At 51.8% G+C, this 56,512-nt stretch carries 60 protein-coding genes (2 of these 60 cut by a window edge); 36 read left to right on the top strand and 24 right to left on the bottom strand.

From position 1 onward, the window contains the following. The 3 genes from BUB27_RS11220 to BUB27_RS11210 form a co-directional block, all read right to left on the bottom strand. Positions 1–538, bottom strand: the 5' portion of a protein-coding gene (locus tag BUB27_RS11220; protein WP_143183941.1) for an Amuc_1100 family pilus-like protein. Its footprint begins 524 nt before the window's first position; the window shows 538 of its 1,062 coding nt (coding positions 1–538); the start codon lies at positions 536–538; the stop codon falls past the left edge of the window. Between the two features lies 1 nt (position 539). After that, complete coding sequence (mul2B, locus tag BUB27_RS11215; protein WP_143183940.1) at positions 540–2,399, bottom strand: Amuc_1101 family PilM-like pilus complex protein; 1,860 nt, start codon at positions 2,397–2,399, stop codon at positions 540–542. Between the two features lie 68 nt (positions 2,400–2,467). Beyond that, complete coding sequence (locus BUB27_RS11210) at positions 2,468–3,094, bottom strand: Amuc_1102 family pilus-like protein (protein WP_143183939.1); 627 nt, start codon at positions 3,092–3,094, stop codon at positions 2,468–2,470. A gap of 217 nt (positions 3,095–3,311) precedes the next feature. Here BUB27_RS11210 and proS point away from each other — a divergent pair, with 217 nt between their 5' ends. Beyond that, positions 3,312–4,829, top strand: a complete 1,518-nt coding sequence (gene proS / locus BUB27_RS11205) for a proline--tRNA ligase (RefSeq protein WP_143183938.1) — start codon at positions 3,312–3,314, stop codon at positions 4,827–4,829. A 27-nt stretch (positions 4,830–4,856) separates the two neighbouring features. Continuing rightward, positions 4,857–5,666: an ABC transporter ATP-binding protein gene (locus tag BUB27_RS11200; protein WP_143183937.1), complete on the top strand. Its 810-nt coding sequence runs from the start codon at positions 4,857–4,859 to the stop codon at positions 5,664–5,666. A 34-nt stretch (positions 5,667–5,700) separates the two neighbouring features. Here BUB27_RS11200 and BUB27_RS11195 read toward each other — a convergent pair whose 3' ends face one another. Then, positions 5,701–6,615: a PfkB family carbohydrate kinase gene (locus tag BUB27_RS11195; RefSeq protein WP_143183936.1), complete on the bottom strand. Its 915-nt coding sequence runs from the start codon at positions 6,613–6,615 to the stop codon at positions 5,701–5,703. Positions 6,616–6,628: 13 nt separating this feature from the next. After that, positions 6,629–7,273, bottom strand: a complete 645-nt coding sequence (gene thiE / locus BUB27_RS11190) for a thiamine phosphate synthase (protein WP_143183935.1) — start codon at positions 7,271–7,273, stop codon at positions 6,629–6,631. A gap of 214 nt (positions 7,274–7,487) precedes the next feature. On the opposite strand from thiE, the gene BUB27_RS11185 reads away from it, so the two are divergent. The 4 genes from BUB27_RS11185 (at position 7,488) to BUB27_RS11170 (ending at position 11,394) form a co-directional block, all read left to right on the top strand. Continuing rightward, positions 7,488–8,354 (top strand): tetratricopeptide repeat protein, encoded by an 867-nt coding sequence (locus BUB27_RS11185; RefSeq protein WP_143183934.1) that lies wholly within the window; start codon positions 7,488–7,490, stop codon positions 8,352–8,354. Between the two features lie 95 nt (positions 8,355–8,449). Further along, entirely contained in the window at positions 8,450–9,055 is a 606-nt protein-coding gene (locus tag BUB27_RS19110; RefSeq protein WP_234991739.1) for a bactofilin family protein, read from the top strand. Positions 9,056–9,309: 254 nt separating this feature from the next. Continuing rightward, complete coding sequence (gene nadA / locus BUB27_RS11175; RefSeq protein ID WP_143183933.1) at positions 9,310–10,248, top strand: quinolinate synthase NadA; 939 nt, start codon at positions 9,310–9,312, stop codon at positions 10,246–10,248. A 162-nt stretch (positions 10,249–10,410) separates the two neighbouring features. Further along, complete coding sequence (locus tag BUB27_RS11170) at positions 10,411–11,394, top strand: peptidylprolyl isomerase (protein ID WP_143183932.1); 984 nt, start codon at positions 10,411–10,413, stop codon at positions 11,392–11,394. Positions 11,395–11,462: 68 nt separating this feature from the next. Here BUB27_RS11170 and BUB27_RS18915 read toward each other — a convergent pair whose 3' ends face one another. The 3 genes from BUB27_RS18915 to BUB27_RS11160 all read right to left on the bottom strand — a co-directional run bounded on the left by BUB27_RS18915 (position 11,463) and on the right by BUB27_RS11160 (position 13,657). Beyond that, on the bottom strand, positions 11,463–11,630 hold the full coding sequence (locus tag BUB27_RS18915; protein ID WP_159434922.1) for a hypothetical protein: 168 nt from the start codon (positions 11,628–11,630) through the stop codon (positions 11,463–11,465). 53 nt (positions 11,631–11,683) lie between these two features. Beyond that, positions 11,684–12,184 (bottom strand): YcxB family protein, encoded by a 501-nt coding sequence (locus BUB27_RS11165; RefSeq protein ID WP_143183931.1) that lies wholly within the window; start codon positions 12,182–12,184, stop codon positions 11,684–11,686. Between the two features lie 75 nt (positions 12,185–12,259). Then, the gene (locus BUB27_RS11160) at positions 12,260–13,657 is read right to left on the bottom strand and encodes an ROK family protein (RefSeq protein ID WP_143183930.1); all 1,398 of its coding nucleotides are present in this window, start codon (positions 13,655–13,657) and stop codon (positions 12,260–12,262) included. Positions 13,658–13,869: 212 nt separating this feature from the next. Here BUB27_RS11160 and uppS point away from each other — a divergent pair, with 212 nt between their 5' ends. Together uppS and BUB27_RS19225 are read left to right on the top strand one after the other, a co-directional pair. After that, positions 13,870–14,625, top strand: coding sequence for an undecaprenyl pyrophosphate synthase (gene uppS / locus BUB27_RS11155; protein ID WP_234991738.1), 756 nt, complete (start codon positions 13,870–13,872; stop codon positions 14,623–14,625). 12 nt (positions 14,626–14,637) lie between these two features. Next, positions 14,638–16,008, top strand: a complete 1,371-nt coding sequence (locus BUB27_RS19225) for a sigma-54-dependent transcriptional regulator (RefSeq protein ID WP_143183929.1) — start codon at positions 14,638–14,640, stop codon at positions 16,006–16,008. Here the strand turns inward: BUB27_RS19225 and BUB27_RS11145 are convergent. Next, positions 16,005–16,568: a fused DSP-PTPase phosphatase/NAD kinase-like protein gene (locus BUB27_RS11145; RefSeq protein WP_143183928.1), complete on the bottom strand. Its 564-nt coding sequence runs from the start codon at positions 16,566–16,568 to the stop codon at positions 16,005–16,007. The two genes, BUB27_RS19225 and BUB27_RS11145, sit on opposite strands and share 4 nt — an antisense overlap. Positions 16,569–16,670: 102 nt before the next feature. Here BUB27_RS11145 and upp point away from each other — a divergent pair, with 102 nt between their 5' ends. The 4 genes from upp (at position 16,671) to BUB27_RS11125 (ending at position 20,137) form a co-directional block, all read left to right on the top strand. Beyond that, positions 16,671–17,300, top strand: coding sequence for a uracil phosphoribosyltransferase (gene upp / locus BUB27_RS11140; protein WP_143183927.1), 630 nt, complete (start codon positions 16,671–16,673; stop codon positions 17,298–17,300). Positions 17,301–17,436: 136 nt separating this feature from the next. Continuing rightward, positions 17,437–18,837, top strand: coding sequence for a pyruvate kinase (gene pyk, locus BUB27_RS11135; RefSeq protein ID WP_143183926.1), 1,401 nt, complete (start codon positions 17,437–17,439; stop codon positions 18,835–18,837). Between the two features lie 115 nt (positions 18,838–18,952). Continuing rightward, complete coding sequence (locus BUB27_RS11130) at positions 18,953–19,777, top strand: endonuclease/exonuclease/phosphatase family protein (protein WP_143183925.1); 825 nt, start codon at positions 18,953–18,955, stop codon at positions 19,775–19,777. Between the two features lie 81 nt (positions 19,778–19,858). Continuing rightward, entirely contained in the window at positions 19,859–20,137 is a 279-nt protein-coding gene (locus tag BUB27_RS11125; RefSeq protein WP_143183924.1) for a hypothetical protein, read from the top strand. A gap of 38 nt (positions 20,138–20,175) precedes the next feature. Here BUB27_RS11125 and lexA read toward each other — a convergent pair whose 3' ends face one another. Then, positions 20,176–20,790 carry a transcriptional repressor LexA gene (gene lexA / locus BUB27_RS11120; protein WP_143183923.1) on the bottom strand — a complete coding sequence of 205 codons (615 nt, stop codon included), beginning with the start codon at positions 20,788–20,790 and terminating at the stop codon, positions 20,176–20,178. An 83-nt stretch (positions 20,791–20,873) separates the two neighbouring features. After that, on the bottom strand, positions 20,874–22,457 hold the full coding sequence (locus BUB27_RS11115; RefSeq protein WP_143183922.1) for a serine/threonine-protein kinase: 1,584 nt from the start codon (positions 22,455–22,457) through the stop codon (positions 20,874–20,876). 244 nt (positions 22,458–22,701) lie between these two features. On the opposite strand from BUB27_RS11115, the gene BUB27_RS11110 reads away from it, so the two are divergent. The 7 genes from BUB27_RS11110 (at position 22,702) to BUB27_RS11080 (ending at position 31,134) form a co-directional block, all read left to right on the top strand. After that, positions 22,702–23,550 (top strand): transglutaminase-like domain-containing protein, encoded by an 849-nt coding sequence (locus BUB27_RS11110; protein ID WP_143183921.1) that lies wholly within the window; start codon positions 22,702–22,704, stop codon positions 23,548–23,550. A 112-nt stretch (positions 23,551–23,662) separates the two neighbouring features. Further along, a complete protein-coding gene (locus tag BUB27_RS11105; protein ID WP_143183920.1) occupies positions 23,663–26,215 on the top strand; it encodes a circularly permuted type 2 ATP-grasp protein in 2,553 nt (850 codons plus the stop codon). Then, positions 26,212–27,153, top strand: coding sequence for a transglutaminase family protein (locus BUB27_RS11100; RefSeq protein ID WP_143183919.1), 942 nt, complete (start codon positions 26,212–26,214; stop codon positions 27,151–27,153). The genes BUB27_RS11105 and BUB27_RS11100 overlap by 4 nt, the downstream gene beginning before the upstream one ends. 13 nt (positions 27,154–27,166) lie before the next feature. Continuing rightward, positions 27,167–28,603, top strand: coding sequence for a circularly permuted type 2 ATP-grasp protein (locus tag BUB27_RS11095; protein ID WP_143183918.1), 1,437 nt, complete (start codon positions 27,167–27,169; stop codon positions 28,601–28,603). Between the two features lie 15 nt (positions 28,604–28,618). Further along, positions 28,619–29,602, top strand: coding sequence for an alpha-E domain-containing protein (locus tag BUB27_RS11090; protein ID WP_143183917.1), 984 nt, complete (start codon positions 28,619–28,621; stop codon positions 29,600–29,602). Between the two features lie 63 nt (positions 29,603–29,665). Next, a complete protein-coding gene (locus tag BUB27_RS11085) occupies positions 29,666–30,217 on the top strand; it encodes a hypothetical protein (RefSeq protein ID WP_159434920.1) in 552 nt (183 codons plus the stop codon). A gap of 23 nt (positions 30,218–30,240) precedes the next feature. Further along, positions 30,241–31,134 (top strand): transglutaminase family protein, encoded by an 894-nt coding sequence (locus BUB27_RS11080; RefSeq protein WP_143183915.1) that lies wholly within the window; start codon positions 30,241–30,243, stop codon positions 31,132–31,134. A 4-nt stretch (positions 31,135–31,138) separates the two neighbouring features. On the opposite strand, the gene BUB27_RS11075 is transcribed toward BUB27_RS11080, so the two are convergent. From BUB27_RS11075 to BUB27_RS11050, 6 genes are all read right to left on the bottom strand, one after another. Next, positions 31,139–31,909, bottom strand: coding sequence for a hypothetical protein (locus BUB27_RS11075; protein ID WP_143183914.1), 771 nt, complete (start codon positions 31,907–31,909; stop codon positions 31,139–31,141). A gap of 197 nt (positions 31,910–32,106) precedes the next feature. Beyond that, positions 32,107–32,661: an RNA 2'-phosphotransferase gene (locus tag BUB27_RS11070; protein ID WP_143183913.1), complete on the bottom strand. Its 555-nt coding sequence runs from the start codon at positions 32,659–32,661 to the stop codon at positions 32,107–32,109. Then, positions 32,658–33,029, bottom strand: a complete 372-nt coding sequence (locus BUB27_RS11065) for a hypothetical protein (RefSeq protein ID WP_143183912.1) — start codon at positions 33,027–33,029, stop codon at positions 32,658–32,660. Before BUB27_RS11065 ends, BUB27_RS11070 begins: the two co-directional genes overlap by 4 nt. Positions 33,030–33,063: 34 nt before the next feature. After that, entirely contained in the window at positions 33,064–33,477 is a 414-nt protein-coding gene (locus BUB27_RS11060) for a hypothetical protein (protein WP_143183911.1), read from the bottom strand. Positions 33,478–33,510: 33 nt separating this feature from the next. Further along, the gene (locus tag BUB27_RS11055) at positions 33,511–33,837 is read right to left on the bottom strand and encodes a hypothetical protein (RefSeq protein ID WP_143183910.1); all 327 of its coding nucleotides are present in this window, start codon (positions 33,835–33,837) and stop codon (positions 33,511–33,513) included. A 122-nt stretch (positions 33,838–33,959) separates the two neighbouring features. After that, positions 33,960–34,154: a hypothetical protein gene (locus BUB27_RS11050; protein WP_143183909.1), complete on the bottom strand. Its 195-nt coding sequence runs from the start codon at positions 34,152–34,154 to the stop codon at positions 33,960–33,962. A gap of 143 nt (positions 34,155–34,297) precedes the next feature. On the opposite strand from BUB27_RS11050, the gene BUB27_RS11045 reads away from it, so the two are divergent. From BUB27_RS11045 to BUB27_RS11025, 5 genes are all read left to right on the top strand, one after another. After that, positions 34,298–35,740: an aminotransferase-like domain-containing protein gene (locus BUB27_RS11045; protein WP_143183908.1), complete on the top strand. Its 1,443-nt coding sequence runs from the start codon at positions 34,298–34,300 to the stop codon at positions 35,738–35,740. A gap of 78 nt (positions 35,741–35,818) precedes the next feature. Beyond that, a complete protein-coding gene (locus tag BUB27_RS11040; RefSeq protein WP_143183907.1) occupies positions 35,819–36,256 on the top strand; it encodes a hypothetical protein in 438 nt (145 codons plus the stop codon). A 54-nt stretch (positions 36,257–36,310) separates the two neighbouring features. After that, entirely contained in the window at positions 36,311–36,841 is a 531-nt protein-coding gene (locus BUB27_RS11035) for an NUDIX hydrolase (RefSeq protein WP_143183906.1), read from the top strand. Between the two features lie 6 nt (positions 36,842–36,847). Further along, a complete protein-coding gene (locus tag BUB27_RS11030) occupies positions 36,848–37,657 on the top strand; it encodes a tRNA threonylcarbamoyladenosine dehydratase (protein ID WP_143183905.1) in 810 nt (269 codons plus the stop codon). A gap of 15 nt (positions 37,658–37,672) precedes the next feature. After that, positions 37,673–38,209, top strand: coding sequence for a DnaJ domain-containing protein (locus BUB27_RS11025; protein ID WP_143183904.1), 537 nt, complete (start codon positions 37,673–37,675; stop codon positions 38,207–38,209). A gap of 55 nt (positions 38,210–38,264) precedes the next feature. On the opposite strand, the gene folD is transcribed toward BUB27_RS11025, so the two are convergent. The 3 genes from folD to purD form a co-directional block, all read right to left on the bottom strand. Beyond that, positions 38,265–39,134, bottom strand: a complete 870-nt coding sequence (folD, locus tag BUB27_RS11020) for a bifunctional methylenetetrahydrofolate dehydrogenase/methenyltetrahydrofolate cyclohydrolase FolD (RefSeq protein ID WP_143184319.1) — start codon at positions 39,132–39,134, stop codon at positions 38,265–38,267. 120 nt (positions 39,135–39,254) lie between these two features. Further along, positions 39,255–39,554, bottom strand: coding sequence for a DUF971 domain-containing protein (locus tag BUB27_RS11015; protein WP_143183903.1), 300 nt, complete (start codon positions 39,552–39,554; stop codon positions 39,255–39,257). A 9-nt stretch (positions 39,555–39,563) separates the two neighbouring features. Beyond that, positions 39,564–40,817, bottom strand: coding sequence for a phosphoribosylamine--glycine ligase (gene purD, locus BUB27_RS11010; RefSeq protein ID WP_143183902.1), 1,254 nt, complete (start codon positions 40,815–40,817; stop codon positions 39,564–39,566). A gap of 94 nt (positions 40,818–40,911) precedes the next feature. On the opposite strand from purD, the gene BUB27_RS11005 reads away from it, so the two are divergent. The 6 genes from BUB27_RS11005 (at position 40,912) to BUB27_RS10980 (ending at position 48,447) form a co-directional block, all read left to right on the top strand. Then, entirely contained in the window at positions 40,912–41,733 is an 822-nt protein-coding gene (locus BUB27_RS11005) for a SecDF P1 head subdomain-containing protein (RefSeq protein ID WP_143183901.1), read from the top strand. Positions 41,734–41,914: 181 nt separating this feature from the next. Then, entirely contained in the window at positions 41,915–44,422 is a 2,508-nt protein-coding gene (gene secD / locus BUB27_RS11000; RefSeq protein WP_143183900.1) for a protein translocase subunit SecD, read from the top strand. 225 nt (positions 44,423–44,647) lie between these two features. Next, positions 44,648–45,763: an alanine dehydrogenase gene (gene ald, locus BUB27_RS10995; RefSeq protein ID WP_143183899.1), complete on the top strand. Its 1,116-nt coding sequence runs from the start codon at positions 44,648–44,650 to the stop codon at positions 45,761–45,763. Between the two features lie 116 nt (positions 45,764–45,879). Continuing rightward, on the top strand, positions 45,880–47,031 hold the full coding sequence (locus BUB27_RS10990; RefSeq protein WP_143183898.1) for a MalY/PatB family protein: 1,152 nt from the start codon (positions 45,880–45,882) through the stop codon (positions 47,029–47,031). Between the two features lie 76 nt (positions 47,032–47,107). Then, entirely contained in the window at positions 47,108–47,809 is a 702-nt protein-coding gene (locus tag BUB27_RS10985) for a hypothetical protein (RefSeq protein WP_143183897.1), read from the top strand. Between the two features lie 17 nt (positions 47,810–47,826). After that, positions 47,827–48,447 (top strand): hypothetical protein, encoded by a 621-nt coding sequence (locus BUB27_RS10980; RefSeq protein ID WP_143183896.1) that lies wholly within the window; start codon positions 47,827–47,829, stop codon positions 48,445–48,447. Positions 48,448–48,504: 57 nt separating this feature from the next. On the opposite strand, the gene BUB27_RS10975 is transcribed toward BUB27_RS10980, so the two are convergent. Both BUB27_RS10975 and BUB27_RS10970 read right to left on the bottom strand, forming a co-directional pair. After that, positions 48,505–48,993 (bottom strand): hypothetical protein, encoded by a 489-nt coding sequence (locus BUB27_RS10975; RefSeq protein WP_143183895.1) that lies wholly within the window; start codon positions 48,991–48,993, stop codon positions 48,505–48,507. 56 nt (positions 48,994–49,049) lie between these two features. Further along, on the bottom strand, positions 49,050–50,480 hold the full coding sequence (locus tag BUB27_RS10970; protein ID WP_159434919.1) for an MATE family efflux transporter: 1,431 nt from the start codon (positions 50,478–50,480) through the stop codon (positions 49,050–49,052). Between the two features lie 145 nt (positions 50,481–50,625). Here BUB27_RS10970 and BUB27_RS10965 point away from each other — a divergent pair, with 145 nt between their 5' ends. The 3 genes from BUB27_RS10965 to BUB27_RS10955 are packed head-to-tail and all read left to right on the top strand — an operon-like array spanning position 50,626 to position 52,115. After that, on the top strand, positions 50,626–51,186 hold the full coding sequence (locus BUB27_RS10965) for a YqgE/AlgH family protein (RefSeq protein WP_143183893.1): 561 nt from the start codon (positions 50,626–50,628) through the stop codon (positions 51,184–51,186). A 5-nt stretch (positions 51,187–51,191) separates the two neighbouring features. Next, positions 51,192–51,644, top strand: a complete 453-nt coding sequence (gene dtd / locus BUB27_RS10960; RefSeq protein ID WP_143183892.1) for a D-aminoacyl-tRNA deacylase — start codon at positions 51,192–51,194, stop codon at positions 51,642–51,644. A 42-nt stretch (positions 51,645–51,686) separates the two neighbouring features. Continuing rightward, entirely contained in the window at positions 51,687–52,115 is a 429-nt protein-coding gene (locus BUB27_RS10955; RefSeq protein WP_143183891.1) for a hypothetical protein, read from the top strand. A 7-nt stretch (positions 52,116–52,122) separates the two neighbouring features. Here the strand turns inward: BUB27_RS10955 and BUB27_RS10950 are convergent, their stop codons facing one another. Together BUB27_RS10950 and BUB27_RS10945 are read right to left on the bottom strand one after the other, a co-directional pair. Next, the gene (locus BUB27_RS10950; RefSeq protein ID WP_143183890.1) at positions 52,123–52,812 is read right to left on the bottom strand and encodes a pseudouridine synthase; all 690 of its coding nucleotides are present in this window, start codon (positions 52,810–52,812) and stop codon (positions 52,123–52,125) included. A gap of 16 nt (positions 52,813–52,828) precedes the next feature. Further along, positions 52,829–54,037 carry an FtsW/RodA/SpoVE family cell cycle protein gene (locus tag BUB27_RS10945; protein WP_234991737.1) on the bottom strand — a complete coding sequence of 403 codons (1,209 nt, stop codon included), beginning with the start codon at positions 54,035–54,037 and terminating at the stop codon, positions 52,829–52,831. Between the two features lie 153 nt (positions 54,038–54,190). On the opposite strand from BUB27_RS10945, the gene BUB27_RS10940 reads away from it, so the two are divergent. The 3 genes in view from BUB27_RS10940 to ffh are tightly spaced (at most 52 nt apart) and all read left to right on the top strand, a layout consistent with a single transcriptional unit that may run on beyond the window. Further along, positions 54,191–54,604 carry a hypothetical protein gene (locus tag BUB27_RS10940; RefSeq protein ID WP_143183888.1) on the top strand — a complete coding sequence of 138 codons (414 nt, stop codon included), beginning with the start codon at positions 54,191–54,193 and terminating at the stop codon, positions 54,602–54,604. 52 nt (positions 54,605–54,656) lie between these two features. Continuing rightward, positions 54,657–55,970, top strand: a complete 1,314-nt coding sequence (locus BUB27_RS10935) for a polysaccharide deacetylase family protein (RefSeq protein WP_159434918.1) — start codon at positions 54,657–54,659, stop codon at positions 55,968–55,970. Between the two features lie 43 nt (positions 55,971–56,013). Next, positions 56,014–56,512, top strand: partial view of a signal recognition particle protein gene (gene ffh / locus BUB27_RS10930; RefSeq protein WP_143183886.1) — the 5' portion only. Its footprint extends 899 nt past the window's final position; the window shows 499 of its 1,398 coding nt (coding positions 1–499); its start codon is at positions 56,014–56,016; its stop codon lies beyond the right edge, outside the window.

Raw genomic sequence — 56,512 nt, 5'->3', positions numbered from 1 at the left:
CAGCTTCGATCTTCGATCTAACTACCTTGGTCAACTCGACATCACCTGCGCTAGCAAGCTGTGAGAAGAGCCACTGGAAAGCCTCAAGCTGGTACTTGAGTTCACCAGTCGCCTGCTCGAACGGCTGCTTAGCAGTATACTCCTCAAAACCATAGAACGTATTGTCAGGTACTTTGCCTTTGCTCTCCTCGAAAGCCGTATTGAGAGACTCCCGGTACTTGTTCAGCATAGGACCGAACTGAGTGGTGGGAAAGTCCTCCATGGACTCTGGACGATAAGCAAGCAACTTGTCCTGCAACTTGACAGCTGCATCATGGAAGGCACGTACATTCTCCTGCTTGACCTCACGGTTTTCAGCATTCGGGAATGGAACACTTTGCTGAAGCTTCAGCTCAGTGGCCTCCATTTTCTTGGTATTGTTACGGAAGTCTTTGGCATCGCCTGATTTCTGAACGGACAGATAAATCAGAGCTGCTGACCCCACTAAGGTGACACCTGCAAGTGCCGAGGTAAATTTGTTTTCCTGTATCCAGCTCATACTATTTCTTCAGTGGGATAGGTTGTTTAAGTGGAAGGATCACCGTGAATGGTGCCGCGTAATTGTCATTCAGACTGGTCTGATTCTCAACAACCACCTTGTTAGTAGGCAAGGTGATGGTCTTGGTCTTGTTACCTCTCTCACCATCTTTCACTTCCATGGTGAAGGTGAAGTATTCAGACTCCTGGTTGAACTTTTCAGCCATGCTGTTGACCTTGGATGAACCGTTCTGACCACGCCAGAGACCCTTGATGCGCACCGCATTGATCATCGGCGCCACATAATCTCTATTACGTCGACCTTTCGAATCAAACTCCGGCTCAGCCAGAGCAATGGATGCCATGGAAGACTTTCCTGACTCGGTTTTCGGGAAATCATCTTTAATAGCCGAACGGCCCGTCACTTCGCCATCCTTCACTTCGTCTGGCGAGTAATTGACGATCGGGTCGAAATCAACCACCCAGACATATGGATCAGCAAAGTTCGTCTTCACCTCATTGATGGCCCCTAACCAGTAGGCTTGGCCGTCATGAGCTGAGAGGTACTTGCCAACCACTTCGCTAATCTTCTCCTCATTCTTTGTCGCGTTCTCGATCGGACGAGCAAATTGCTCGAGCTCCTGAACACGCTTGGCCGCTTTCTTATACTGACTCTCTTCGGTGGCAGATTTGCTTGCCTGGTAGGCAAAGAGACCACCGAAGGAAGCAATGATGATAGCTGCTGCACCAATCAAGTATGGCTTACGACGAGCATCGTCTCTCTTGGCCTGAACCACATCAGGGACTAGGTCGATAGCCAGCTGGGCTTTTCCAACATGCCTGAGCGCAAGACCAACAAGCTCACCGAGAAGATGTGCTTCCACGGATACACGGTCAACATCAACACCCTGGCCGACAGAGACGCGCTTCAATGGATTAAACTTCTCTACAGGAAGACGAAGCTTCTCCTGGAAGAACTCAACAATGTTAGGAAGATTGGATCCACCACCTGAGATGAACACTCGCTTAGGAGCATTACCGCCATGCTGGCTGCGGAAGTAGTTAGTAGTACGAGCAATCTCAGCCGGCATACGGTTGAGTGCGGTGCGAATACATGTCGCGAGTGCACCGGTAAGCTCGTCCATCTGTGAGGTATGTCTGGTATCGAGTGCCACCATTCCATTGGTGCACTTCTGGGACTCAGCCTCTGTGAATGGAACGTTGTACTCCTTAGCTATAGCAGTCGTAACTGTAGAACCACCAATGGAAATGCTGCGCGTAAAGATACGCTTACCTTCCATGTAGATCAGGTTACTGGTGCGAGCACCAATATCAATCAAGAGTGCAGGCTCATCCAGATCTGGATAGTTCATTCGGAATGCATTGCAGAGAGCCATTGGGGCTGCATCTACAGAGCCAGTATCCATCCCTGCCTCAAAGACGCAGTCGTTGATTTCATCAAGAGCATCGCTCTTGATAGCCACCAACACAACCTCTTGCTCGGCTCCTGGCACATCCAGCTTCTGCCAATCCCAGATCACTTCATTGATCGGGAATGGGACATGCTGCTGCGCTTCAAAAGTGACCAACTGCTCGATATTATCACTATCGAGTGCTGGGAGTTTTACAAAGCGGGTGAAAACGGATTGACCCGAAATTGCATAATCGACCTTTGCCTTGGAGACTCCAAGCTTGCTTGCAAGCTCAGCAATCGCCACGCGAATCTGCGGCAGGCGGGTCATATCTGCAGCCGGATCGGCGAGAATCGTCGTCGTGTCGTACTTTTTGAGAATGAGCCCGCCGTCCTTAGACTGCGAGAACAAACCCATACTGACACGCTGCGAACCTATATTCAGCGTAATAATAGACTGTGGATCAGCCATCGTAGTGTGTAGTTTTTTAGGATCTGGGTTATTGAGATATTGGGAGGCATCAAGATGCCGAGAAAAGTTTAGCGCTTCTTCTCAATTTCAGCGTAGCGGTCATACCACAGCGCTTTGAATGGAGTCTCATCCTTATTGAGGAGCGGAATGCTGTCATTACGAGACATGGACGGACTATTCCACCAACCCGGCTTGCCGTCTGTAGAGAACTGGCCGGACTTGTTGTGCGCAGCCTGACCATTCACCAAAATTTCACCACCAACACTCTTGATGATAGATTTGCTTGCTCGGTCATTGCCGCTGATGCGCTTGATGGTGTTAGGAGAAATATAGATGGATACGTAGACGTCCTCATCAACAGGCACGTTTACGTGATTCACCTCTTTCTCCAGCAAAATGTAACCCTTACCCTCTGGATTTTTTACCGCAATTTTCCACTTCACTGTCACGCGATCGATGAATGCCTTGTCATAACCCTTCGGCATTTCAATCTTGATCTTAGCTTCTGCCTCAAGCCAATCTTTGGGCTTAAAGTTCTTTTTGTTGGTGTTTCCACCGAATTCTGGAGACTGCAGAACGTCAAATTTTGGATCATCAACATCCACTTTACCAGTCTGGCCAAACACAGGTGTAACCAAAGCGATAAAGCCCACAGCCACTGCTGACAGCAATGAGTTTAATTTCTTTTGCTTCATAAAATAATTGGGTCTTTCACGATAATTAAGGGATCTTTTCTCGGATTGGCCAGAAGAATCACTCAAAAAACGTAGTATATTTTTTTTAGTGCTTACATGGTCAATATGACACCCCTGTCACCCAGTTGAATGCACCAAGAGAAATATCTATCAAGTCATAAAAGCGCACCTTCCACCTTGCCGTTTTGCATTCTCCCCGCTAAACCCTCCCTCAGATATGGCCAAGCAAGCTAAAAACGCAATCAGTCCTACGCGTAGCGAGGATTTCCCAGAATGGTACCAACAGGTTGTCCGCGAGGCAGACCTAGCAGAAAATTCAGAGACCAGAGGCTGCATGGTAATCAAGCCGTGGGGCTACGGAATTTGGGAAAATATCCAGCACCAGCTTGATCAATACTTTAAGAGAACAGGCCACCAGAACGCTTACTTCCCCCTCCTCATCCCGCTTTCCTACCTGGAAAAAGAAGCTGAACACGCAGAAGGTTTTGCTACTGAATGCGCTGTGGTCACCCACCATCGCCTTGAGGCTCAGAAGCAAGAAGACGGCAGCACCAAGATGATCCCGACTGGCGAACTAACAGAGCCTTATGTCATCCGCCCGACTTCCGAGACAATCATCGGCGCAGCCTTCGCACGCTGGACAGAATCCTACCGCGACCTCCCTCTTCTGATCAACCAGTGGGCTAACGTCATGCGCTGGGAAATGCGCACCCGCCTCTTCCTACGCACCGCCGAGTTCCTCTGGCAGGAGGGGCACACAGCTCACGAAACTAAAGAGGAAGCCATCGAAGAGACCCGCATGATCCATGGCGTGTACGAGGACTTCCTCCGCGACCACCTCGCCATCCCCGTCATTCCCGGCGAAAAATCAGAGGCTGAGCGCTTCCCCGGTGCCGACATGACTCTCACGGTAGAGGCCATGGTCCAAGACAAGAAGGCCATTCAGGCCGGCACCTCTCACTTCCTAGGCCAGAACTTCTCCAAGGCTCAGGACATCTCCTTCACAGGTCGCGATGGCAGCGTGCAGCACGCCTGGACCACATCCTGGGGCGTCTCCACCCGCCTGATCGGCACACTCATCATGACTCACTCAGATGACGACGGCTTTGTGGCACCACCCCGTATCGCCACCCAGCAGATCGTCATCATCCCAGTCACCCCGAAAGAAGATACCCGCGACGCCATCATCGACGCCTGCGAGGCTCTCGCCAAAACACTTCGCGCCAAGCAATTCCACGGTGAATACCTGCGCGTACATGTCGACAAGCGTGACATCCGCGGCGGTGACAAGAAATGGGAATGGGTCAAGAAGGGTGCACCAGTCCGCATCGAGATCGGGCCTCGCGACCTTGAGAACCGTAAGGTGTGCATGCAGCGCCGCGATCAGGATGCCTTTGACAAGTCTTTCCTCGACAAAGAAGAATTCATCCAGAACATCGAAAACACCCTCCAGGAAATTCAGGACAACCTTCTTCAGAAAGCTACCGAGTTCCGTGACGCTAACATCAGTGAATGCAGCGAGCTCAATGAGTTCGAAACCTACTGGGACCAGGATCAGCCAGGCTGGCTCCTCACTCCATGGGCAGGCACCACTGAGGAAGAAGAAACCCTCAGCAAGAAACACAAGATCACCATCCGCTGCCTCCCACTGGATAAGCAAGATGGCGATGTAGCCCCTTGCATCCTCACAGGCAAGCCTACAAAAACACGCGCCATCTGGGGCCGCAGCTACTAATCACCTAAACCTAAACCAAACAGACCCATGTCATTTCTCTCACTTCGTGATGTCAAAACGCACTTCCCAGTCAAAAAGGGCATCTTGATCCAGAAGGTAGCCGACGTCGTAAAAGCAGTTGACGGCATCACACTGGACATCGAACAAGGTGAAATCCTGGGTCTGGTTGGTGAGTCAGGCTGTGGCAAATCCACCCTGTCTCGCACCATCATGCAGCTCATCCCCTCCACGGGAGGCGAAATCATTCTGGAAGGACAAGATCTCACCAAACTTAAAGGTGACGCAGTGAGAAAGCGCCGCCTCGATTTCCAGATGATTTTTCAGGACCCCTATGCATCCCTGAATCCTCGCATGACCATTTTCTCCACCCTGGCAGAAGCTCTCATCCAGAGACACCCTGACCTCAGGAAGGACAAAGACGCACTCACTCAGAAAGTTTCCGAACTCATGGAACGCGTGGGCCTCAACCCAGGCTTCATGAAGAAATACCCGCACGAGTTTTCCGGCGGGCAGCGCCAACGTATCGCCATCGCCCGTGCTCTAGCCCCGGAGCCCAAACTCGTGATCGCTGACGAGCCTGTTTCCGCTCTGGATGTCTCCATCCAGTCACAGATTCTGAATCTCCTCTTGAAACTCCGTGATGAACTCAACCTTACGATGATCTTCATCACTCACGATCTCTCAGTGGTTCGCTATATCGCAGACAACATTGCGGTGATGTATAAAGGCCAGCTCGTGGAATACGGAGAATCCGAGCGCGTCTTCAACACCCCTGAGCACGCATACACTAAAAAGCTGCTAGACGCGATTCCCCACCTAGAGGAAGTCAACGCATAGCAGCCTATTAAATCAACTTGGCTTCTGCGCCAAACTACCAGGCGCTGATCGCCTGAAGCTCACTCATCCTCGCATCCAGATCAGCACGGCTAGCCTGCTGCAGTTTCTGAGTGGAGAATGCCTGGCAGGTGTAACTCGCCGTAATGGTACCGCGCACGATCCCCTGCTTCAGATCCTCAAACCCATATTCACTCTTGCCCAAGCTAGACAGGTAACCTGCCATACCACCCAGGAAAGCATCACCCGCGCCTGTCGGGTCAGCTACTTCACGCAGCGGCCATGCTGACAACCTAAAGAGAGACTGATCAGGTCCAAACAACATAGAGCCAAACTCTCCTAGTTTGATGATCACATATTTAGGACCTTTTTCTAACAAACGATCACCTGCAACTACCAAATTGGAAGTAGCCGCAAACTCCTGAGCTTCAGACTCGTTGATGACCAACACATCGATTCGCTTCATCACTTCATGCAGCCTCTCGTTGGCGATCTTGATCCACAGATCCATGGTATCCGCGATCACAAACCTGTCTTCGGCCTCGCACTGATCCAGCATTTGCAGCTGGTTATCAGGAGACATATTAGCCAACACTACGATCTTGCTGCTAGAAATCTCCTGCGGAATTTTCACCTCCCAACCCTCCAGCACGTTCAGAGCCACGTGATGAGTTTCTCGGGAGTTCATGTTATCAAAATACTCACCGGTCCAGGTGAAGGACTCCGCCTCAGATCGCTCGACACCAGTCAGAGTAATCCCATGACCAGAAAGCATATCCAGATGCTCCTGCGGGTAATCATGACCAATGATGCCTACTAGATTGACCTCATCAGCATAAAAGCTGGCAGCTAGGGATGCATATGCGGCTGAACCGCCCAACAAGTTCTCCCCCTCTGCGGTCGGGGTCTTTACGTTATCGATGGCAATCGTGCCTCCAATGATCACTGACATATCGTGTAGTTTGTTAAATGGTAAATTCGTTCAAATGAGCCCTGACCTCTGTCACAGCTCCGGCTACATCATCAGCCAGCAGTAGATCAGAAACGATGACTACTCTGCGCGCTCCGCTCTCCACCACCAGCTCAAGATTGTCACGCTTGATCCCGCCGATACAGAATACAGGGATCTCTTGCCCCACACTCTCCTGGACCGGCGTCACGTTCTCCAGTCCGATCCCTGGACGCCCCTTCTTAGTGGGTGTCGGAAATAATGGTCCAAAGCCGATGTAATCAAATCCCTCCTTGAGTGCCGCTTGAGCCTGCTCTGGAGAATGCGTGGAGCGCCCCACAATCATCGAATCACCAACGATCTCGCGTACAGCAGCAAGTGACCCGTCATCTTGCCCGATGTGCACCCCATCTGCACCGACTAACTGAGCGATTCTAGGAAAATCATTCACGATAAAGGGTATCTTCGCCTCACTGCAAAGAGGCAACACCTTGATTGCCAGATCTTGAATCTTTGATTCCTCAATCCCCTTTGCCCTCAACTGAAGCACATCCACACCTCCGCTTAGCAGAGACTTTGCCACGCAAAGCACATCCTCCTCAGCCACATAGCCAAGGTCTAGTATTCCGTAAATCCTAGCAGCTTGAATAAGTTCTTTCATGGTCATCCGCAGAGGTGTTCCTCATGATCTGCAAGCCGATCTATAGCAATCAGCTCTCATTACGAGAAAAAACTCCCGCCCAGCCATACTCATCTGAGCTCAGTGACTTTGACCTTGTTAGTTAAGTTATCTTGACTAACTGCATTTTTATACGACCGACACACGTTTCGTTCTTGCATAGCCAAGGGTGGAAACTTACCACCCTTCTAAGCAAATGGAAGATACACCCACACCTATAGCCGAAATCGATCACGGGCCATCCAAGTTCGAAGTATTTTTGGAAGAAAACCAGAAAAAACTCATCATCCTCGCGGTGGCAGTTTTCTTGGGCGTTCTTGCCTATGTATTCTTCAGCGGATACGGTGAAATGCAAGAGCAGCAGGCTAGCGCCAAAATGCAGACTGGCGAATATCAAGCCACTATCCAGGAATACCCGGGCACTAAGTCAGCAGCAGCAGCCACGATCTTCCTTGCCGATGAAAAGGCGCAAAGTTCTAACCAAGAAGGCATTGACCAACTCCAAGGCTTTGGAACTCAGTTCACCGACTATCCAGGCACACCATCTGCCACAGTGAGACTCGGACTGAGACTTCTTGACGAAGGCAAGACTGACGAGGCCGAGGCTCAGCTGAGCTCCGTTCTCGACTCCGAGGAAGCTGCCTACATCGCTCCTCTTGCCAAACTCGCCCTGGGCGACATCGCCCTCAAGAACGGAAACAAAGAAAAGGCCAAGACACTTTACACTGAAGTTAGCAAACTCGACCAAGACGGCTCCACTGAAGCTATCGACACATTTAGCGGCTTCATTTCACAAGCCAAAGCGCGTCTCAACCTGATGAACGCTAAGGCTCCCAGAGAAGTTCAGCCTAAGCCAGCCGTGACTCCGGCAGCTCCAGAAGCTGACAAAGCTGAGCCCGCTGAACAGCCTGCCACACCAGAAGCCAACGAGCAGCCACAAGAAGAAAAAGCTGCCGATACAGAGCAAGCAGACACTCCCGCAGATGCCGATAAAAACGCAACTCCGGAAGAAAATAGTACTCCAGAAGAAAATCAGGAAAAAAATTCACAAGTGAAGCCGTAGCGTGTATTGTAAGGCATTCATCAGTCTGTGAATATTTCATTCATTTTCTAGAAAGTTACGCCCCAATTCACTCAATCCAAACCGAACAAAATACAGTGTCAGTATTCAAAAAATATATCAGCAACCAGAACGAAGAGGGCCAGCAACAAAGCAACGCACAGGCGCCTGCTTCTTCTCAGTCTACCAAGCCCGCTGAGTCTCGTGCACCTCAGGCCAGTGCTCCAGCTGCTTCTTCACCTGCACCTAGCAGCAGCCCAGCTCCTCGCCAGACAAGCACTTCTCAACTCGCTGCTGGTAGTGGTCGTAACATGCTCAGCTCAGACGTTGAGATCAAAGGTCGCGTAAAATTCACCAATGATCTCGTGGTTGACGGCAAGATCGAAGGCGAAATCGACTCAGACGGCTCTCTTACCGTAGGCGAAAACGCTCGCGTCCGTGCAGAGATCCGCACTCGCTCAGTTGTCATCTACGGCAAGGTTCACGGCAATATCACCGTGACTGACCGTGTAGAGATCAAAGCCAACGCCGAACTCGTCGGCGACATCAAGGCCGCTACTCTCTCCATCGAAGCTGGAGCCATCTTTGTAGGTAAGTCAACTGTTGGCGCACCTAGCGCTGGCGCGGCTACACCAAGCAGCTCAGACAAGAAAGACTCGTCCGCCTCCTCATCAAAAAAGGACAAATTGGCCGCAGCGTCCTAGGCACCCCCACAGTCGCTGTCTCCAGGGTAGCGACCCCCTCCCTCCAAATGGCAAAGCCTAAAGGCAACGAGTCAGTACAGGAGACTAAGGACACTGAAAAGCCGGACGAACGGCCCACTAATCAGCTAGACCTAGATATCTGAACTTTTACGAAATCACCGGACACCTTACAGGGTTCGGTGATTTTTTTGGTATTCTTCACCAATCGGGATATTTAAAGTTGGAAAATCGCCCCCCACACCTATCTTACCGGCATGGCAACTACGTCCATCGACCTGAAAGAAGAAATCCTTCGCCTCAAGAAGGAGCGCAACGCCGTCATCCTGGCCCACAACTACCAAGTGGGAGAAATCCAGGACATCGCAGACTATGTAGGAGACTCCCTTGGCCTTGCCTATAAGGCGCAGGAAACCGATTGCGATGTAATCGCATTCTGCGGCGTTCATTTCATGGCCGAGACAGCCAAGATCCTCAACCCAGACAAGACAGTCGTTCTTCCTGACAAGGATGCTGGCTGCTCCCTCGAGCAGTCTTGCCCAGCCGATCAGCTTGAAGCCTTCCTTAAAGAGAATGCCGAGAAGAACTACTACGTAATCGCCTACATCAACTGCTCTGCTGGCGTGAAAGCTTTGTGCGACGTGATTTGCACCTCTGGAAACGCAGTCAAAATCGTCAATAACGCTCCAGAAGACCGACCAATCCTTTTCGTACCAGACGCCAACCTTGGCGCCTGGGTCATGGAGCAAACTGGCCGTAAAATGGATTTATGGCAGGGCTCATGTTACGTACACGTCGAGTTCACCCGCGACTCCATCAACAAGATCAAAGAAGAATATCCTGATGCACTTGTAGTCGCCCACCCTGAGTGCACTACAGCGGTTCGCCTCCTTGCTGACGAAGTCTGCTCCACGGAGAAGATGGTAGACTACTGCAAGAATGCCCCAGTAAAGAACATCATCGTGGTGACGGAATCCGGCATGCTGCACAGGCTGCAGAAGGAAGCACCAGACAAGAACTTGATCGCTGGACCAACTGACAAGTGCGCCTGCAACGACTGCCGCTACATGAAAATGAACACCATGGAAAAGCTTCGCAACTGCCTCAGAGACTTGGCTCCCACCGTGGAGATGCCTGAGAAAGTCCGAGCCAGAGCAGAGGCCCCGATCCTCAGAATGCTCGAGCAGTCCAAGTAATTTGCATTTTCAGAACTTTGTATTAAGGTCTCCCGCATTCCAGCAGGAGACCTTTTCTCGTTAATAGAGAGGAATTTATATGACAGTATAGTCAAATACACATTTCCGGCTTTGCATTCCGCTAATTAGACGAGAGAATCCCCCCCGACCCGCCATATCCCTATGAAATCATTGCTAAAACTAAGCTTCCTCCTTCTCATGTCAGCCGCCACGCATGCGGCCGTTGAGGTCAATGCTATTGCAGCCAAAGTGAATGGCCGCGTGGTCACCAAGAACGAGGTATCTTTTCTTCTTTCCCCTGTGAGATCCTATCTCACCACTAAATACCCTCGCGAGACCGCCGAGTACTACAAAGAGCTTAAGAAAGCTAAAGATAAAGTTCTCGAAGAATTGATCGAACGCGAGCTAGCGATCCACGCCTTCAAAGAAATGAAGGCCCAGATCCCTGATCACATTCTCGATTCCGAAATCCGCCGCAAGATCCGCAGTGACTTCAATGGTAGCGATTCACAGTTCCGCGACGCCCTGAAGAAGCAAGGCATCAGCTACAACAAATTCAAGGATCTAACCCGCCGCAAACTTATTGTCCAGGCCATGCGCGCCCAGCAATTCGCCGATATTGCACCACCTACTCCCACGGAACTCCGTAAAGAGTACAACAAGATCGCACCTAAGCTCAGAGACACCTCCAAGGACAAATGCGATTTTGAGAAAATGTACATCCCGATGATTGATCAGGACAACCTTGCAGCGACTCCAGAGTCACAGCTCAAGCTTGCCGAAGATTTGATCAAACAACTCAAGGAAGGTGCTGACTTTGCCGAGCTCGCCAAGAAGCACTCCAAGGATGCCTTTGCTCAAGATGGCGGCAAGCAGGAAGATGTTGCCCGAGTTGACCTCAACCCAGGTATTGCGATGATGATCTTCGAGAATCCAGAGAATACAATTCTCGGGCCACTCAAAGACGGCCGAGGCTACCACATCATCCGCTGCACCAAACAACACCTTGGACCAACCCCTTCACTCAACGACAAGCAAGTACGCCGTGTTGTGGAGTCCAATGTACGCCGCGAAAAATCCTCTGCACGTTACGAGCGCTGGATCACCCGCCTCAAGCGTCACGCCATGATCAAGCGCAACATGTAGTCTCGTTAGACAACGTATCTTTTCCCAGAAGCCCGCCAGCACTTGGCGGGCTTTTTTTATACCTCAACTTAAGCCTCGCTGGGCACACCTTGAAGCTTCTGCAAAGCCTGATACTTGGACTTCAGGCTACTGGCCCCAGTAAAGGCCTTACGGATTCTTTCCAAGCGCTCGTGCACGGAATCACGCAATTCCCCACAGCCAGAGACCTTGGTCTGCACTTTTCGTTTTCTAGACATGAGACCGAGTTTACACCCGATCTGCTTTTACGCTAGCGGCTGCTTGCACACGACTAGCGCTTGCTTGCCTCAAAGAGCTGCACAATTGCCTCCATGTCCCCGTCTTCAAATTCGGTAGCAGGAATCCAGATATATTGCTTTTTGTCCTGATAAATCAATAGTCCCTTCTTGCGCTGAACTACCTCTAGGAAAGCACTCCACTCCACCTTGGCAGCACCCGCTTTACCTTTCATATCCACACCTTCGCGATCAAACTTGTAGACTACTTTCCCGGCATAGGCTGGATGCTTACGCAATTGGCGCTCATGCCACATCTGCCACACCATGGGCCTGACAAAGCCAAAACACCCCACTGTGATGAGAAAAGCGGCAATCAGATTGGATTTACCCTCAGCCCCAGGAGCATACCAGAGCACACCAGTAAGAATGGCAGCAAAGCACACCAGCGCCCTGACAAGTAACCACCACTTCCAGCGATGTAGCAGGTGCTGCATGTAAGCACCATGCTGGGTCGTGCCGTTAAAGTTTGTCTCAATGCGGATGAAGTCCTTCATAACTGGTAAAGAAAAAGCCACGCCTTTCTCTAGGAAAGACGTAGCTTATCAAGAATAATTTATTCCAAGTAAGGCTTATGCCTTAGGAATGGATGGAAGAGATGCCGCAGCAACAGCCTGGCCGTGACGCTTCATCTTCTCATCTGGCTGAGTGATGTTGATCTGCTCAGCAAGCTCAGGGAACTCAAGCTCAAGAACCTTCTTAGCTCCGTCGATCATGACCTGACCACCTTCACCGGATGTTACACGGCCCATGATGATGAGAGTACCGATGTGGTAGAACTCAGCGTAGTGAGCGATCGCGTAACCGAAGCAAGTACCGATAGTCTCGTAGATCTTGCGTGCACGCTCGTCACCTTCAGCCATGGCCTTCTGTACTTCCACAAGCTGCTCAGGGAAAGGCATGTCACCGAAGTCGAAACCTGCTTTAGGAGCAAGACGGGCTACACCCTGCTGGCAGAAGAACTGCACGCCGCAGCCTTCGTCGCCTGACCACTCGTCCACTGGACCACCGTCGCGGTAGTCAACTGGAGCGAACGCAAGCTCGTTGATCTGAGTAGTTACGTTACCCTGTGGGTCTACGTAACCAACAGCCTCGGAAGTACCCATGGCTACACCGAGAACGGAGTTCGTATCCATGGTGATAGAACCAGCAAGCGCGGTCACTTCACCGTCGTTGATGACTTCGAAAGGCACGCCTGGGTACTCAGCACCTGCGATGTCCTTGAACATTGGGACAACTACCTCTTCAAAAACCTTCTTGTCCTTAATACCACGGAACAGGGAAGCGATACGCACTTCGTTGTTGATGTATACACCAGCGGAGGAACCACCGATGGCATCAACGCTTGGAAGGTGCTCAGCAGCCTTCTTGAGGGAATCAATGATACCTTCACGCTGGTAGCTTGGATCTTCCTGGAAGTATGGATCCCATGGGATTTCTGTGGAGAAAACAACTTCACCGTTTACAACTGCGGCACACTTACGGTCGGAACCACCAAGGTCGAAACCGATGCGATTACCGTCAAGATTGCGGCCGAGTGGTGCTGCTGGGCTGTTTTGCTCAGGAATTTCGTCGAGTGATACTGCCTTCACTTCGATGAACTGGCCGAACATGCCTTTACCGACGATGTCCCAGTCAAACTTGCGAGCACCAGTCTCAGAGTAGATATCACCGAGAGCCTTAGCAAGGTCGTCGTTACCTGCGATGTAGACAGTGCAACCGCCCTGAGCCCAGAGCATGAACTTAACAAGACGCTCTACGTACTTGAGGTTAAGAGCTACATTCTCACCTTCGTGGCTGAGGATCTGGACATCTTTACGGAACACAGTGCCATCGAGACGGCCAACTGCGATCTTGAGCTCGGTAGCACCAGCATCAGCTGCTACTTGTTCTCTATAGGCTGCGTTCCAGAGGACAGCAGGCACGAAACCCTCGTCGAGGACTGGTGTTACTTTTGGTTCGATATTCATATTAGTGTGTAAAATTCTGTATTAAGAGTGTTTACGCTGCGGAGTGGCGCCCGCTTCATAATAGCAACTAACTTGCCAAGCAAAGGGTAAAATCGGCACTAGGGTGTCATATTTCAACAGAATGTGCCGTTTTCAGTGCACAGATGGCGAAACAGCCACATAGTCCACTTGCATTATCCTCATGAAATGAGCAACAATGCGCCCGACCTCGCATGAGCCAGACTAAATCCATGCCCACTGACTCCTCCATTCAAGTGACTCCCTCACCTCTTCAGGTACCGGAGCACGTAGCCATCATTATGGACGGCAACGGTCGCTGGGCAAACCAGCGCGGCCTTCCACGTGCAGCGGGCCACCGTGCCGGCGCCGAATCAGTCCGCAGAGCCGTTGAAGCCTGCAAGCGCTACCACATCAAATACCTTACTCTCTATGCATTTTCCTCGGAAAACTGGAAACGCCCGGAGTCTGAGATCAAAGCCCTCATGAGTCTGCTGCAGCGCTTCCTCAAGGAGAAGACTAAGGAGATGGTTAAACAGAATGTCCGCCTCCGCACCATTGGTCGCATCGACATGCTCCCGGAAGACACCAGGAAACAACTCGATAAAGCACTGAAGCAAACCGAGAACAATACGGAGCTCACCGTGACTCTAGCACTCTCCTATGGTTCCAGAGAAGAAATCGTCGATGCCACCAAGGCCATTGCCAAAGATGTGGCCGGCGGCAAACTCGATCCGGACACTATCGACAACGCGACTTTCAAAAACTACCTCTACGCCCCCGACCAACCCGACCCAGATCTCCTCATCCGCACCTCTGGAGAGCTAAGACTCTCTAACTTCCTTCTCTGGCAGCTCAGCTATGCCGAAATCTTTGTCCTGGACAAGTTCTGGCCAGATTTCAACGAGGAAGACATGCACGCCGCAGTGCAAGAGTACTCCAAACGCCACCGCAGATTCGGTGCGATTTAACTTTTGTAGTTTATGTCCGCAGACACCCAAGAACGCACACTCCTTCTCGTAGACCCAGACCACGATTATCTCGACTGGGCCACGAAACATTTGGAGGCGGACGACGTACGCATCCTCCGCTGTGATAATGCGGACAACGCACTCAAGGTTTGCCAGAAGACTAACGTAGAGCTCGTCATTGCAGACATCGCGATCCAGCCATTTGACGGCATCCAGCTGCTCACCCAGTTGCGTGCCTCCAATCCAGACATCTTGGTCATCCTCACCGCAGGCTTCCCTGGCACTCCACAGATCATCAATGCCACCCAGCAAGGTGCACATGACATCATCCGTAAAGAGTCACTCACCTTCGAGTTAAGAAGTGTGGTCGAGTCCGCCTGGCAGGTTATCGAAAACCGTCGCTCAGCAGGCGAACACAAGCAAACCGTGCCGGAAACTACTGGCCGCCTTCAAGTGATCGGTGTTTCACGTGCTTTTCAAGACGTCTTCAAGACTGTCGGCCGCGTAGCTCGTACAGACGCTCCCGTCCTGATCTATGGTGAAAGTGGCACGGGTAAGGAACTCGTGGCCAACGCCATTCACGAGTACAGCCCTCGCCGAGGCAAGGAAATGGTCGCACTGAACTGCGGCGCCATCCCAGACAATCTCTTGGAGTCAGAACTCTTCGGCCACGAGAAGGGCTCCTTCACGGGTGCCGCCGCCCGCCGCCAAGGCCGCTTCGAGCAATGCGATGGGGGCACCCTTTTCCTGGACGAAATTGGCGACATGCCTCTCCCCGTCCAGGTAAAGCTGCTTCGTGTGCTGCAGGAAGGAACCTTCTCACGCGTGGGCGGAAACGAGACTCTCAGCAGTGACGTGAGAATCGTCGCCGCCACGAACAAGAACTTAGCCGAGGAAGTACAGGCCGGTCGTTTCCGTGAAGATCTTTATTACCGCCTAAACGTCGTGGAGCTCAACTTGCCACCACTCCGTGAGCGTAAAGAAGACATCCCTCTTCTCGCTGAATTTTTCCTCCGCAAAATCACGCGTAAGAATGGCATGGCCCGCCTCCGTCTGTCCGGGGAAGCGATCGCCCTGCTCCAGTCCCATCATTGGCCGGGTAACGTGCGTGAACTGGAAAACACCATGGCTCGAGCAGCAGCCCTGGCCACCTCAGACGTCCTGCTAGGTGACGACATCCCTCTGGGTCGTTCACTCCAAAAGCAAGCAGATGTGCGCACCATACTTGGTCAGCTGCTCGCCTCTGCACCGGAAGACACAGACATCCCGGAATGGATCAACAAGCGCTTGATCGATTATGCCTTGGAAGTCTCTGAAGGCGACATCTCTAAAGCGGCCAAGACTCTCAACACAGACAAGTCCTTCTTCTCCAAGAAAGACTAAGTTTGGGAATCCGAATAATCCTTGGCCGCCATTTTACGCAGCCATTTGGGCAGGTTTTTCCAAATGGCATGAAACCCATAGCCGCCATAAATCATTTCCTCGAGAGCTGCATCATATTTCCAGCCCTGCTGCTCGATTCTATAGAGGGCACACATGGCACCCGTCCTATCCGATCCGTGATAGCAATGAATCAAATAAGGCGCTCCATTCTGCTGCGCCATTTGTGCCAGAAATTTCTCTGCCGTAGACTCATCCGGCATCCACGTTAAGGTTGGATAGTGGACACCTTTCAAGAAGCTTCCCTCCAGCAGCCTATCGTCCTTGGAAAAGAAACGGAGATTGATCACCGTTTTGATGCCCATCTTCTCCAGATTCCTCATCCCTTCCTTACTCGGTTGAGCACTCCGATATAGAGAGTCAGATACCTTGTACAAATTCGGCACTCCCTCCACCTGAATCTTCTGAGCCCAGTTTGCAGGCCTATCCCCTGACTCAGGCTCCACCACGGAGCAGGAACACATAACAGAAGAAACCAAGAGAGCGAGCCACCACTTAAACATGGCTCCATTCAAGATCAGCTTGTCCCCTAGCTCAACACCAAACAGCTGCCTTGCCCTGGGCCTAATCAGACTCTATCATCTTTGCTGAACAAAAACCTTCACATGTCCGCACCCCAGATACTCAACCACCCCGTTATCGATGATTACATGGCGAAACTGCGCTACAAGGAATGCTCTCCTGAAGATTTCCGGCGCTTCGTACGTCAGATAGCGATGCTCATGGTCCCCTACGCTACGAGTAATCTCCCCACCAGGAGCTGTTCGGTGGATACCCCGCTGGAAACGGCATCGACCCGCGTACTCGATGAACCGCTCATACTCTGCCCCATACTGAGAGCCGGGTTAGGTCTACTTGATGGCTTTCTCACTCTCCTCCCTCAGGCATCCGTCGCCCATATTGGACTGGCTAGAAATGAAGAGACCCTCACGCCTGAACCTTATTACTTCAACTGCCCCTCCAGGCTCTCCGAGGCTGAGGTGATCGTCCTGGATCCCATGCTGGCGACCGGTGGGTCTGCCTCTGAGGCGATCAGCGAACTCAAAAAACACGGAGCGAAGAAACTACGTTTTGTCTGTATCGTTGCCGCCCCCGAGGGACTAGACACCTTACAATCAAATCACCCCGACGTCCCCATCCTTGCAGCCAACTTAGATAGAGGCCTCAATGAGCATGGTTACATCCTTCCCGGCCTTGGCGACGCAGGTGACAGAATTTTCGGTACGGAAGCCTAAAACGATGCCTAACGACAGATAGTGTCATGCAAGCTACCGCTGGGCAGCCTAGGCTTGCATTATCCCGTGGATCTGCCTATACCCCGCGCCAACAGCCCTAGCCCCAAGAGGCACACCTAATTTACTTACCTACACCATGTTCCGTAAAACCAGTATTATCATTACTCTCGGCCCAGCAACTGACTCACCAGAGCGTCTGGACCAACTCATCGAGGCTGGCGTCAACGTATTCCGTCTCAATATGTCCCACGCCCAGCACGACTGGTGCCGTGAAGTCGTCCACAACATCCGCAAGATTGCAGAAGAGCGTGGTAAGCACGTGGCTGTTCTTTTCGACCTCCAGGGACCATCCATCCGTACCGGCGACCTCGAAGCTCCTTATGAACTTCAAATTGGTGACCGCTTCGAAATCCGCCGTCAGGGCACTGAGCCAACTATCCCATACTCCACCACAGTCAACTATGAGGGAATGATGGATGACGTTTCCGCTGGCGCTACCCTCGTGGTAGACAACGGCACCATGCTCATGCGCATCGAAGAGAAGAACGATAACAACCTCATCTGTGAAGTTCTTACTGCGGGCAAGATCGGCAACCGCCGCCACATCAACCTTCCAGGTACACGCCTCAACCTCCCGGCACTTACCGAAAAGGATCACAAGGACCTCTCTCTCGCTGTCGAGTGTAAGGCTGACTACATCGCCGGTTCCTTTGTTCGTGACGCAGCTCACGTAAACGAGCTTCGTGAAGAAATGACCAAACTCGGTGGTGCTTCACAAATCGTTTCCAAGGTGGAAGACCAAGAGGCCGTCAAGAACATCGACGATATTATAATCGCTTCCGATATCATCATGATCGCTCGTGGTGACCTCGGTATCGAAGTGCACGTTGAAGAGCTTCCAATCATCCAGCGCCGCATCACCAAGCGCTGTCACGCTCTTGGTCGCCGCGTGATCGTTGCAACTCACATGCTTGAGTCCATGATCACCAACCCGACTCCAACTCGTGCAGAAGTCACAGACGTATCTACAGCAGTTTACGAGGAAGCCGATGCGATCATGCTTTCTGGTGAAACTTCCGTAGGTGAGCACCCGATCCGCTGTGTTGAGACTCTCGACCGCATCGCACGCCGCATGGAGCAATCAGGTTCTATCGGTAATGCTGAACTCGCTATCCTCGAGACAGACAAGCAGAAGGTTGTTAAAGCCGCTGTTGGTCTTGCTGACTCCATTCCTAATGCCGAGCTCGTGGTCTTCACCAAGCGTGGCGTCATGGCTACACAAGCCGCTCTACTTCGTCCGAAGGCAAACATCTACGCCTTCGCACCAGAGTCCGCTACTTGCCGCAAGCTCGCCCTTGCACGCGGCATCGAGCCAAACGTCCTTCCTTTCTACGACGAGCCTCTCAACACCATCAACCACGCTGTTGATTACCTGAAAGACAAAGGTCTCGTTAAAGACGGCACACCACTCGTTGTGCTTTCAGACGTTCTGCGTAAGAAGGAAATGGTTGATTCCATCCTTCTCATCCACGCATAAGGAACTTTCTTTTTATCTATAAGCTCCGTCCACACCATGGGACGGAGCTTTTTTTATGCACTGAGTTAAGCAGAATTAACCTGTAGACCTGAGATCATTCTAACGTAATGATGAAATGATGAAGCTGTTCTCCATATTCACTCTCAGTCTCCTAACCCTGCTATCCGCAACATCAGCTACCCCGCTCAACCTAGTCACCTACAACATCCGCCTGGATATCCACGTGGACCAGGGAGACCGTGACTGGAACCAGCGCAAAGGCACAGTTACCAAGTTTCTGAGAGAATCGGGAGCTAGCATCATCGGCATGCAAGAGGTACTCCATGGTCAGCTCGTCGATCTCACAAAGGCTCTGCCTGAGCTTGAATCCACCGGGGTGGGACGTGATGACGGTAAGACAAAAGGCGAATATTCCCCCATTTTCTACAACCCCAAGATCTGGACAATAGACGCAGAGGACCATGGCACCTTCTGGCTATCAGGCACCCCGCAGATACCGGGGAGCACCACCTGGGGCAACAGAACAACACGGATCTGTACCTATGCCCGTTTCTCGGACAAGTCCGGCAAGAGTATCTATGTGTTCAACACCCATTGGGACCACCAGAACCAGAACTCACGTGAAAAAGCTGCTGAACTCATCCTTCGAAAGATTTCCACTCGCAAGCACCTGAATGATCCCGTGATCCTTATGGGCGACTTCAACGCGAACAGCGAAAACAAAGCGATCCAGAGACTATTGGACTCTCCTCTGCTCATTGACCCCTGCGAGCAACAAGTGCTCACCTACAACACCTGGCAGGCTGGCCTTAAACCCGGACTCCGCATCGACCACATCTTTACCAGCCCATCACTGAAAGGCGTGACTGTTAAGGTCATCAATAACGGCAACCCTCCCGGCTCAGACCATCACCCATTGCAGCTGACCCAGTCCCCCTGATTTTTGCATCCACGCCAAAGCTGTGTTACGTTTACCGGTTGCATTGGCTATGAGCCGGCAACATGAACCAAACTAACAGTTATGGCTGATAAAAACGTAAAACCAATCGATAAACTCAAGTCGCTCATATCCCAACTCAGGGAAATGGAGCACTACTCACGCAGTAACATCGAAAAACTCTCCGAGTTCTGGCTCCTTCTTGAAGAAGAGGTCAAACATGATGAGTTCACCAACGAAGCAGACGCTTTGCTGACAGCCCAAGACAACTTCGAGCAGCACATCGTCAAGCTTATCGACTCTCTACAAATGACAGTCAACCGTATGGAGCAAGAAGGTCTCGTGGAAATACCAGCTGCCTAACAGCCCCTATCTATTTCAGGAAAGAGCAGCCTAGCTTGCTAGGCTGCATTTCTTAGAAGAGCGACCATCACCCCTTGAATGATCAGCTCCCGTGCTGGGATCAGATCAGGAAACAGCTCGTTCTCCGCTCTCAGGAAGGGCTTGCCGTTCTCCACCACATAACGCTTCAGTGTAGTCTCTCCATCGATCAAGGCCGCGACGATGTCATTGCGCCTTGGTTCACGGAACTCAAGGATCACCGTGTCGCCATCACAGACATGCGCGTCGATCATGGAATCCCCACGTACTTTGAGTGCGAAGGTGCGTGTATTTCTTGGCAATCCTAGGCTGCGGATATCTATGGATAAACATCCCTCTCTCTCTTGAGTCGTATCCTGTGCCATACCAGCGGCAATCTGCCCATAGATCGGAATGTCGACGATTTCCTCTCGCTCAAGCTCCTCGGGGAAGGCAACGGCTCTCGCTTTGCCCGGAACTCGCTGGATAATTCCTTTCTTCTCGAGAGCCCGCAAATGGTTCATCGCTGCCGTCTGACTGGCAAATCCGAAGTAATGCTGGATTTCCCTAGTAGAGGGAATCACCCCCGTCTCACGAGCTTCCCTTTTCAGGTATTCGTAAATCTCCTCTTGTCGTTTGGTAAGTCCTTTTGCCATGACCTAATTGAACACTGTTCTTAAGAACACAATGCCTTGATATCCCCATTCAGGCAAGGATTATTTCAGCTTCACCCGTATTGTCAGTGCCTAAAGACGCGTACATTACCGAAAAGCGCCTGGCTACGATCCGCCCCTACCCCTATTTTTCCGGGACTACCACCACCCCATTGTGGACTCACGCTGGCCACTTTCCCTTGGATCTCCCACTGACCGATCCCCTCGTCATTGATCAAAATACTTACCGTATCCACTCCGACCACAGCCTTCACCTTGTATAATGAACCATTCTGGATACGCAGCTTTCTTCTCTGACCACTACGCATCTGTGGAATCAACTTTCCATTGAGCATTTCAAGGCCAGTCCAGTGCTCTCCATGGCCATCCAGCGTAAAGGCCAGAGTTCCCACACTCGTGGGAAGAAACAGCACCATCGCTCCGTCACCAGAAACTCTGGTGAACTCGGTTTCCACTTCATACTTCGTGCCGGTATCGGCGTGAAAGAAAAGCCGGGCCCCTGGATGCTGATGACAAATCAGATCCTCACCGCTTCTCCACCATTTACCGAGCTCAGCATCACGCTCAATGTCGACCATATCCGTCAAGCTGACCCAGGAATTTTTCCTCACGAGCGGCATTGCCTCAGTAGCACCTTCACTTGGCTGATTACCTGCAGACACATCATCACCTTTACGCACCCCTCTGGCCGCAAACATCACCATCACAGCCACTGCTGCCACGGCACCCAGCCCCCCCCAGAGATAAGGCACGGCACTGCGAGAGCTGCGCTTCTTCATTTGGCGGTAGATCCTTCGAAGATGGAGCGCCAAGTTCTGAGCGCTGGCCGGACGCTTACGCCGGTCACGCTGCAAGCAGCGCATCACCAGCCTGTCCAGGTCCTTGGGTGCTCCATATTTTTCGAGAGACTCAAACGCTCCCCGTGGAGTCACCCCCGAGATCATTTCATAGAGTAAAACTCCCACGCTGTAGATGTCAGAGCGCACATCCACATCACCCCCATTGGACTGCTCCGGAGACATATAATCCACCGTTCCTACCGTCGTCCCTGTTAGAGTCAATCCTCCGTGACTAACGGCTTCCTGCATCTCCTTGGAAATACCGAAGTCACTCACTTTCACACTACCGTCCTCCCCCAGCAAGACATTGGCTGGCTTGATATCACGATGTACAATACCCAAGCTGTGAACGGCCGACAGGGCATTACACACCCGGACTGCAATTCGAATCGCCTCCTTCTTGCCAAGTCTTCTTTCTTTCCTGAGGCGCTTCTGTAGATCTCCCCCCTCTACGTATTCGAGTACCAGGTAGGGGGTCTCATCCTCCATCAATCCCGCATTATAGATCCCTAACACATTGGGATGCTCAAGCTGTGCCATCAGCCTGCCTTCACGCTTGAGGCGCTCCACGAACAGTTCATTCCCCTCTTTCTGAGGAGAGAAGACTTTTAGTGCCACCACTCTTCCCAGCTCTACATGCTCCGCCTTATACACCACTCCCATGGCACCTCGTCCCAGTACCTCCTTGATCTCATAGCCCTCCAGATCGACCTCTCCATCCGATGTCGGTGTGTCCAGACGCTCAGTCAGCGCCCACGCAAGCATGTTGCGTGCAGCAGCTTTTTCGTCCCTGATGTTTTCCTCCGACATGCTTCAATTAATAAACGGCGTACACGCATATAACACAAAGCCGAAGCACCTAGGCAAACTTTATCATCAAATCCTCTTAGCTTCTCTCTCTCATTTTCCACTACGATTAGGCGGGCACATGTGCTACAAAGATTCTCCACCCCCCGCCTTAGCTCAAGCCGCTCCTATCCTGGAAATGTCTTCCAAGGTCCCAGTGATGGAGGGTTAACCCATAACGCCAAAGGTGTGTGTCCTTACTCTGCATATGCAATTTCTAACGACAGCACGGCTCAACTATGAGCTTATGAATGAAGCCACAATTCTGGCATCAATCAAATGCATGCGGACACCTGGCCAGACGGTCCTTTCCGAGATACTGAGCAGTGACCGGCCAGCGGAAATGACTGATCTGGTCCACGACATGGCACACGGCACCTATACCAGAATCAACATTCACAGTCCTGGCCCTTTATCCCTACAATACAGCGCTCAGGCTACACCCACCCATTCATTGATCGCAGGAGCCTCACTCACCAGCCCTCACCCAAGTACACTGCCCGCCGAACTACTACCTTTCATTTACCCGAGCCGTTATTGTCAGTCAGACCGCCTCCGTGAAGTTGCTGAGGAAATTGCCGGAAATGAGCTTTCGGCCTTCGCCAAAGTCAGCCGCATCGTAGACTGGATTCACCAGCATATCAGCTATGCTCCGGGAACCACGAGTGAACAGGACTCAGCTACGGACATCCTCGAGAAACGCTCGGGCGTTTGCCGGGACTTCTCCCATTTGGCGATAGCCCTGGTTAGAGCCCTGTCAATCCCAGCCCGCTACCTCACCGCTTACGCAGCTCAACTGGAACCTCAAGATTTCCATGCCTGCTTCGAGGCCTATCTGGGAGAGCAATGGTGTTTGTTCGACCCGACACATCTTGCTCCACTCAATGGTATTGTCCGGATCGCCTCAGGTCATGATGCCTCCGATACAGCTCTCGCCAGCCTTTATGGAGATATTGTTGGTTCCGAGGTACAAGTCTGCTGTACCAGCCAGTCACCTCTCTCCCCGATCACCCAAGATGAGCTCCGTCAGAGCAAGACAGCCTTTGTTTTAGGATGACTCAGCCCCCCAAATCCCCCCACCTGAAATTTCTGTTCTCGAGGCATGTTGAACCTCGACCTCTAGAATATCTCAGGTATGCTGTAGGGTACGACTTGTGCCTTAATGATTAATGCCTGATCAGAAATTACAGTCCCTAGCTTCCACAAGAGCCACTTCACAGAGGCTTTTCGACCTCTATCGCCCAAATTCAGAGGTATTTGATGAATCACAGCATAGCGCTGCCGACTCTAAATCCCTCTGGCAAGAACTCGCTACGCAACTGAATCAAATGGGCTTTGATGGCTTGAATACGGCCTGGAGAAGAGGTGAAGACATGCTCCATGAAAATGGTGTGGCTCATGACCTAATGCCGGAAAACAAGGCCTCTTCACGTAGGTGGGATCTTGATCCTATTCCTCTTCTCATGTCCGAGAAAGAATGGAACTACATCCACAAGGCCGTCATCCAACGCGCGAACCTGTTAGAGAGCATCCTTCAGGACTGCTATGGCAGTCAGAATCTGATCTCGGACGGCATCATCCCCCCCTCCCTAGTTCTCTCCCATCCGGGATTTAACCGCTCACTACATCAGATCAATCAGCAGAAAAGACGCCTCCTTACTACCTATGCAGTGGACATTGCACGGGAGCCTGACGGAAGCTGGAGAGTCATCTCTGACCGGACGGAGGCCCCTAATGGGGCAGGCTTGGCTTTGGAAAACCGTATTGTACTCTCCAGTGTCTTTCCAGATACCTCCAAGCGGCTAAAAATCATACGCCTGGCCAACTACTTCCAAGAGTTCAACACGCATCTCAAAAGCCTGGCCCCTGAGGGAGTGGATACACCGGGAATCGCCATGCTGAGCCCCGGGCCCGAGGACCGAGCCTATTTCGAAGATGCCTTTCTGACCCGCTATATGGGTATCACTCTGACCGTAGGCACTGAACTTACCGTACGTAACGACCGGCTCTATTTGAAAACCGTCCAAGGCCTGAAACGGATTCATGTCCTGCTCAGAAGAATATCGGGAAACGACACCGATCCATTGGACATGCCATCGGCCAACAGCTTCGGAGTGCCTGGACTCATTCATTGTATTCGAGCAGGCACGGTTCAAGTGATCAACCCTCCAGGAACAGGGATCCTTGAGGCGCCAGCATTCCTCCCCTACCTGCCAGCTATTGCCAGACACTTACTCAATGAAGACCTGCTCATCCCCTCGATTGAGACCCACTGGGATGAGCTCTCCGAAGATTCACTAGAATGCCTGGACTCCAAACACAGCATCATCAAAAGCGCTTTTGAGCGTGATCAATTCTCCGCAATTTCTACCCGCCAGCTTAATGATCAGGAGTTCCAGATACTGAGAGACAAAGTAATCAAAGATTCGCAATCCTACGTAGTTCAGAGGGAAATGCCCTTCTCCGCAGCTCCCGTATGGAATGGTATAGGGTTCGAATCCTGCCCATTCGCGATCAGGCTATTCTTGTTAGCGGATGGAGATCACTACAAAGTGATGCCCGGGGGACTAGTGAGATCTGCCGCTCATGCAGACATGCTTCCTGGCCTCTCACTGCATGAGAGCAGCAGCAGTAAAGACCTCTGGGTATGCTCCTCAGGCAGGAGCGAATCTAAAGTAAACCCAAGACCATCTAGCCGGGTAAGTATCAGGCGCAGCACAGGATCCCTCTCTAGCCGCTCCGCTGACAACATGCTCTGGATCGGGCGCTATGCTGAGCGTACAGAATTCGTAACTCGTGTATTGTTAGAAATCCTACAAACCACCGTTGCTGAGCAAGATGGCCAGGAAATGCAGCCGATCCCTCCTCTCCTTCACTTGCTGGCCAAGATGCACTACCTGAGCAAGGAAGAGTCCGAAAGCTATGCTCCTGTGCTCGACCAGCACAAACTACTCGAAGAGCTGACTAGTATCTACTACCTCTCCACCAGAGACCTCGGACTCAAACAAAGCTCGATTCCGGACAACATCACCAAGCTGCGCCAACTGGCCGCACTCTCAAGGCACCGGCTCTCCAAGGACACTTGGAGAATTATCCAAAGCCTGGATACACTCGTGACTAGCTCGCCACCGAAGACTCTCGCCGGTTTCCGGGTCGAACTACAGCAAGCGATCTTGCTCCACTCCGCTTTCAACGGTACCTGCCGAGAGAACCTTACCCGCAATGCCAGCTGGCAATTCCTCAACATCGGCCGCCGCCTGGAACGCAGCATCTGGATGCTAGCTCTACTGGACGAACTACTGGCACTTCATCCTGTCATCACCACTCCCGTACTAGATGCAGTGCTCTGCATATTAGACAGCAGTATGACCTACCGGTTCCGCTATCAAGGGACTCCACAGCTATTACCCGCACTTGATCTCATTCTCTTTGATCCTGAAAACCCGCGCGGACTCGCCTACCAACTGCACGATCTCGACCAAAGCTTTGCAGAACTCCCCCCTCCTGCTGAGGGAATCATCCTACGGCCTTCTCACACCATCGTCCGCAAGGCTCTTAACTTCCTGCAGACCGAACTACTCAACAATAAAGACGAGGCTAGCGAACGGGAATCCACAAAAACGGTATCTACTTACATTAGAAATCTACGCACAGATCTCCCCAAAGTTTATGAAATGTTGAGCTGGGAATTCTTTACACACACGACCTTCACTGCCTCATGAGTGTTCGTTTCCATATCCAGCACACCACGCGCTATGACTATGATGATCATGTATCTGATTCCCATCATATCGCTAGGCTATCCCCATTGGAATCAGCTAGCCAAGAGCTGCTACTCCATGAGCTAAAAATCTCCCCGACCCCTGATGTTTACACCACCTTCATAGATTACTTTGGCAACCTAACAGCATACTTCTCCTTGGCTACACCACACAAGAGTCTGGTGGTGGATAGCATCTCCGAGGTAGAGATCAGCAGAAGATCATCCAGCCTGCTTGACCTATCCCCGACATGGGAAGAGGTCAGAGATAAAATCAGCTTGGCCAATCATGCAAATGACCGGGCAGCCTCTGAATTCGTTTATGCTTCTCCACTTTGCCCACTGAACAAGCAGCTAGCAGACTACGCGCTGCAATCATTCCATGCCGGCACCCACATAGTGGAAGGCGTCACGGATTTAACTGAACGTATTTTCAAGGATTTCCAATTTGATCGCAGCGCCAGCTCTGTCACGACTCCAGTGATGGAGACCTACCACAGACGTGCAGGCGTGTGTCAGGACTTTGCTCATTTCCAGATTTCCTGTCTGCGCTCCATCGGGCTACCCGCACGCTATGTCTCCGGCTATCTGCGCACCGAGCCCCCTCCCGGTAAGACGAGACTCATTGGAGCCGATGCCTCACATGCATGGATCAGCATCTACATCCCTCAGCATGGGTGGATGGAGTTTGATGCCACTAATAACCTCAAACCTTCCTACAACCATATCCGGGTGGCCTACGGCCGCGACTATCATGACATCTGCCCTGTCCGAGGCACCGTCTATGGAGGAGGAAGACAAAAGCTCAGTATTGGCGTGACCGTCACTCCGCTGGATGAAGCCGAACCCTCGGCTCCAGACGCCATCAACCCAACCCTAACATCCCGTAACAGTGCTTGACCCCCAAACAGCCATGTTCGCCAATTACGACACCGGAGAATTCTTCGATGAAATGTTTGCCCGTCATGGAGGCAAACCTTTGAAGCACTACACCCGGCTGCACCAGCGCTTCCAGAACCTCAGCCTCCATAAACTGGAGGAGAAACAACGAAGAATCGACAAACACTTCCTTGAGCAAGGCATCACCTTCACCGTCTATGGCGACAAGCAGGGAACCGAAAAGATATTCCCCTTTGACCTCATCCCGAGGATTATTCCCGCCGCTGAGTGGAGAAAGATTGAGGTAGGCCTCACTCAACGAATTATTGCCCTGAATCTATTCCTCCATGATATCTATCACGATCAAAAGATCATCAAGGACGGCATCGTGCCAGAAGACGTTGTCAAATCCGCAGCACACTTCCGTCCGGAAATGATGGGGCACAAGGTAGCCCAGGAGATTTACCTGCAGGTCTGCGGCACGGACCTCATCAGGAATGAGAACGGTGACTATATGGTTCTGGAAGATAACGGACGCTGCCCTTCCGGCGTATCATACTTGTTAGAAAACAGGGAGGCCATGAAGCATGCCTTCCCAAACCTATACAAGTCCTACAAAGTACGCCGGGTAAACCATTACTCTGAACTGCTTCTTAAAACACTTCAGCATATCTCACCACGCTCTGTGAACACGCCAGTCTGTGTTCTACTAACCCCCGGAACCTATAACAGCGCTTACTTCGAGCACACATTCCTAGCACGCCAAATGGGAATAGAGATCGTAGAAGGCCGGGACCTCGTCGTCGTGAATAGCCATGTCTACATGAGAACGACGAAGGGTCTGGAGCTGGTAGACGTGATCTACCGCAGAGTGGATGACGACTATTTGGATCCGACTGTCTTCCGTGAAGAGTCTTGCCTTGGTGTACCGGGCTTGATGGATGCCTACTTGAAAGGAAATGTCTCACTGGCCAATGCGGTGGGCACGGGCGTCGCTGACGACAAGGTTACCTATGCCTACGTACCAGATATGATCCGCTACTATCTGGATCAGGAGCCCTACTTACCCAATGTCCCGACCTATCTCGCTTGGCGCGATGACGACAAAAGGTACATTCTCGAGAACTTGAGTTCGCTAGTGGTCAAGTCTGCCAATGAATCCGGAGGTTACGGTATGCTCATAGGCCCTACTGCGAGCAAACAGGATCTGGCAGAGTTCTCCTTGAAGATCAAACAATCACCACGAAATTACATCGCCCAACCAGTCATCAACCTCTCCCGTCACCCCACGGTTTGTGAGGATCATTCGATTCAGGGAAGGCACATCGATCTCAGGCCTTACATTCTCTATGGAGAGAATATAGAAATCATCCCAGGCGGCCTCACCCGAGTCGCTCTCAGAAAAGATTCCCTAGTCGTAAATTCCTCTCAAGGCGGAGGCAGTAAAGACACCTGGGTACTTCACGAATAACCCCCTATCCATCCCATGTTATCTAGAGTCGCAGACAGCTTATACTGGCTTGGCCGTTATGTAGAGCGGGCTGAAAACTTGGCCCGCATGGTCGACGTGAACCATTACAACTCTCTGGATTCCTTCCCGCTCAGAGACTACTCGGATAATGGTGAATGGCTCATCTACACCACGAACAGCCAAGAGCCCTACAGTGATTTGGAAATCACTCTCGGCCACCCACCAGACATCAATGAGTTTATTCTCTTCGCAGATGAAAACCCGGACTCGGTAAAGCAATGTATCTCTCAAGCCAGAACAAACGGACGCATGGTTCGCGACCAGATCTCCTCCGATATGTGGCTAGAACTGAACAGCATCCATCTCTTCATCAAAAGCCCAGAAGCCTACAACCTTTGGCAGGATGACCCTCAGGCCTTACTCAAAAAGGTCATCAACTTCTCGTTACTGTTCCAAGGACTAACAGAAGCGACCAACCAGCATGACGAAGGCTGGAATTTCATGCAACTAGCCAAGTACATAGAGCGTGCGGACAAGACCAGCCGTATTCTCGACACACTGACCTATCATGTGGACATCAAACGCAGTGATATTGTTTCCATTCTTCATTCCTGTTCGGGATTCTCCTCCTTCTACCGGGAATACAGGGGTCAGGTAAGTCTGAGCAACGCGATCAAATTCCTGCTATGCTCATCCACCTTTCCAAGATCAGTCCGCTTTTGCCTGCGCCAGATGGACTTCTTGCTACACTCCATCTCTGGTGTCCCCTTCGGCCATTACTCCAACGAAGCCGAACGCATCACAGGTAAACTCCTTGCACAACTCAACTACTCCACCAGCGAGGAGATCGATGAATCAGGTCTCCACCAATACATCGACACCATTCAAAGCGAGCTTAATGAGATTGGTCAGAATATTTTTGAAACGTACGTACTCATCCCTTCCGAGTATCAGGAAAGCACCGCCATCAACCAGCAACCCGGACAACAGGCACAATAGACCTTGCTAGATCTTCGCAAGGCTTCCATGCTAGCTAAGACTGGAGAACCACCTAATTCACTTATGAACAAGCGATCAAAACTGACCCTGCTTTTCCTTATCCTCGTTTTCCTATCCACAGGAAGCTATGTCTATTGGCAGAATCGTACTAGCCATGATCTTGTAAACGACACTTCACAAACAGGATCAGGTGCTCCAAACCATAACTCAAACAAACTTCCTACAAAATCAAACCCTGATGACGTCACTTCCGACAACACCCGCAGAAGTAACTCCACAACATCTAGGAAAGAAGTAAATTCTGATACCGACCATACGCGGCAGAATCATGGGGCTAGCTTATCCACAAACTCCTCAAACCAAGTGTTTATGGCAGGAAGTCCTATCGCGATTCTGTCTAGCTCCAAGATTCTAGGTAAGCCCCCTTACGATGCAGCAGAAAGCAAAGCACTTCAGGAAGCCGTCGAAATCATAAGCAAGCGGCTTAATCTACAAGTAGTCATTGATTGCGATTCCGAGTCTGAAATCAATTTTACTCGTGTTATCTGGTCTAGGGAATCGCTCGATATCACCAGTCAGGTCGCTGATGAAATGCAAAAAATAGCTACCCAATAGCCAATTCACTATTTCATCATGCTTTGAAAACAGTTAGTATCGGTCGCATTACCCCCATGCGTCTGCGTATCCATCATCGAACTGAATACCGCTACAGTCACCCTGTTAGAGAGAGTGAAAATCAGTTAAGACTCACACCTGTGTCCGGCAGGTGGCAACGCTGTGAATCCTCCTTTATCTCTGTCTTGCCAGCCACTCATCTCGCCCATTACCCGGACTTGCACGGCAACACTGTCCACTATTTCTCTCTCCCTGAAGAGCATGACTATCTCGTAATCGATAGCCGCTGCACGGTCATCACCTCGGAATCAAAAGTGGATTATCAGAATCTGCCCTACGGCTTCCTGCACAAGGAACTTGGAGACAACCTCAAGCACACCGGACTTCATCCCTATTTGAACAATAGTCAGTTTATCGAAGTCACCCCCGCGATCTGGCGAGAGGCCTTGGATATACAGGACAAATCAGAAGATGTGTTTGAAACATCCTACGCTCTGATGGCTTTCATCAATGAAAACTATCAGTACTTGCCTGGTTCTACCCATGTCTCCACACATGCCAACGAAGTCATCACTGGCAAAGCCGGCGTTTGCCAGGATTTTGCCCACGCCATGATCTCCTACTGCCGGGCACTCCAAATTCCAGCCCGGTATGTCTCTGGCTATTTCTACGATCCCACCCATGATCACCACCTCAAAGGATCACGCACCTCTCATGCCTGGGTAGAAGTTTATATCAAAGACTATGGATGGATCGGACTCGACCCCACGAATCTCAAGGTCACAGACCAAACTTATGTCACCACAGCCATAGGGCGCGACTACATGGATGTAGCTCCCATCATCGGAACATTCCGGGGTCATGCCAGATCCAGCATGGACGTCTCAGTGACCGTCGAGCAGCTGATTGCAGAGTGAGCGTCTAGTCCCTAATGGTACTCACGGCTCCCACAGAGATAACCCTTCCATCTTCGAGCCGGTATTGTTCTGGCTTCACTCTGACCAAGATTTTTCCGAGCTGTTCGCGTTGGGCCTTAGACAAGTCCTGGGCTGTAAAGATTTTCTCGCAGTACTCAAGTACACGTGAATGTTGCTTGCAGTTGCTCTCTACAGACCAGACTGCCGCTTGGAATGTTGCTTCTAAATAGGCTGCTTGCTGGGCTTCCAGGCTCTGGTTCTCGTACTTGTAGCGATCCAAAGAGCCCTCGTACTTGGCTAAGTCAAAAGCGGTGGCGATGTGACGAATTGATGCCTCGTCTCCACGAGCAAAGAAATACCCCCAGAGCAGATCCAAGGATTCAGGTGTCTGTATTTTCATCTCCAGAATCGATTTGGGCTTCGACTGCAGATATTCATTCAACCCATGCTGGGTAAAATAATCACGAGCACCTTGCGTATCTGAGAACCAGGCAGCAACTAACAATGTCGTCCTGTCCTTCTCCTTGAGGTCCTCAAGTTGAGTCAGCCAAGTGTCCACCTTCTTGGGATTCTGGGCCATGACTTGGCTTAAGAAACCGATGAGTGAGGGATGTAGGTCAGCTTTATCCAGTTCACCACTCTCAGCTATGGCTTTGACTTCTTTAACGAAATCCTCTGGCGCTGGATTTAGATAATAACTGGATACCCAGTCGTGTTCGGCACGAGCCAGCCCGATCAAAAGCAGGCACATGCCAATGAGATAGATGTTTTTCATTTGGAGGGGGGGGATGGGGGGATAAACGGCCTCTGAAGACCGCCGACACAATTAAGCATCAACAAGTTCCTTATAACAAATAGGCTCCTAAATACTAGTGAAAATCACCTATTCAAAAGCACCACACACATAAACATTTAACTTATATTATATAAATAACCTAAAACCCATCCAATCTAGGCAAATAGATTGCATCGCTAATGTGAAAAATCAGCTAAACTTAAATACTTACTCTCTACAAAATCCACCAACCAGACATGATTCTCGGACAAATAGAACAGATGACCGTCCTCATACATCGCCTTGGCATTCACTTTCAGGATGACAGGTTTCCCATGTCTCGCCCCTACATGACGCGCCGTCTTTTCGCAGGAGGATAAATGCACATGTTGGCGATTCATCCGTTTTAACCCCTCTTTCATGATGGTGGGTAGACTGCGTTCTGCAGTACCATGATAGAGACTGTCTGGTGGACTTACAGCTTTCAGCTCTACATCAACCTCCACGGAGTGCCCCTGTCTGGCCCTGATTCGTCCGCTATCCTGACAATAGGAAAAGCGCTTCTTCTCATTCGTCTCCACAATCTCCTCCAGCTCTTCAAGAGAGATCTGCATACCACGCTCGGCGGCACCACCTAACAATTCACTGACGAGCACCCAACCATTCTCATCCAGAGCCACCCCCGCTGCGGACGGATCATGCCTCAGCACCAAGCTCAAAAACTTGGATTTCTTCACTAAACTTTTCCTCATAACATTTCCTGTAATTTCTGCACCTGCTTCCAGGACTCAGGATCAAAGTATTTCTTCGGCAATGAACACACGCAGAGCTCTTCATTCCTGTAATAGTAGATGTGCGCCTGTCTCTTGTATCCTTTAATCGAGTGGATCAGATCCTTGTGAACTTTGAAAACAGGACGTCCGATATACTCGACAGTTAGAGCAGCCTCCCCCACTCTGATGGAGCTGACACCCTCGGTGGCAATTTTATCTATGTCCATCCATCGCACGACAGTGAACAAGAGGAGAAGCATCACTCCAAGCCACACATCTCTGTAATTATCCCTGTACACGCCACTGATAATGACACTGAGAATAAACAAACCCCAGATCGTATCCATCACGATAGATCTATGTTTATAGATCTTCTTATTCTCAATCACCGTCACGTGTCTTTCTCAGAAACCTTTTCGTTACCGAGCAAACTATCCAGATACTGACCAGACTGTAAAGCAAAGGAAGAACTAGCGCCAGGGCTCCTGTCATCCCAAAGTAAGTCACTGCGACTTCATGGCCCCGCATGACTTGGATAATGACTTTAGTCTCCCACAGCATCAGAAGACCTGTCGGCACGAAATAGAGGAGCACGCCCCAGAAGATAATCGGCTTCCTGACAGGATCGACGGCGTGATACGCCTTACCCCCCGCAGTACCCATTTCCCACGGAGCTGAGGATGCAAAATCATCCATCGGTGAACCACATTCCTCGCACCTTGAAGCACCAGGCTCGTTCGCGGCTCCACAGCGTATACAGACCTGACCAGCATTCTCTGACACATCACTTTTCATCACCTAGCAAGATACTCCATTATTTGGAGATTATCAATATCCACCTAACACCTCTGGGTGGGTATGCAGGTAGTAGGAAGCTCCTACTATCAAGAGACCTGACAGAAAGATAAACAGAGCAACCACTAAAGGATGAGACCGATCCACAAACAGCTTCTTCCCTGCCTTACAAAAGCCCATCAGAAAAGTAAGGAAGCCAGTATAGAAGGACAAGAAGACTGGATTCTCGGCATCCTCGTCACTTTCTTCATCGAAGTAACCATAGGCAAGCATCTTGCTCCCGATAGCTGTGATCACCACACCTGCTGCACACACACTAAAAACAATGAGTTCCGCCCCGTCCATCTTCTTGGTGATCATTCATGCCACAATCCCCGCTTCCCCACCACTACGTTTTCCATGCCATTTTGTAGTCCTAAAAAACCACCCGTACCTGTGGTGATACGGATGGTTTTCTATGATCAGATGCTTCCGGAATTGGATCAGCAAGCTTTCTTCAGAGGCACGATATCCGGCGGCCCAGTGTGCCTCTTTGCCCGCTGTGGAGTAGGCTTGTGGATTTTCTTGGCATAGCGCTCCGCGAAGATTTCACAACCGTGTGGTGTGTTGAAGTAGACCTTGCCTGCTTGCGCGATTGTATTGAGGGCTGCGCTTACCCCTCTCATAAGTGGTTTCATGCCTCTATACTACCGCAGATCAAGGCTTTAAACAGATTCAGCAAAAATGATTGTTGAAGTATACAGATTCAACTGTACCGGTCTACAATTACGGAATCTGTATCTGTATTCATTCCTCAAAATGAGACCACAATCCACGTAGCATGAAAGCGGCAAACGAGAAAACAGCTTATCTGGAACTGGCGGACGACCTGCAGCAGCTCATCCAGTCTGGCAGCCTACGTGTGGGAGATCGCATGCCCTCGATCAGGCAGCTAGCCCATGACAAGCATGTCAGCATCACGACCATCCAGAGTGCCTATGAGGTGCTGGAGAACCGTGGTTTCGTAGAGGCACGGCCACGCTCAGGCTACTATGTACGCCCACGCGTTCCTGCCTCCAACCGTCTGCCTGCTCAACCAGAGAGTAGCCGTAAGCTTTCCACCGTCGAGCGCCCTGACCTCTTCGATGAGGTCTTTGCTGCCGTAAATAATCCGGATATTGTACCGCTTGGCTGTGCCGTTCCTTACGATGGCTTCTATCCCACCGCCAAACTCGCTAGCCTATCTAACAAAGCATTCCGCGACCACGGAGCCTCAGCACTGCGCTACTCACTTAGTCCCGGAAGGATCGAGCTACGTAAACAAGTGTCCAAACGCATGCTGCGCTCTGGAGCTACTGTCTCACCGGATGAAATCATCATCACCAGTGGCGCCACGGAGGCCATCACCATCGCACTTTCTACCTGCTGCAAACCAGGCGATCTCGTAGCTGTGGAGGCTCCTACTTTTTTCGGAATCCTGCGTATCATTGAATCTCTCAGGCTCAAGGTCATCGAAATCCCCGTCTGCCCAATCAACGGGATCGATATCGATGTACTGGATGAAATAAGCGACAAGCACCCGATCAAGGCCTGCGTGGTACAACCCAATTTCCAGAACCCGACCAGTAGTGTGATCCCACACGAATCACGCAACCGACTCGTAAAGCTGGCTCAGCAGCGTGACTTCACCCTCATCGAAGACGATCTCTATGGAGACCTTACCTTTGATAACGATCGCCCTACCTCCTTACTAGCCCACGCGGGTGGTGAGAATGTGATTCACTGCGGCGGTGTCTCCAAGACTCTCTCACCGGGTCTGCGTGTGGGCTGGTTAGCCGCCCGGTCCGGCCATGCCGAAATGACGGCCATCAAGAATATCTCCTTCACCTCGAACCCCACCGTGTCCGAGCTCGTAGTTGCCTCCTTCCTAGCCGATGGAGGCTATGACCGTCACCTGCGCCGCATCCGCCAGCGCTACCAGAGCCAGGTGCTGCAAATGCGTGAATCCATCTTCAAGAACTTCCCTGAGGGAACCCGCGTGAATTCACCCCGCGGCAGTTTCGTTCTCTGGGTACAGCTTCCCTTGCAAGTCGACTGCGAGCGCGTGGCGCACGAAGCCATGAGCCGAGGTATCAGCATCACCCCGGGATCCATCTACTCAGCCTCGAAATCACTCACCAACTACCTGCGCATCAATGGTGGCTACCCCATGGACGAACGTATCCGTCAAGCCATTCGTACGGTCGGCAAGCTGTGCCAGCAGCAACTCTATGAGAAAGCATGAAGAGGACTAAGCTTTTGAAGCTCAGCCGCGTTACCTAGTGACAGGACTCTCTGTGTAACACGTTTTTTTCTGAGCCTCATGACCTACGTCTCTTACTTCATCATCACCCTGTTAGCGTTCACTTTATCTACGGTAATGAGAGCAGAAGAGATCGCTGACAGCTCGCTGCCTGAATCCATGGAAGAACCTGCATACTCAAAACTCACTGAGATGGACTTCTTCATGGCTTTACCCAAGAAGGTTCTCCCCATAGGGAAAGAATCTCGCTTGCTTGCAAAAAAGAACGGAGAGATTACCAGAGAAGTAGAAAACGGTACAGTAACCATCAACTGGAAACACTTCCGTGACCATGGAACATTCACAATCATGAAAGTGATTGGTTTTACGGCGGACTACCGACCAATCTTGGAAGTGCGTCACTCCATCACTAACCCAGGCATGGTCGGCACCAATCCAAGCTACCTCTACAGACTCACTCGTCTAGCCAAGGGATGGCAGCTGGAACGACTTGAATAAAGCTAGACAACTTTGCCGCTTGAAACCAGAGCCGGGAAAAACAAAACTCCCTGCATGGACAGCACCATCACCCTGCACGAGGGCAAGTACCTCGGCCTCTACACCCGTGATAATTGGGAATTCGCACGACGCCCCAATGCGGACTGCTGTGTGGGCATTCTTCCCATTACGGATCAGGGAGAGTTGGTTCTGGTTGAACAGTTCCGAATCCCTGTCCAGAAGAGCGTGATCGAAATCCCAGCTGGCCTCGTCGGTGATGAGCCGGAGTTCTCTGGTGAATCACTAGCTGAAAGTGCCGGCCGCGAATTACTGGAAGAGACCGGCTATCGCGCTGGAGCCATCACCCACCTGATGGCCTCCCCCACTTCGGCAGGAATGACCCCCGAGATCACCCACCTCTTTGCCGCCACAAAGCTTACCAAAGAGCACGAGGGCGGTGGTGTAGCCGGTGAAGATATCAAGGTCCATCTCGTCCCTGTAGAAACTCTGCCCGCTTTCCTCAACGACCAGCTAGAAAAAGGGCTACTCATTGACTTCAAGATCCACGCCGCCCTCCAGCAGGCGCGCTTCATGGATATCATCTAAGCACATATGGAAGAGTCTACCATTTCCCGTTTCGGCGGCATCGCACGTCTCTACGGCATTCCCGCACTGGAAGCTTTCACTCAAGCCCATGTGGCTGTGATCGGAATCGGCGGCGTTGGATCCTGGACTGTTGAAGCTCTCGCTCGCTCTGGAGTCGGCCATATCACCATGGTAGATCTGGATGAAATCTGCGTGACCAACATCAACCGCCAGCTCCACGCGATGGATGGCAACATCGGTCACCAGAAAACCGATGCGATGGAGGAACGTATCAAGGCGATCAACCCGAACTGCCAGATCACCAACCTCCAGACCTTCTACAGCGAACGCAGTTACGAAGATATCCTAGCTCACAACTTCGATGTCGTTGTCGATGCCATCGACCGGGTTCGCCAAAAGGCCCATCTGCTGCATCATTGCAAGCAGCGCAAGGTCCCTGTCATTTGCTGCGGTGGAGCAGGCGGCCTCCGTGATCCCTCCAAAATTCAGATAGCGGATATCTCCCGCGTCACCAACGACGCGCTCATCGCCCAAGTTCGTAACAAGCTCCGCTCAGAATATGGCTTCCCCAAAGGCGATGCCAAGAAGCCCCGTAAATTCGGCATTGAGGCCATCTTCTCCACGGAGCAGCCGATGTACCCTCAATGCGATGGGAGCGTCTCCCCTAACCGCCCCAAAGATGGTGACGGCCAGGATATGCGTCTGAACTGCGCCAGTGGCTATGGCTCCATCACCCACATGACCGCAACTGTCGGCCTCTTCGCCGCCGAGCGTGCCCTACAGGCCATCATCGACACGAAACTCAAGAAAGCCTAACTGAAGCCTTCACTCATGGAGACCAACCATTTCCAATCCCTCGGCCTCGAGCCCGTTCTCACTCTGGATCTCGACTCCCTGCGCGATGCCTATCAGAAAATTGCTGCCGAGAATCATCCCGACCAAGGAGGCGACAAGACGACCTTTGACGCCATCAATCTCGCCTACAATACCCTTCGCTCGCCCGCGAAGAGGCTCAAACACTACATGGAACTGAAAGGAATCGAATACGACTCCCGCGGCTCCGTCACCTCTGACCTGATGGACCTCTTCATGAGCGTTGGCGAGACGCTGCAGCAGACCGATGCCTTCCTTCGCAAGAAGTCCGCAGCGACAACAGCTCTCGCCAAGGCCTTGTTAGAACCAGAGTCCATGCTCCTACAAGAGACCCTCGGCTCAGAGATTTCCAAGATCGAGGAACAGCAAAACTCGTATCTCAACAGACTCGCCGATTCTCCAGAAATTAGTGACCTTCCCCAGATCACCCGCAATCTCGCCTTCCTAGAAAAATGGCATGCCCAGCTGCAGCAAAGCTATGCGAGGCTATTCTGAACAAAAAAGGCTCCCGTTCAGGAGCCTTTTGAGAAAATGTAATCTATCCTAGTGATTAGAGTGTCGCTTCTGCCGCCTGCACCGTATTCTGCATGAGCATGGCGATGGTCATCGGGCCTACGCCGCCAGGTACTGGGGTGATCGCCTTACACTTCGGTGCGCACTCATCATAAGCTACGTCACCGACTAGCTTGTAGCCGCTCTTCTTGCTAGCGTCTTCCACGCGGTTGATGCCCACGTCAATGATCGTGGCACCGTCTTTCACCATATCTGCGGTGACAAACTCAGGCTTGCCGATGGCTGCCACGATGATGTCTGCACGACGGCAGACTTCGGCAAGATCTTTGGTGCGGGAGTGAGCAACGGTCACAGTAGCATTGCCAGCTTTACCCATTAGAAGAAGCGCCATCGGCTTACCCACAATCATGGAGCGACCAATCACCACCGCCTCAGCACCACTAGTTTCTACACCAGCTTCCTTAAGTAGACGCATGCAGCCAGCTGGAGTACATGGCACGAAACCAGTCGGGTCTTCCAGAGCCAGCTTGGCCACGTTCTCAGGATGGAATCCATCCACATCCTTTGCTGGGTTGATCGCACGTACAATCGCTTCTTCATCGATGTGTGGTGGTGGCGGTGACTGGACAAGAATCCCGTGGACCTTGTCGTCGTTGTTCAGCTCTTCCACGACAGCCATAACTTCTTCCTGAGAGGAGTCAGCTGGAAGCTCGATCTTGCGGGAGTAGATACCGAGTTCCACACATTTGCGGGCCTTGGAGCCGACATAAACTTTGGATGCAGGATCCTCACCGACTAGCACTACTGCCAGACCTGGGGTGACACCTTTCTCTTTCAGAGCTGCAATTCTGTCACTGCACTCGGACAGCACCTTTTCTGCTACTTGTTTTCCGTCGATGATCTGCATGACCAATGCATAAATACCCACCACCTGTGAGACAATGCCAAATGGCTTGATGGCACAAAAATACCGCTCGGCCACGGCGGACTCGAGCGGCAAGTGTTATGCAACAAAATGCGTTAGATTCTATCTCTCCAGTTTGCGCAGGTACTCGTAGCTGTAGATGCCGGTACTGTGGCCATCAGCCCACCAGAACTGGAAGGCGTAGCCCCCGATGTTTTCCCAGCGCACCAGCTTGAAGCTGTTCTCGTTGTACTCCACGTCACCGAGACTGATGATCTTCCCTGTCACATCCGGCTCCCCCTGGCACTTGGCACAGGGGCAGGCACGGCGGAGATCCTCGTACTTCACATAGGTCTCGAGGCCATCACTCCAGGCGAGGGCCACCTCATCACCAATGCTGGCGATATTTTCACAGCGAAGCATGAGGAGAAATTAGAAGTTGAAGGTACCGATATCTGTACGGCTCTGCATTCCATCGAAGCTCACCTTCTCAAGCTGAGCATAGGCAGCCTCCACGGCGGACTCACGGTCGGAGCCACCAGCCACCACTGCGAGAACACGGCCACCATTGGTTTCCCACTGGCCTTCAGCATTCTTACGGGTACCGGCGTGATACACGCGGGCGGAATCATCCACCTCTTCCAGACCGGAAATCACATCACCACTGCGGGAGCTTTCCGGATAGCCGGCAGAAGCGCGCACCAAGCATACACTCCAACCCTCACTGAAAGCAAGTAGCTCGCTCTTCAGATCACCTTTCGCTCCAGCCTCACAGAATGCAGCCAAGTCACCACCGACGATCGGCATCACAGCCTGGCATTCCGGGTCACCAAAGCGACAGTTGTATTCAATAATCTTCGGACCAGCCTCGGTGATCATCAGACCAAAGTAAATAAATCCACGGTATGGCAGACCATCCTTCACCAGACCATCCACGGTCGGCTTGACGATCTCAGCCTCGATGCGGTTGAGAAGTTCTTCGCTTACCAGCTGACGAGATGCCACTGCCCCCATACCACCAGTGTTCGGGCCATGGTCACCATCCAGCGCGCGTTTGTAGTCACGGGCAGGTGTGAAGATCAGGTATTGGTCATCCACCACAGCCGCAAAGACGGAAACCTCCGGACCGATCAGGCATTCTTCCACGAGAAGACGGCCATCACCGAAACGGCGCTCCACCATGACTTCCTGCAGGAACTCCTCGGCGGTCGCTTCATCCGGGCAAACGGCTACGCCCTTGCCAGCGGCAAGTCCATCAAACTTAAGTACGGCCGGGTAGACTCCATTGATCGCCGCACGGGCCTCTTCAATATCTGCACAACCTGTAGCGTCACCAGTCGGGATGTTGTGGCGCTTCATGAATTCCTTAGCAAATTCCTTACTCGCTTCAAGCTGGGCACTCTGCTTGTGAGGCCCCCAACACGGGATGCCAGCCTTCTCACAGAGGTTTGCCAGACCTTCGCCTTTGACGAGGTAGCTTTCTTCACCAGCCACACAGAGGTCGATGTTGTTCAGGCACATCCAGTCGATGAGAGCCTCCAGGCCATCTACCTCAACACACTCGGCAATCTCGGAAATCGCATCACTACCCGGGAAGCAGTACAGCTCGGTATCGGTAGCAGAATCATTGAATGCGGAAATCAACGCGTGCTCGCGTCCGCCCTTACCAACTACAAGAATCTTCATATCTGGGCAGAGTCAAAACCACCCCGCCCCATCATCCAAGCCCAATCGCACACAAGTTTGACTTACTCCTTCCCCCTGACCTAGTCTCGCCAGCATGATGAAACGTTTTGCCATCTTAGCAGCACTCACACTCTCCGCCTTCTCCCTTCATGCAGAAGAGAAAAAAGAGGAGAAGCCCTCCTCATACATCTTCGTTCTAGAAGTCTTGGTGAACAAAGTTTTCAACAAGGAAACCAAGCAGGAGGAAGTTGTCCCAATCACACCTCTGAAGATGGATGATACTGTAAACTCCCTCAAGAAACGCTTAAAAGACAATGGCACCTTTGATGCCTCCATCACCGTAAAAGGAAACCGCATCGAAATTCAAATACCTAAACCAATTTCCCCAGACGAAGCCAAGCACCTTAAAGCACTCTTCACCACCTCTGCTATTCTCACACTCCACAAACGCGATCCTAGGCATAATCCTGTACTTGCCGAGAAAGTCTTCAAAGGTGAAGAAATCGTCCCAGGCGCGCGCGCCTACGAGTATCCACAGACAGATCCCAAGACAGGTAAGGCCATCGAGTCCAGCTATGTTCTAGTAAAGCGTCGAGCAGCTATCAGCGCTAAAGATATCAAGCACGCCAATCCGAACTACGCTACCGGGACTGAAGTTCAAATCACACTCACTGATGATGGCACCAAAAAGATGGAGACCTTCACTAAATCCCTCAAACAGGGCGAGGATCACATTGTCTGTATTTTCGATGGGAAAGTCATGATTGACGCAGTCCTGAACGCAGAGAAATTATCCAAAATATTTGTCATCAGCGGATTAGATAGCCTCGAAGAATGTGAGCAATTCAGCAGAGCCTTACGCAACTCCCTCCCAAACAAGATAGACATCATTGAATTTAAGAGCGTTACCCAATAACCCCTTGCACTTTCTCCTTCTACTCGCCCTCGCACGTCTAACCAGCGAATCCCCCCGGAAATCGGAACTAGCGATTGACGCAGAGGCAAAACAAGTTCATGAACTCCCAGCTCTTTTTTAATAAAGGGCTCGGAAAGGTCGTGCCCAAGCGCGGCCACCAAACCAGAATATACCCATTCTTATGATCAATTCATTAGCAGCAGGCACAGGCAGCGACACCACGATGGTCCTCTTCTCAGGGGTCTCTCTACTCATCCTCCTGTTCTGGTACCTCGCCACGGAAAAAGAAAAGGTGAAGCGTAACGTCGGCACCGTCATCGTTACCGCCATCACCGTTCTCTCCCTCTTCGCCATCATTTCTCCGAAGAACCTCTATCTGGTAGCCACCGGAGAGAAGACCTTCAAAGAAGCCAACAACCTCCAGGCCGGTATTGAAATCGTCGGCGGTACATCCTTCATCATCGAAGTGAAGGAAAACAAGGTTTTCAACGAAGAAACTGGACAGGAAGAGACCGTAGAAATCACTCCGGAGGCGATGGATACTGCCAAGACTATCTTGGAAAACCGCCTCAACGAAAGTGGTACTCTCGATGCTCCGGTAACCATCCAGGGTAACCGCATCGAGATCCAGATCCCGAAAATTTCCACCGCAGAAGCAGACCGTCTCAAGGAACTCCTGACAACTACTGCCAAGCTCACTCTCCACAAGCGCCACGACCAGCACAATCCAATCCTTGCTAAGCAGGTTTTCGACAAGGAAGAGATTGTCCCAGGTGCCCGCGCCTTCCCATACACCCAGAAGGACCCTAAGACTGGAGAAGAATTCACCACCTACGTTCTAGTTGAGCGCCGTGCGGCTCTCGGAGGTAAGGACATCGCCCGCGCGACTCCGAACTACGCCACCAATACTGAGGTACAAATCACTCTCACCAGTGAAGGTACTACAAAGATGGAGGACTTCACTAGTTCTCTCCAGCGTGGACAAGACCACATCGTCTCCATTCTTGACGGCCAAGTCATGAACGACGCCGTCCTCAATGCGGATATCCTCTCCAAAGTTTTCGTCATCAGCGGCCTCGACAACCTCGAGGAGTGTGAGCGCCTTGCCAAGGCTCTAGCCAACCCAATGGAGAACGAGATTGAAGTCATCGACGAGCGCTCCGTTTCCGCCACACTCGGTGAAGCAACCGTCAAGCAGGGTATCAATGCTGGTATTGCTGGCCTCCTGATCACCATCCTCTTCGTCATCCTTTACTACCGCTACTCAGGCATCATCGCCCTGGTCGGTCTTGTGATGAACATCATCGTCCTCTTCGGCGCCATGGCACTCTTCGGAGCCTCTTTCACACTGCCAGGTATTGCAGGTATCATCCTGACTATCGGTGTGGCTGTGGATGCTAACGTTCTGATCTACGAGCGCCTCCGTGAGGAACTCGCCAAAGGCAAGTCCGTACGTGCCGCTATCTCAGCCGCCTACGACAAAGCCTTCTCCGCAATCTTTGATGCGAACATCACTACGCTCCTCACCGCTCTGATCCTCTTCTGGAAAGCCACCGGCTCCGTGAAGGGCTTTGCTGTGACTCTCACCATCGGTATTCTCGGCACCCTGATTGCCGCCCTCCTCTGCACCAGAGTTCTCTTCTGGTGGAGTTCAGACACAGGAGCACTCAAGAAGGTCAAGTTCCTGAACTTGATCCCTGAGCGCTATATTGACTTCCTTGGCAAGCGTAAGATCGCCTTTTCCCTCTCAGCCGTCCTCATCGTCGGCGGCATCGGCTCCCTCGCCCTCAAGGGCAAGGAAGACCTCGGCATCGACTTCGTAGGTGGTGAGATCACCCGATTCGAGGTACCAGAGGGCGTCACCATCACTCAAACCGAAGTGGACGCTATCATCAATAACGTCGAAACTGAAAAGAACGTCTCATCCCAAATCGAGACGGTTACTGGCCAAGGCTCCAATATCGCGATCAAATCCAGCCGTGAGGATTCCGAGATCGTTAAGCAAGCTATCCGTGCCAACCTTCCTGGTTTCGACGAGGAGGTTCAGATCGAGGACAAGAACTCCGGTAAAATGGTCGAGGATTACAAGATTCCTTCCAGTACAACGAGTGTCTCCCCGACTCTCGGTGGTGAGTTCCTCGCCAACGCGATCTGGGCACTGGCATTCGGTATTTTTGCCGTCCTGATCTACATCACCCTCCGCTTCGAGTTCTCCTTCGCGGTCGGTGCCTTCCTCGCACTGGTCCACGATATTCTGATCTCGCTTGGTATCCTAGTCATCTTCAAGCAGGAGCTCTCCCTCATTCACGTGGGCGCCTTCCTGACCATCGCCGGTTACTCCATTAACGACACCATCGTGGTATTCGACCGTATCCGTGAAGACCTCCAGACCAAGCGCGGCGAGATCCGCGACGTGATGAACAATGCCATCAGCGCCACCCTATCACGTACGATCATCACCTCCATGACCACATTCATGGCTGTACTCGTGCTCTTCATCTTCGGTGGATCTTCGCTGAAAGCCTTCTCCTTGGCCATTATGCTCGGTGTGATCGTGGGTACTTACTCATCCATCTTCATCGCCTCTCCGATCGTTTACATCTTCTCCAAGATCCGCGGCATCAACCTCCGCCGCGAGCTTCTGGATGCCAACCTCGAAGCCGAGGTGAATCCTGCTGGCAGGAAGTAAACTGACAGAGACTAAGATCGATTTCAAAACGCCGGCTGGAAACAGTCGGCGTTTTTTATGCCCCTGTGGTGCAATTATCCATAAAGGACTGTCATTTTACACAAATCGTCAAAACCTGAGAGAAATTCCTTCCATAAGTCATTCGTGGCGTTATAGCTCTCCCGCAATCGGGAATGGTAATATTCACTCCGCATTGCTCTCACTACACATTACCACACTCCATCTATGAATATCGGTATTCCAACTGAAATTAAAAACCAGGAGCACCGCGTAGCCATGATCCCAGCCTCTGTTGGCGATCTTGTGCGCCGTGGACACACCGTTTTCGTCCAAAAGGGCGCAGGTGAAGGCTCCAGCTACACTGACGATCAGTATGAGGCCAATGGTGCAACCCTCGTAGACACCGCCAAGGATGTTTTCGAGAACGCGAGTCTCATCGTGAAAGTCAAGGAACCTCAGCCATCTGAGGTAGCCATGCTCAACGAGAGCCACACTCTTTTCACTTACCTTCACCTTGCAGCAGACAAGACACTCACTGAGACACTCACAGCCTCTGGCTGCACTGGCATTGCCTACGAGACAGTGGAAGTCAACGGACGTCTCCCACTGCTCGAGCCGATGTCCGAAATCGCAGGCCGCATGTCCTCCATCGTTGGCGCCTATCATCTAGCCAAGCACAATGGCGGCCGTGGGGTCCTTCTCGGCGGCGTTCCCGGCGTTCTTCCTGGGCGCGTAGTTGTGATCGGCGGGGGTACCGCTGGTGTCAATGCAGCCCGAGTCGCCCAAGGTATTGGCGCAGATGTAACCATCCTTGAGGTGGACTTTGACCGCATGCGTTTCCTCGACATCACCATGGAAGGTGCTCGCACCGTCTACTCCAGTGAAGCCAACCTTGCAGAACTGCTTCCTCGTGTTGACCTGGTCATTGGTGCCGTTCTGGTTCCAGGCGCTGCCGCACCAAAACTCATCAACCGTAAGATGCTCAAGCTGATGCCAGAAGGCTCCGTCTTCGTGGATATCGCTGTGGACCAAGGCGGCTGCTCAGAAACCACACGCGCCACCACACACGAGAACCCAACTTACTTCGAAGAAGGCGTACTTCACTACTGTGTGGCCAACATGCCTGGCGCTTATGCACGTACTGCCACTCAGGCCCTCAATAACGTGACTCACCGCTGGACGACTCTGATCGCCGAGCAAGGCGTAAAGAAAGCCGCAGAGATGCACCCAGCACTCATCGGCGGCATCAACTGCATGCAGGGCAAAGTCACTTGCCAGCCAGTTGCTTCCGCACACGGCATGGAATACACTTCTGCCAAAGCAGTCCTCGGCATCGACTAATTTAACAAGGCGTCCCACCTTTCTCTCATCAAAGCCACCCCTCAACCGGGTGGCTTTTTTCTATCCATAAAAATTACACTTCAAACCAAGCCCTAGAAAGGCCACAGTCAGCACATATGAACTTCGACACCATCATTTCTCGTCGCGGCACTGGTAGCATCAAGTGGGACAGACGTCCTGAACTGGATCCCTATTGGGTGGCCGATATGGATTTTGCATCCGCAGACGTCATTTTGGATGCCATTCGCAAGCGCGTGGACCACGGCATTCTTGGCTATGCGCAAGCGCATGAAGGAGTCGTCGAAGCAGTGATCCAATACTTCTCTAGCAGGCACAACTACACCCTCTCAGCCGATCACCTTATCCATCTAGGAGGTCTCGTACCCGCCCTCTCACTGGCTGCGCGAGCATTCACCCAGCCAGGTGATGCCCTACTCACCTGCACCCCGGTCTACTACCCCTTCCTCGGTGTGGGCCACGATGCCAAAATCGACACCATCGCCGTTCCACACATTGAACAAGACGGCAAGTGGACATTCGACTTCGAAGGCATGGAGAAAGCAGTCACTGAAAACACCGAAGTCTTTCTGCTTTGCAACCCTCAGAATCCGCTCGGGCGCAACTTCACCAAAGAGGAAATCATCAAGGTCGCAGAGTTCTGCAAGCACCATGATCTTCTCCTCGTCTCCGATGAGATTCACTGTGATCTCGTTCTGAACGAAGACGAGCAGCCATTCTTCTCTGCCGTCCACCTGCCGGAAGAGCTGCGAGAGAAACTCATTGTCCTTCAGTCCCCATCCAAGACCTACAACATTGCAGGCATGGGCTACGCAGTCGCCGTCATTGAGAACGACACGATCCGCCGCAAGTTCCTGGCGGCGAGAGGACATACTCTCCCGGAAATCAATTGCTTATCCTTCTATGCCGCTGAGGCCGCCTACAAGCACGGCGAACCATGGCGCCAAGAGCTGCTCGCCTACCTGCGCAAGAACCGCGACACTCTGACCGACTTCGTCACCAATGACCTTGAAGGAGTCAGCGTACCATTCAACGAGGCCACTTATCTGGCCCTGCTCGACTGCCGACCACTCGGCCTCGAAAACCCGGCTCACTTCCTGGAGAAAGAGGCGGGACTCTTCCTCTCTGACGGCGCTCCATTTGGGGCTCCTGGACACGTGCGATTCAACTATGGCTGTCCTCACTCACGCGTCCAAGAAGGACTGGAAAAAATCCAGCAGGCATTTTCTAAAATCAAGGTTACAGCCTAGACGCAGAACATGCTTTGAATTTGACAAGCCTAGGGATGCCCAGCATACCTAGGCTAGTACATTTGCTTTTATCAAAATGAATCATCTCAAGACTTTCCTAACTAGCGCCCTGATTGCCGGCACCTCAATGAGTGCCTACGCTGACCTGAGCATCCCCTACGGCATCGAAGCGCTTACCTCCTACCGCTCCGAGTACGTACACCGCGGTTTCGAGCTTGCTAACGACACGATCGACTTTCAACTCAGCTCAAGAGTGAGCTTAGCCAACGATTTCTCTATCAATGCGACCGCTTGGTACAACAACGAGTTAGACGATGGTGACTTCAACGAGTTCGGCATCTACTTGGATCTCCGCAAGGACATCGGCGACATGACCTATGCTTTGGGAACCACCTTCCATGATTATGATGATTCATTCTTTGAAGATGGTTTTGATATCTTTGGTAGCGCCACATGGCACATCAACAAATGCGTGGATCTCGGTGCATCCGTGAGCTACGACACAGGTGCTGACGGTTGGTATGGCGAGCTCTTCAGCTCATACTACTACAGCATCAACGACCACTCCTTCGTGACACTACGAGGCGGCGTCAGCGCGGTTGATGGTTACTACGGACGAGAAGGCTTCAATGACGTTTTCGCCAAGTTAGCCTACACCTACGACATCAACGAATCGGTTTCCGTATCCCCCTATATCGCTACGTCCATTCTGTTGGATGGAGACGATCTCGGCAACGACTCCTTCTATGGGGGAGTTTACTTCGCTGTTTCTTTCTAACGTAACACCCTATTACCGTGCGGCAGATCATCGCTTTAACCCTGGTATCCGTCTTCGCGTTTCTCGGCATCATCTTGATTAAAGAGTACCGCCTAGGACAGATCCAGGACCAGAAATCATCAACCAATCAATCTGCCGCCGCCTCCCCTGCAGCCAGCCAGCCAGCCGCCGAACTAACGGCTCCAGATCCTAAACCGAAGCCTGAGGAGAAACCAGACGACATCCCAGAAGCTCCACCGGAAGAGCCAGTCATCGAGGTCACAGCGAAGGCTCCCGAAGCGATCATTGGCACTTTTGCCATCGATAAAGCGCTTTCTCAGCAATCTCTGGTAGAGCGAAATTACGGTACCGATCTGGATGCCGAAGCACTGATCACCGTCTGGCCTCTTCTGCTTATCGATTTTGACGGAAAAGTCTTCAAGATCGATGACGGGACTTCCGAGCGAAAGCAATACTTCCAACCGACTGAGCAATCGGACAAACAGCTCACCATCCCACTCAACCTGACAGGCAATGAAAAGCCAGTCCCCTATGTCATGACTTGGGATGAGAAAGGATTCTGGCTAGCCTACCCCGTCAAAAAACCGGGTGGCGAGGAAAACTTCGAGGCCCGCATCCGCTTCAAGAAAATCAATTAACACAAAAGCGCCGGCAGAGTCACTCTACCGGCGCTTTTAAGTAAATCATCATGAAGGTTACCCCTCTTGGGTTTCACCATTCCCGAAGTAGTCTTCGAAGACCTTACCAGCCTGCTCCATCTTCTCACCGACACCTTCCATCGCTTTACCGACTTTGATCGCCAGCTCTTCCCTCTCGAGCATATTCATCATAGCGGCACCAGCACGCGGGCCAAATTCCTGCACCTTAGCAGCAAATTTCTTCTCCAGCTCCGCCTTCTTCTGGTCACTAGGCTTATCAAGTTTGGAAAGCCGCTTGGAAATTGCCAGCATGTCATTACCAACCTGGTCGATGTCCTTCACCGCTTTATCTGCACTAGCCTCATCCTTGACGCTCTCAAGAATGACAATCAACTGATTCAGCTTAGCCATAGTCTCATTCGCCAGAGCATCCACAGTATCAGCTCCCTTGGCTGCTGGGGTCTTTGCCTCAGTTTCAGGTTCAGCTGTGGCCCACATAGGCAGTGCCATCACAGCGATTGCGCAGCAGAGTAATTTCAATTTCATACTGCCCACAGATCTAGCCCATATTTTGGAGCTAGCAAGCTAATAAACAAGGTGTTCTAGACTTCAGTATCCAGCCATTTACCACGGAAATGCAGGATCACGAAGACAATCGCTTGCACGACCAGATCGGCAGACATGATCATCCACACCATGGTCAAATCCGGATTCCAATGCTGTGCAGCATAGGTCAAGACACCGATCCGAATACAGATCATCACGCTGAACGAGCCAGCCATCACGGTCTTCGTAGCCCCTACTCCGCGCATGGAAATCTTCATCACCATGGCCGTAGCAAAGAATGGCTGCACGAATCCAATAATTCTGAGTACTCGAACCGCAGCTTCAGCCTGAGCACCACCGCCAGGACTCATCAGTGCCACCAAAGGCTCAGCAAACAATATCAGGCAAATACCCGCCAGCCCCATGGTCAAGACCGCAAGCCCCCAGCAGACACGTACCGCATGCCTGGCCAATTCCTTGCTCTGGGCTCCCAAGTACTGACCAGCCAGCGTAGAGGCCGCCATACCAAGTGCAAATCCCGGCATGAAGCTCAAACTTTCTATCTGCACAACCATGCCGTGCGCTCCCACCATACCTTCCGTCTCAAGACCTGCCACCACTCGGACACCATAGGCATGGATCGCCCACATCCCGATGATTTCCACGAACTGGGGAATGCCCACTTTCACCACCCGCTTGATAGTCTTGCTCTCCCATCGCAGATTTTCACGCCGGATAACTACGACAGCCTTGCCCTCAGCCGCAGGGCGTAATGTGTAAAGCACCACGAGGGCTCCAGCCAGCCAGCCACCGACAGTTCCCAGCGCCAGGCCACTGACTCCATATTGCTCCGCAGGGAGCACATAGAGCATGAGCCCGACACTCATGGCGACATTCACGATATTCACCACCACCATGGCGTAAAACGGGGTAAGCGTGTCACCTCCAGCTCTCTGGCAGGCATTACACACAAATAAAATTCCACTCAATGGGGCCGCCAGAGAAATCCAGGTAATGTACTGGTTCGCATAATGAGCCGCGATTTCCGTGAGTCCAAACATGGAGATCAGCTGCCCCCTGAACAACCACAAGAGAAGACCACTCACACAACCAGACAAAGTGCCCAGCACCATTGACTGCCCTGTGGCCTTTTCCACCAGTTCTTGATCACCGGCCCCAAAACCTCTAGCAGCCAAGGCTTGGGCTCCAGTAGCGATCGCCCCCTGCATGATCATCATCAGCCAGCCTACATACATGGCCAAGCCCATGGTATCCATGGCGGCCACCAGCTCTTCTCCTACAAACATGCGGCCCGCAATAATACGGTCAGCAAAGCTTACCAGAGTCCCCATCATGTTCTGAAGCAAGGGCCAAAGAGCCAAAGCGATGATCTGCCGGGGCAAGGAAAGCCCAGCAAGTCTTCCGCCTAAAGTAACCGGCACTGCCGACTCTTTAGCCTCCTGACTCACTGGTATCGATTCACTCATATAGACAAGCGTTCGGCTATCCGAACGCTCAAGAGTCCTAATCAAGCATAGCAAATTTGCAAACGCATATACTAAAATACCGAATACGTCAGCAAATCTCCCCTTCCGTCTCAGCTGAAGCGAGGGTAAACTCAGGGCAGCAACCATGTTAAGACCACCCATCAGCATTCCTCTCCCTAAGATCGTTGGCAATCTCCTTCTGGCTGATCCAGCTCTGAGGGACGGCATTTTCAATAAGAGCGTGGTCTACATGTTTGAGCACGACAGAGAGAGAGGTTCAGCAGGCTTCATCCTGAACCACCACACAGGGCGCAACGTCGGAGATCTGGTGGACGCAAAGGAACTCAAGCCCCTCAAAGATATTCCCGTCTACTATGGCGGCCCGGTCCAGGACCAGCAACTCCACTTCGTCAGTTTCAGCTGGGAAGGCAGCAAACTCGTGCTCGATACAGAGGTCAGCGCCGAGGATGCCATCATCCTCCACCACACGGGCGACTCCTACCTGAGAGCCTTCGTAGGCCACTCAGCCTGGAGCAAAGGTCAACTGGCCGGCGAGCTGGATAGCGAGTCTTGGTTTACCGCTGCACCTCCAAGAGACCTCATGGATAAAACTCAGGACAATTCGCTCTGGAGTTACGTGCTCTCCCACCTATCTTCCTACCACCAAGTCGTCTCCCTCACACCAGAAGATCCTTTTCTTAATTAACCATCATGAGAGTCATCATTCAGCGCGTCTCTGAAGCCTCAGTCACTATCAACCAACAAGTCACCGCCTCCATCAACCGTGGATTTCTCATCCTCCTGGGAATCGAAGAAGCGGACACGCCAGAAGACGCTCTCTGGCTCGCCGGTAAAATCGGCAAAATGCGTATCTTTGCGGACGATGCCGACCTCATGAATCTCTCGCTGACTGACATTGATGGCGAAGTACTCGTGGTATCCCAGTTCACCCTCCATGCCGCCACCAAAAAAGGAAACCGCCCATCGTTCATCAGAGCGGCCCGCCCCGAACAGGCCATTCCACTCTATGAGGAATTCCTCGCGGCAATGACCGCCCAGATCGGCAAACCCTGCCAGGCTGGCGAGTTCGGTGCTGACATGAAAGTCGCCCTTATCAACGACGGCCCCGTGACCATCTTCATGGATTCCAAAAATCGCGAATAATTATCATCCTCATTTCACCCTCTATAGCCTAGTTTCACTACGATGTTCAGTATTGATCCAGTCTCCATCCAGTTCCATATCCCCGCCACGGACCATCTCGGAAAAAACCATGTCGAAGGCAAAATCAGATTCATGCCTGACCATGTAGATTTAGACTGGCGGATCAAAGGCAACGTCTTCCGTGGAGGCAACCAAGAGGTCCAGAACATCAAGCTTCCTTATTCAGAGATCGAGCATGTGGAGTTCCGCAAGAAATGGTGGAAGTTCCGTGACATCATCCTACGCATTTCCAATCCTGCACTCGTAGAGGAGATTCCCGGAGTGGAAATGGGAAAAATGGTCCTCGAAATTGACGAACGCTCACGCGAGGAGGCAAAGAAGCTCACCACCCTCATCGACTTCAAACGCTCCGAATTTCTCTTGGACGAGCAAAACAAGAGGCTTGAGGCCATGACTCAGGGACTGGATTAAGCCTTTGTTAGAACCGGGAGATTTCGTCCTCGCTGAGTTCATAGAACTCACCTGGCTCCAAGTCACGGAGTCCAATCCCGCCTACGCTTTCACGGTGTAAACTCTCCACCTTGTTCCCCATCGCACCGAACATGCGCTTCACCTGGTGATACTTGCCTTCAGTCAATGTGAGTAAGCCCTCCCTCTCGCCGAGTATTTTCAGCTTTGCTGGAAGAGTCGCCTTATCTTCACCTCGGAGCATGATACCTTTGGCAAACTGCTCCACATAGTCTTCATCAATAGGATCGGCCGTCTCAAAGCGGTAGACCTTTTCGCAGGCATGCTTGGGAGAAGTCACGCGATGGCTCCATTGACCGTCACTGGTAAGCAGCACCAATCCCGTGGTATCCTTGTCCAAGCGTCCGGCAATATGCAGATCCTTATGCGTGAATCCATCCACCAGATCGATCACTGTCTCAAACTCCTCGTCCTTGGTCGCACAAACGACATCCACCGGTTTATAGAGGGCGAGATAAACATCGCCACTCTTCGTGATCACCACACCATTTACTTCCACCTCATCTTGCTCAGAGACCTTCTTGCCTTGATCTCTGACAACCTCACCATTCACCAAGACCCGTCCGGCCTTAATTGCCATTTTGGCCAGTGAACGCGTCGCCTCAGAGTGCGTCGCGATAAATTTATCCAGTCTATCCATGATCTAATAAAAACTCCTACTTCGCCTCACCGCGTTGCACACCCTCATTCGGGTTGCTGCGCTCCGCCCCACGTATCTTACCGACTACCGGCTTACTCCCCCTCTTGGACAAGGTGACCTGCTCATCTTCATCCACCTCCGTCTGAATCTTGCGGTGCACCCAGACACTCTGCACAAGCCCCAGCATAAACATACACATCACCACGAAGGTTCCAGAGTAGGAGATCAGCGGGAGCGGAATCCCTGTGATTGGTGTCAGCAAAATGCACATACCGATGTTCTCAAAGATGTGCGCGAAAAACAAAGCCACCACGGAGGCCACCAAAACCTGACCACTCAGATCCCGGCTATAAAAACCGATAAACAAACAGAGAATCAGCATCACCCCAAAGGCAGTCACTAGCAACAGGCTTCCACGAAAGCCCTGCTCCTCACCGAGCACGGCGAAAATAAAGTCGTTGTGCGCTGTCTTCCAAGGAATGTAGCGCTTGGCGTGCAGTGAGCCTTTATCTTCTCCCGCATTCCAGCCCGTACCCTTCCAACCAGCCTTGCCCACCGCCATGGAGACATAGTGCGGAGCGTAGGCATCACCAGAGATATCCACCTCACGATTATTGAGCATGTCCAGGTACAACTCGATACGCGCTGTACCACGCTCACTCTGCTTGGGCAGCACGATAAAAAACAAAGGAGGAACAGCCGCCAGACCGATCAACACCATGAAAGTCAGATACCTGAAAGGAACCCCACCCACGAGCATGATCACTCCCACCACGGGGAGCCATACGAGCGCGGATCCCATATCACCCATCATCGCCACCATAGCAAAGGGAACCACTGAAAATATTCCGATCACCGCTACCTTCACGATAGGGAGTCCAAGCAAAGGGTGCCACTTCGGCAACTCCTGAAGCATGCTGGCAAGCATGATAAAGCCGGCTACGATCATAAACTGGGCCGGCTGGAAATTAAGCCCCCCCAGATTCAGCTGGTGAACCTCATTCCCCACAGCTAATGCAGCTCCCATCAGACCTAAACCCACCAAATACATAGGTATCGCGAGATATTTTATCCAACGATAGTCGATCAATGCGGTCACAAAATACACAGCAGCCCCGACAAAAATCCAGTTACGCTGTCTATTGGCAATATCCTCGCCGCCCACGGAAAGGTGCCGAGCAGCACTCTCAATGCCATAGACACCATAGATCAGCAGCCCGAACATAATCAGTACAAGCGGCCAATTTAATCCCAAAAATTTTCTTAGAAACGGTGTCATCCCTCAGCAGACCTACGCAGCTTATTCCTCCCCCCTTGCAAGACAAGCACCATCATGTGTAGAAATAACTTAGTTCTCCAGATAAGCATCACCCACATCATGAGCCAACCGAATCCATACACAGCACCCCAGTACTATTCAGAGGCCGACCTCCAACCAGACTTTTCTCTGACCCCGATCAATATTGTGGTCACCTCCTGGGAGAAACTTCGTGTCTGGTTCAACCTGATTCTACTTTTTCCCGGCATCGGCATCCTCATCTACGCCGCGAATCGACTCCATCTCACCGAAATGGATCTCATCCGAGGGGCAGTATCCTGTGCACTCGTGGGGAACTTTCTCTACTTCTTTGGCCCCTTGCTTGAATTTTATATCTGCGCCGTAGGCAAAAGAAACCCCTCCAAAAAGGTACGTCACTACCTCTTCATAGGAGGTATCGCCGTTGCCTTCACCATGTTTGCCTTCTGCGTAGTCTATGCCAACAAAGTCTTTATCCCACGCGACCTTGGCTAATAAGTGACTTTTCAAATGGGGAAGCTCACGTATGCTTCCTTACGTCGCACCCATGAAAAGACTTTTCCCTACAGCTTTACTTCTTGCCCTACTGCCCTTTTCGGCGCTGCTGGGACAAGATTCTGCATCCAGCCCTGGTCCTGCGGAGACTCAGGCCGAGACACCCGCGACCCCTTCTTCGGCTCCGGCCACCGCTTCTCCCGAAACCTCCGATCCTACCGTCTCAGACGAAACGGAGGACGCCACCCGGATCTCCGTGCTCGGCTACCATGAATTTTCTGCAACGGAGAAAGCGACAGAAATGCGTATCCCTACCGCCAAGTTCCGGCTGCAAATGCAGGCCATCAAAGACCTTGGCCTGAATGTCATCACGCTTGAGGACTTCATCGCCTGGAAACAGGGGAAGAAAACTCTGCCCGACCGTTCTATCTTGATCACCATCGATGATGGCTGGAAGTCGGTTTATACAGACGCCTATCCTATCCTGAAAGAGTTCGAATTCCCCTTCACCCTCTTCCTTTACAAAAACTATGTCGACGGAGGAGGCAAGGCGCTCACCAGTGAAATGATCGCCGAGATGCAGAAGTACGGGGCATCGGTCGGCTCACACTCGACCTCACACCCTTACCCATCCACCGTACGCAAGGCCCAGCGCAAAGGACCGGAGGAATACCAGAAATTCCTGAATGCGGAGATGGGTGACTCCAAGAAATTTCTCGAAGCCAAGTTTGGCTCCCCGATCATTACTTACGCCTATCCCGGTGGATTCCACACTCCAGAGATGTTTGATACTGCCGAGATGGTCGGCTATAAGCACCTGTTCACCGTCAAGCCTGGCAAGGTCAAACAAGACACCAACAACATGGAGATCCCGCGCTACATCATTCTGGGCACGCACGATTCCATTTTTGAGTACGCCACCTCATTCCGGGCTACCGGCAACTCCCTGGGATCTGCTGGCGCCATCATCCAGACGACACCGCATCCGGTCACACCTGCTCCCGGGGGCAGCACGGAAGATAGACTTCCACTCATCAGTGCGGACCTCTCTAAAGTGGAGGGTCTCGACCCTGAGTCACTGGTCATGAGAGTGTCAGGCTTTGGCCTGGTTCCTGCCAAATTTGATCCCGCCACGAAAAAATTCTCTTGGAAAGTGAACCGTCGTCTGCGCAAACCCACCTGCGACGTCTCTGTGCAGTGGAAACTACAGGAGAAGCCTGATATGGAAATGCCGATGCGCTGGACCTTCGTCATCAACCGCGAAGCCGCCTACCAGCCAAAGACTGCCCCATCGCTCCCACAAGCCATTCAAGAGAAATCAAACGAAATCATCCCCCAAGATCCGGAGAACAAGAGCTCCAACTAGCATTTCTCCCCGCCGACCATTTTACCAAACGCCTATACAATTTATGTTCAATTCACTCTCAGACTCTCTCGAGAACACCTTCAAGAAACTCCGTGGCCACGGCAAGATCTCGGAGAAAAACATCTCTGACGCCCTGCGCGAGGTGCGCCTCTCCTTGCTGGAAGCTGACGTGGAATTCTCTATCGCCAAAGACTTCATCAACAAGGTGAAGGAAAAGGCCCTTGGTGAGACGGTGATGAAGTCCATCAAGCCAGGTGAACAGATCGTCAAAATTTTCCACGACGAACTGACTGAACTCCTGGGTGGCGACCAAGTACCTCTCGATCTGAACCCGCCGGCGCGCATCCTGATGGTCGGTCTCAACGGTGCAGGTAAGACCACCACGTCTGCCAAGCTCGCGATGCGCTTGAAGAAAGAAGGCAGACGCCCTCTCCTCATCGCTTGTGACCTTTACCGCCCGGCAGCGATCGAGCAGCTCGGCACACTCGGTGCTCAGATTGATGTCCCAGTCTACAAGCCAGACGCTTCTGAAACCAATCTCG

The sequence above is a fragment of the Rubritalea squalenifaciens DSM 18772 genome (assembly GCF_900141815.1).
GTDB classification, from domain to species: domain Bacteria; phylum Verrucomicrobiota; class Verrucomicrobiia; order Verrucomicrobiales; family Akkermansiaceae; genus Rubritalea; species Rubritalea squalenifaciens.
This window is presented reverse-complemented; position numbering and strand designations above follow the sequence as displayed.

Excerpts from the sequence above, each read along its gene's own strand:
- BUB27_RS11195 (WP_143183936.1), bottom strand. The coding sequence starts at position 6,615 with ATGTCAGTGATCATTGGAGGCACGATTGCCATCGATAACGTAAAGACC.
- BUB27_RS11060 (WP_143183911.1), bottom strand. The coding sequence starts at position 33,477 with ATGAAAAGTGATGTGTCAGAGAATGCTGGTCAGGTCTGTATACGCTGT.
- BUB27_RS19225 (WP_143183929.1), top strand. The coding sequence starts at position 14,638 with ATGTCCGCAGACACCCAAGAACGCACACTCCTTCTCGTAGACCCAGAC.
- BUB27_RS11055 (WP_143183910.1), bottom strand. The coding sequence starts at position 33,837 with ATGATCACCAAGAAGATGGACGGGGCGGAACTCATTGTTTTTAGTGTG.
- proS (WP_143183938.1), top strand. The coding sequence starts at position 3,312 with ATGGCCAAGCAAGCTAAAAACGCAATCAGTCCTACGCGTAGCGAGGAT.
- BUB27_RS11125 (WP_143183924.1), top strand. The coding sequence starts at position 19,859 with ATGGCTGATAAAAACGTAAAACCAATCGATAAACTCAAGTCGCTCATA.
- ald (WP_143183899.1), top strand. The coding sequence starts at position 44,648 with ATGAATATCGGTATTCCAACTGAAATTAAAAACCAGGAGCACCGCGTA.
- uppS (WP_234991738.1), top strand. The coding sequence starts at position 13,870 with ATGAGCCAGACTAAATCCATGCCCACTGACTCCTCCATTCAAGTGACT.
- BUB27_RS11075 (WP_143183914.1), bottom strand. The coding sequence starts at position 31,909 with ATGAAAAACATCTATCTCATTGGCATGTGCCTGCTTTTGATCGGGCTG.
- BUB27_RS11210 (WP_143183939.1), bottom strand. The coding sequence starts at position 3,094 with ATGAAGCAAAAGAAATTAAACTCATTGCTGTCAGCAGTGGCTGTGGGC.
- nadA (WP_143183933.1), top strand. The coding sequence starts at position 9,310 with ATGGCAACTACGTCCATCGACCTGAAAGAAGAAATCCTTCGCCTCAAG.
- BUB27_RS11045 (WP_143183908.1), top strand. The coding sequence starts at position 34,298 with ATGAAAGCGGCAAACGAGAAAACAGCTTATCTGGAACTGGCGGACGAC.
- upp (WP_143183927.1), top strand. The coding sequence starts at position 16,671 with ATGTCCGCACCCCAGATACTCAACCACCCCGTTATCGATGATTACATG.
- pyk (WP_143183926.1), top strand. The coding sequence starts at position 17,437 with ATGTTCCGTAAAACCAGTATTATCATTACTCTCGGCCCAGCAACTGAC.
- dtd (WP_143183892.1), top strand. The coding sequence starts at position 51,192 with ATGAGAGTCATCATTCAGCGCGTCTCTGAAGCCTCAGTCACTATCAAC.
- BUB27_RS11065 (WP_143183912.1), bottom strand. The coding sequence starts at position 33,029 with ATGGATACGATCTGGGGTTTGTTTATTCTCAGTGTCATTATCAGTGGC.
- BUB27_RS11105 (WP_143183920.1), top strand. The coding sequence starts at position 23,663 with ATGCCTGATCAGAAATTACAGTCCCTAGCTTCCACAAGAGCCACTTCA.
- BUB27_RS10955 (WP_143183891.1), top strand. The coding sequence starts at position 51,687 with ATGTTCAGTATTGATCCAGTCTCCATCCAGTTCCATATCCCCGCCACG.
- BUB27_RS10965 (WP_143183893.1), top strand. The coding sequence starts at position 50,626 with ATGTTAAGACCACCCATCAGCATTCCTCTCCCTAAGATCGTTGGCAAT.
- BUB27_RS11015 (WP_143183903.1), bottom strand. The coding sequence starts at position 39,554 with ATGCTTCGCTGTGAAAATATCGCCAGCATTGGTGATGAGGTGGCCCTC.
- folD (WP_143184319.1), bottom strand. The coding sequence starts at position 39,134 with ATGCAGATCATCGACGGAAAACAAGTAGCAGAAAAGGTGCTGTCCGAG.
- BUB27_RS11040 (WP_143183907.1), top strand. The coding sequence starts at position 35,819 with ATGACCTACGTCTCTTACTTCATCATCACCCTGTTAGCGTTCACTTTA.
- BUB27_RS11115 (WP_143183922.1), bottom strand. The coding sequence starts at position 22,457 with ATGTCGGAGGAAAACATCAGGGACGAAAAAGCTGCTGCACGCAACATG.
- BUB27_RS11200 (WP_143183937.1), top strand. The coding sequence starts at position 4,857 with ATGTCATTTCTCTCACTTCGTGATGTCAAAACGCACTTCCCAGTCAAA.
- BUB27_RS10985 (WP_143183897.1), top strand. The coding sequence starts at position 47,108 with ATGAATCATCTCAAGACTTTCCTAACTAGCGCCCTGATTGCCGGCACC.
- BUB27_RS11130 (WP_143183925.1), top strand. The coding sequence starts at position 18,953 with ATGATGAAGCTGTTCTCCATATTCACTCTCAGTCTCCTAACCCTGCTA.
- BUB27_RS10970 (WP_159434919.1), bottom strand. The coding sequence starts at position 50,480 with ATGAGTGAATCGATACCAGTGAGTCAGGAGGCTAAAGAGTCGGCAGTG.
- BUB27_RS11030 (WP_143183905.1), top strand. The coding sequence starts at position 36,848 with ATGGAAGAGTCTACCATTTCCCGTTTCGGCGGCATCGCACGTCTCTAC.
- BUB27_RS11090 (WP_143183917.1), top strand. The coding sequence starts at position 28,619 with ATGTTATCTAGAGTCGCAGACAGCTTATACTGGCTTGGCCGTTATGTA.
- BUB27_RS11145 (WP_143183928.1), bottom strand. The coding sequence starts at position 16,568 with ATGTTTAAGTGGTGGCTCGCTCTCTTGGTTTCTTCTGTTATGTGTTCC.
- BUB27_RS10975 (WP_143183895.1), bottom strand. The coding sequence starts at position 48,993 with ATGAAATTGAAATTACTCTGCTGCGCAATCGCTGTGATGGCACTGCCT.
- BUB27_RS11085 (WP_159434920.1), top strand. The coding sequence starts at position 29,666 with ATGAACAAGCGATCAAAACTGACCCTGCTTTTCCTTATCCTCGTTTTC.
- BUB27_RS11170 (WP_143183932.1), top strand. The coding sequence starts at position 10,411 with ATGAAATCATTGCTAAAACTAAGCTTCCTCCTTCTCATGTCAGCCGCC.
- BUB27_RS10935 (WP_159434918.1), top strand. The coding sequence starts at position 54,657 with ATGAAAAGACTTTTCCCTACAGCTTTACTTCTTGCCCTACTGCCCTTT.
- BUB27_RS10945 (WP_234991737.1), bottom strand. The coding sequence starts at position 54,037 with ATGTTCGGGCTGCTGATCTATGGTGTCTATGGCATTGAGAGTGCTGCT.
- BUB27_RS11110 (WP_143183921.1), top strand. The coding sequence starts at position 22,702 with ATGCAATTTCTAACGACAGCACGGCTCAACTATGAGCTTATGAATGAA.
- lexA (WP_143183923.1), bottom strand. The coding sequence starts at position 20,790 with ATGGCAAAAGGACTTACCAAACGACAAGAGGAGATTTACGAATACCTG.
- BUB27_RS11005 (WP_143183901.1), top strand. The coding sequence starts at position 40,912 with ATGATGAAACGTTTTGCCATCTTAGCAGCACTCACACTCTCCGCCTTC.
- BUB27_RS11025 (WP_143183904.1), top strand. The coding sequence starts at position 37,673 with ATGGAGACCAACCATTTCCAATCCCTCGGCCTCGAGCCCGTTCTCACT.
- BUB27_RS11070 (WP_143183913.1), bottom strand. The coding sequence starts at position 32,661 with ATGAGGAAAAGTTTAGTGAAGAAATCCAAGTTTTTGAGCTTGGTGCTG.
- BUB27_RS10950 (WP_143183890.1), bottom strand. The coding sequence starts at position 52,812 with ATGGATAGACTGGATAAATTTATCGCGACGCACTCTGAGGCGACGCGT.
- thiE (WP_143183935.1), bottom strand. The coding sequence starts at position 7,273 with ATGAAAGAACTTATTCAAGCTGCTAGGATTTACGGAATACTAGACCTT.
- BUB27_RS11185 (WP_143183934.1), top strand. The coding sequence starts at position 7,488 with ATGGAAGATACACCCACACCTATAGCCGAAATCGATCACGGGCCATCC.
- mul2B (WP_143183940.1), bottom strand. The coding sequence starts at position 2,399 with ATGGCTGATCCACAGTCTATTATTACGCTGAATATAGGTTCGCAGCGT.
- BUB27_RS10990 (WP_143183898.1), top strand. The coding sequence starts at position 45,880 with ATGAACTTCGACACCATCATTTCTCGTCGCGGCACTGGTAGCATCAAG.
- secD (WP_143183900.1), top strand. The coding sequence starts at position 41,915 with ATGATCAATTCATTAGCAGCAGGCACAGGCAGCGACACCACGATGGTC.
- purD (WP_143183902.1), bottom strand. The coding sequence starts at position 40,817 with ATGAAGATTCTTGTAGTTGGTAAGGGCGGACGCGAGCACGCGTTGATT.
- BUB27_RS11100 (WP_143183919.1), top strand. The coding sequence starts at position 26,212 with ATGAGTGTTCGTTTCCATATCCAGCACACCACGCGCTATGACTATGAT.
- BUB27_RS11160 (WP_143183930.1), bottom strand. The coding sequence starts at position 13,657 with ATGAATATCGAACCAAAAGTAACACCAGTCCTCGACGAGGGTTTCGTG.
- BUB27_RS11095 (WP_143183918.1), top strand. The coding sequence starts at position 27,167 with ATGTTCGCCAATTACGACACCGGAGAATTCTTCGATGAAATGTTTGCC.
- BUB27_RS11165 (WP_143183931.1), bottom strand. The coding sequence starts at position 12,184 with ATGAAGGACTTCATCCGCATTGAGACAAACTTTAACGGCACGACCCAG.
- BUB27_RS10940 (WP_143183888.1), top strand. The coding sequence starts at position 54,191 with ATGAGCCAACCGAATCCATACACAGCACCCCAGTACTATTCAGAGGCC.
- BUB27_RS11050 (WP_143183909.1), bottom strand. The coding sequence starts at position 34,154 with ATGAAACCACTTATGAGAGGGGTAAGCGCAGCCCTCAATACAATCGCG.
- BUB27_RS18915 (WP_159434922.1), bottom strand. The coding sequence starts at position 11,630 with ATGTCTAGAAAACGAAAAGTGCAGACCAAGGTCTCTGGCTGTGGGGAA.
- BUB27_RS11035 (WP_143183906.1), top strand. The coding sequence starts at position 36,311 with ATGGACAGCACCATCACCCTGCACGAGGGCAAGTACCTCGGCCTCTAC.